We start from the raw sequence: 57,671 nt of genomic DNA, 5'->3' as shown, positions 1-57,671 counted from the left end.
TGGCCACATTTTCCATGTCACCCTTATCAAAATTATCTGGATAAAGGGAAATTTCTTCCTTGATATGGGCTGGCTTATTTGATACAACATAGATCCTGTCAGCCAGATGAATGGCCTCATCTATATCGTGGGTTATGAGGAAGATGGTTGAATTCATCTTTTTCCTAACTTTTAGAAACCAGTCCTGTATAGAGGCCTTGGTAATAGAATCGAGGGCTCCAAATGGCTCGTCCAAAAGGATGATATCACTTGATGAAAAGTAGGTCCTCATAAAGTTGGCCCTCTGCCTCATACCACCTGACAATTCATGGGGGTACATATTTTCGTAGCCCTCTAGTTCAAATGTCTTGAAGTAGGGTTTTACAAGATCTCTAGCCTTGGTTCTTGACTGGCCTTCTATTATCATTGGCAGGGCAACATTGTCTAGGATGCTTTTGTAGGGTAGCAAGAGGTCCTTCTGATACATATAGCTGAGCTTGCCATCAATTGTAAAATTCCCCGAAGATTGATGGCTGAGTCCTGCCATTATATTGAATATGGTAGACTTACCACAACCACTTGGGCCTACTATAGCTACTAGTTCACCCTCATTTATATAGAGGCTGATATCATCCAAAATTTTTGTATCACCATAGTACTTGCTGATATTTTCAAAGACTATCTTATTTTGCTTCTGGTAAGAATTCATTTGTGAAAGCCTCATCAACATTTAAAGGTTTTTTAATTAGACCATTATCCTGCATGAACTTGGCATAGTTCTTCCATACATCAGCCTTCATTTCACCCCATCTAGGAGCGTCATCCTTGTATAGCTTGGCCAAGTAGTCCTGACTTGCCTTTACTAGGTTCTTGTCAAGTTCTGGAACAGCCTTGCTAAGTATTTCAGCCGCAGCTGCAGGATCCTTGATAGCTTCTTCATAACCCTTGCTAGTTGCCTTCATAAATTTCTTAACTAGGTCTGGGTTTTCCTTTATAGTTTTGTTGTTTGTGATTAGTATTGGTGTGTAGTAGTCTAGGGCTGGGTCTATGTCCTTGATAGGAATATAGTCTAGGTCCATATTCTTTAGCTTGGCCTCTACACCTGTCCATGCCTCGAATATCCAAGCGAAATCTATATTTTTCTTAGTAGCAGTAAAGTAGTCATCCTGACCTATATCTACCCTATTTAACTTGCTAAAGTCTGCACCCTTCTTTTCCATGGCAAGTTTGATGATGGCCTCTTCTGATGGAGAACCCCATCCTCCATATGTCTTGCCTTCAAAGTCCTTGGCAGTCTTGATTTTCTTGTCAGCTGGAGCAGCAAAACCAGATGTATTGTGCTGGATAATTGTAGCTATGGCTTTAACTGGAAGAGGGTCTTTCTCTCTTGTCAATGCATATGTTACATCCTCCTGGTAGCTAACACCAAACTGGGCCTTCTCACTAGCGACTAGTGTTGCTGAGTCACTATCCGATGGCTGTAAAATATCTAAATCTATACCAAGGTCCTTGTAGTAGCCTTTTTCCTTGGCTAAGTATATACCTGTATGGTTTGTATTAGGTGTATAGTCAAGCATTAGAGTTACCTTTTCTAGCTTGTCACCATTTCCTCCCTTTCCTGCATCCTTGCCGTCTGAACAAGCAGACAAACTAGCTATAGCTAGCATACCAACTAAGGCCAATGATAAAATTTTCTTTACTTTCATATTTACCTCCATTTTATAAATATCTTTTTTAATATTGAAATAAGTCCTACAAACAATAAGCTGAATATTACAACTAGTATGGTGCAGGCAAATACCTTGTCAAGGGCGTAGGAACTTTTGGCCCTGACCATATATACACCTAAACCTGCACTACCACCCAGCCATTCTGCAACGGTTGCTGCTACAAAGGCATAGGTAGAAGAAATCTTTAGTCCGGTAAAAAACTTGTCCATGGCCATTGGAAACTTTAGGTGAAAAAAGGTCTTAAACCTATCAGCCTTCATGATTTTGAAGAGGTTTAAAAGGTCCCTATCTATACTATCCATACCGTCCATAAAATTAATCAGCATAGGGAAAAAGCAGGTCAAAATAACACATAAGACCTTGGACTTGATCCCAAACCCAAACCAAATCACCAAAAGAGGTGCTATAGTTATTGTAGGTATCATCTGGGTTACATACATGATAGGTTGGAAACACTTCTTGATAAGGGGCACAAAATCCATAATCATACCAATAAATAGAGAAATAACTACGGAAATAGATAAGCCTATAAGTGTTTCCAATAAAGTAACCCTACTGTGCATGGACAAAACCTGCCAGTCATTGACGAATTCTGTATAAATATCCTGGGGACTAGGCAGTATATAGGAAGGTATGGAAAATTTATCTACAGACACTTCCCATAAAATTATCAAACCTATAAATGTCGCCAATGGATAGGCAAAATTCTTAATCCTATCTGTGGTGTTTAAGCTTTTCATCAATAGATAATCCACCCTTTTTCTGGTCTATCCTAAATATTGTGATGACCCTTTCGCAACCAAGTTCAAATGGAACAAGGTGCACCCTTTTTCCTAAGTCAAAAACAGTATCTAGGTCTCCTTCTACAGTCGTAGAATTGGCACCAATTTCATATTTTAAACCACTCTTTTTTATGAGCTCTATACACTCATCCACTACCTTGTACATTTCTTCCTCATTACCATATGGTCTCAAGGGCATAACTGCGATATCTGCTAATACCATGTCTATCATCTCCTTTTGTATAATAAAAAAAGTCCCACTAGTGTGAGACAAAAAATTCCAACACTGGCATTATCCAATGGGTTTAAGGGTCGAAAAAATTCCTCTCAGCAAAAAGCTCCCCCTTTTAAGTTTTATTCTGTGAAGAGACCAATATACTTTTGCAAATTAATCTCTCCAATCATATATAAGTAATTATAACACAAATATGCAAATTAAAGATAAGTTATATTAGTTTTTTTGAAAAACTGTTTACAATATTGGCTGTAATGCCCCATATAACTGTCTCGCCAATCTTATAAAAAGATACTGGATAGGTGAAACTACCCCAATAGTAAGATCTGGGAATGTTCATTTCGTCAAAGGGAAAGTCATCACCTGGATTAATATTAATTTTATTGTTTAGAACAAGGGGTTCGTTTTTTAGAAAATAACTAATAGGTACTGTAAATAGTCTCTCTACTTCGTCATTTTTAATATCAAGCCTGAAGTCCTTATCAACCTCGGCCAAAAAACAGTGGATTATACCCTTGGCAGCTGCCATATAGGTATCTAATTTATTAATTATGCGAAGTTTGTCTGGACTACAGCACATTTCTTCAGAAAATTCTCTAATAGCTGCATCAAGAGGAGATTCACCATCTTCGACTTGGCCACCGGGAAAAGAAACTTCACCAGGTTGTGCCTTTAGATTTTTATTCCTTACCTGAAATATCAAGTGTTGCTCGTTATTTATATGTATTACTGGTACTACAATCGAATATACTGTATTTTTCATGCCTATAAAGCCAGGTTTTTTATTTTTGAAAATTTTATCTAAATCAAACATGTCCATTCCTCCTCACCTGCTAATTATAGCAGGAAAATATATTCAATGATAGACATTATATACCCATTTTATACAATTATAAAAACACCTTTCAAGTATAAATATCCTAAAAAATGGACTAATTAAGACAGGGTCCTAAATAGTCCATAAAAATTACTGTTAACTGTTAATAGTATAATTACTTTTTGAATTTTAAACTGTATAATTACACGTTCTTTAAATCGTATACACAGGATTAAATATGCTATATACTCTATATAGATACATAGATTTTACCTTACAGTTTGTTTTTTTGCTCTTATAAGTGTACTCTTTGATATACCAGTCAATTCCTCTACCTTCTTGTATGAATAAGAGTTAAGCATATCTAGAGCCTCTTGTATTTGCTCCTGGGTAAACTTCTTTGGTCTTCCTTCTTTAAAGCCACTCGTTTTTTTGGCTTTGTTCTTGCCGGATTGAATTCTCTCTACTAAAAGAGCCTTATCAAAATTATTTACAGCAGATAAGGTATCAAATAATATATTTCCTAAAATTGAAAAATCTATAAGTCCAATATTCAAAATATGAATAGATGCCTGCTTGTTCCTAATAGATGTTATAATATCAATTGCATCACCTATTGAAGTAGCAAACCTATCCAATTGTGTAACAACCAGTATATCTTCCGGTTCTAATAAATCTATAACTTTTTCAAATTCAGGTTTAACATTCATATCAAGTGAGGTTTCTTTGAAAACAATACTCTCAAAATATCTTTCTTTTATAAGATCTTCTTGCTCTTCCAAATAACCAAGTTCTATTTGTTTGCTTGTAGTTGCCCTACAGTAACCATAAATCAAGTACTACACCTCCTTTGATATTCATGTTCATAACTTATGATTTTTATATACCATATCCCAACGAAATCATTATAACATATTTTACCCATAAAATACAATTAATAATATCCAAAAACTGAAAAATATTTTTGAATATTACTAATGAAAAATTGAGAATTTATGACTACAATAAATGACTTAGATTAAAAGTTCATTTATTGTAGTCGTAAGTATTTGATTTTTTAAAATATAAGTCGTAAATCTAGTATATAAACTTGCATAAAAAGTGTCAATAGTTATACTTATAAAATTAAGTGGATTTAATATACATAAAATTTGTGAATAATTATGACGCTTTTGACTTAAACCTTTTATAGCTTTTGATTTAAACCTTTTATAGGAAATGCTACTCTTGGACGATTTTCTTTAATAGGCCTTGTATTTCTTCGCTTTCAATAAAGTCTTCAAAGTCCATCTTCCTGTCTAGGATACCATTCTCACCGATAAATATGATCCTATTAGCTATAGAAGATATAAACTGGTGGTCATGCGATGTAAATAGTAGAACTCCCTTGTAATCTTCTAGAGCCTTATTTACTGAAGTTATAGATTCAAGGTCAAGGTGGTTGGTTGGGTCATCCAATATTAGCACATTGGCATTAGATAGCATCAATTTTGATAGCATACACCTAACCTTCTCTCCTCCACTTAGTACATTGGCTTCCTTGAGGGCCTCATCTCCACTAAATAGCATCCTACCAAGGAAACCTCTAATGTATGACTCACTCTTTTCCTCAGAGTACTGTCTCAACCAATCAACTAGAGATAGGTCGCAGCCATCAAAGTATTCATTGTGGTTCTTTGGCATATAGTCCTGTGAAGTAGTTACACCCCACTTGAAGCTACCTTCAAAGTCAGTATCCTTCTCTGACAGGATATTGAATAGGGCTGTAGAAGCCATATCATCCCCCATAAATACTACCTTGTCGTCATTTTCTAGTCTAAATGATATATCATTCAAAACCTTTACTCCATCTATGACCTTGGTGATGTTGTGGACCTCTAGGACCTCATTACCGATTTCTCTTTCAGGTTTGAAGGCAACGTATGGGTACTTCCTTCTAGAAGGCTGTATTTCCTCTATATTTAACTTTTCAAGCTGCTTCTTTCTAGATGTAGCCTGCTTGGCCTTAGAGGCGTTAGAAGAGAATCTAGCTATAAATTCCTTTAGCTGGGCGATTTTTTCTTCTGCCTTCTTGTTCTGGTCTTTCATCAATTGTAGGGCTAGCTGACTTGATTCATACCAGAAGTCATAGTTACCAGTATACAACTGAATCTTGCCAAAGTCGACGTCTACTATATGGGTACATATAGTATTTAGGAAGTGTCTATCATGGGATACAACTATGACTATTGTCTCATCTAGGCCTATTATGAACTCATTTAGCCACTTTATAGAGGCATAGTCCAAGTGGTTAGTAGGCTCGTCCAGTAGAAGGATTTCAGGACTTCCAAATAGGGCCTGAGCAAGTAGGACCTTGACCTTTTCAGCTCCTGTTAGTTCAGACATAAGTGAATAGTGTAGGTCTTTTTCGATACCTAGTCCCATCAAGATTTTTTCTGCATTTGTCTCAGCATCCCAGCCATCTAGTTCTGCAAATTCACCTTCAAGTTCAGCTGCCTTTATACCATCTTCATCAGAAAAGTCTTCCTTCATATATAGGGCGTCCTTCTCCTTCATAATAGTCCAAAGTCTTTCGTGGCCCATTATTACTGTATCCAAAACAGTAGACTGGTCATATTTAAAGTGGTCCTGCTTTAGGACTGACATTCTTTCCTTTTCTGTGATTGATATTACTCCCGTATTGGGTTCTATTTCTCCTGATAGTATTTTTAGAAAAGTGGACTTTCCTGCCCCATTTGCTCCTATCACACCGTAGCAATTACCCTTTGTAAATTTTAGGTTTACTTCCTTGTATAGCTCCTTGTCGCCAAATCTTAGGCCGACATCAGTTACCTGTAACATATTATCTCCTCTCGTATTTATATCAAATAATTTTTTTCAAGATAAAGGACTATTGAATAAATACATATACAATAGTCCTCGATATTTAATCTATATTTAATTATATCAATTTGACGTTTTTTGTCAATTAATATTTATCCCTGACTAATTTTATAAGAATAATAATTTAATCAAGAATAGAATTCCTAGAATTATCATTACCAAAGAAATCTTTTCTCTTTCTTCAGGCTTAGCAAATATGTTATATATTAAGTTTATCAATACATATGATAGGATACCTATAGTTAAACCATCACCTATACTGTAAGTAAGGGCCATACTGATTACTGTAATAAAGGCTGGAAGACCTTCAGTTACGTTGTGTAGGTCTACTTCACGTAGAGAACTGATCATCAAGTAACCAACATATATAAGGGCTGGTGCAGTTGCACAAGCTGGAATAGCTATAAATATTGGTGAGAAGAACATAGCTATTAGGAATAGTACACCTACAGTAATAGCTGTATAACCTGTCTTGCCACCAGCAAGAACACCTGTAGATGACTCAACATATGTAGTAACAGTTGATACACCTAGTAGGGCACCTATAGTAGTAGCCAATGAGTCAGCTAGTAGGGCTCTACCTACATTAGGAACCTTGCCATCTTCATCAAGCATATTTGCCTTAGAGCAAACACCAACTAATGTACCTACTGTATCGAAGAAATCGACAAACAAGAAAGTACAAACTATAACGAAGAAGTTACCTATGTCTTTTGGATGTGAGAAGAATCCAAAGTCAACCTTACCAGCTATTGGAGCGATTGATTCAAACTTGAAGATACCTGCAGGAAGGAAAATTCCCAACTTAGTTGCCATTTCTGGATTAAGTGCAGCATATATCCAAGCCATAATAGAAGAAACAGCTATACCAGCCAGTATAGATCCCTTCATATTCTTCTTGTCCATTACGCCGATTACAAATAGACCTATAAAGGCAAATATAACGGTTGGTGAAAGATGTCCCATACTAACGAAAGTAGCTTCATTTGCAATGATAAGGCCACATCCCTTTAGACCTATAAAGGCTATAAATATACCAATACCTGCCGTAACACCATGCTTCATATTTAGAGGTATAGAGTTTACTACCGCTTCTCTAACCTTAAATAGTGTCAAGAAAATAAATATTATACCTTCAACAAATACTGCAGTAAGAGCAGTTTCCCATGGAATTCCACCCTTTAATACAACTGTGTAAGCAAAGAATGCGTTCAAGCCCATACCTGATGCAAGGGCGAATGGTAGGTTGGCCATAAATCCCATGATAAAACAACCAAGTGCAGCAGCCAAACATGTAGCGGTTACTAGGGCACCGGCATCCATGCCAGCAGCAGCTAGTGTACTAGGGTTAACAGCTATAATATAAGCCATTGTTAAAAATGTTGTGATACCTGCCAATATCTCTTTTTTCATATTAACATTTTTTTCAGAAAGTAGAGGGAACAAGCCCTGGCTACTAGCAGTTTTCTGGTTTGAATTCATTTAGTACCTCCATAATTCAAAATAAATAATTTGTAAATAATAAAAATATATTAAGAGTTAAATTCTATTCTAAAAACGATAGAATTCTCTCTTGAAAACATTTCATAAGAAAATCCCTGAGTTGAAAGTATCTGTCCCACAAAGAAGAGGCCTAGACCACTACCCCCTGTGTCCCTATTTCTAGAGCTTTCAACCCTGTATAGAGGTTCAAATACATTTTTGAGTTCTTTCTTGCTCAAACTAACTCCAGTGTTTTCTATTGTAAATATTATTTTAGGTTCCTGAAATTTTCTCTTTTGTTCTTCAAGAACTATAATCACTGAATAACCCTCAGGCGTATACTTAATAGCATTACTGATAAGGTTGTTCATGACAGTGACAACACTGTCTTTGTAGGCGTATATATAACCTTTTGATTTCATATTCAAACTAAAGTTTATGCTCTTTTCTTCGTATAAAAACCTATGTTTCTCTGATACAGATTCTATTATATCCGCTAGACATATATAGGACCTATTCAAGGTTGCATCCAAGATTTCCTTCTTAGATAGTTCCATCATTTGGTATACTAGGAGTTTAAGATCTTGGGTAGTATCATAACATTTCTTGAGGTACAAATCCCTGTCCTTGAATTTACCTATATTATAGATCATACCCTCCAATTGCCCACTTATTATGGTTATAGGAGTCTTTAGCTCATGAGAAATAGCACCTATAAATTTTTTTCTTTTAGCTATTTGGTACTGCTCCATATCAATAATTTTTAGTAATGGACTAGTTATAAATTCGGAGTAAATGTACGAACCCAAGAATGATAAGAGTATTACTATTATAATAATCATTGGTGACAGTCCTCTTATAGCATCCGCCGTGTCTTTCATAGGATAAAAAATGGTAGTTATCCTCAGAGTGTGTTCACCCTCTCTATCAGCTACTCGTATTTTTTCAAAAGTGGTTATCTTGTCCAAGTCAAAATTAACCTCTTCGTACTTGTTCATATGAATCAAGAATTCATTTTTTTCATACAAGAGTTTTGAGTCCGGCGACATAAGACTTATGTACATAACATTGCTACTTGATACCTTGTCCAACCTATTCTTAATAGTTTGAAAAGACTTGTTATTGACATCCCTGCAGATATTATCTACTAGCTTGGCAGCATTCTCTTCTTTTTGCCTCTGATAATGAGGTGGTAAGAGCAAGTAGACTAAGGATAAAATCAATATTGCCAATGTTAGGGCCAGTATTGATGTTGTAAAGAATACCTTGGTCTTTATGCTAGTTTTTTCTAACCTAGTTTTCAAGTTTTTCAAGTGTATAACCTATGCCTTTCACAGTCTTTATGTATGGAAGACCAATTTTCTTTCTAATATTCTTTATATGTGCATCGACTATTCTTGAGTCCCCATAATAATCATAGCCCCATATGCTATCTAAAAGGGTTTCTCTAGTAATTACTTGTGGGTATTTTTCTATTAGTTCCTTAAGTATATTAAACTCTTTCAAGGTCAACTCAACTACCCTGTCTTGAACTTTTATAGTATAGGTGTTCAAGTCAAGAGACATATCTTCAAAGTCAAGAGAAGTATTTTTATTTTCGTTTTGACTCCTTTTAAGAACGGCCTCTACCCTCTTTACTAGTAAGTTAAATGAAAATGGCTTGGTGATATAATCATCACATCCAAGTTCAAAACCCTTTATTTGGTCGGATTCATCAGTCAAAGCAGTTAGGAATATTATAGGAATATTGGAAGTATTTCTAATTATCTTGCAAGTAGTATATCCATCTAAATTAGGCATCATTACATCCAAGATAATCATATCGTACTCAGATTCTTTAAACTTTTTAATGCATTCAACACCATTAGTGGCAGTATCAACTATGTAGTTTTTAGCTTGTAAAAATTCAGCCATTAACTCCAATATGTCTTTATCGTCCTCTACAATTAGAATTTTTTGTCTATTCATATCTCTATCCCTTCCCCAAGCTCATTTATCATAGTATTATATCATATAATGATATATGAATCAATTTACTAAATAGACATAGCATCTTTCCATGCATTCTATGAAATAATTATATCAAATTTTATGTCAATATTCAAGTAATAAAGTTCGTTATAATATGAATATTAGTAAAGGAATGTCTGTATATAGTCTTATATTACAAAAAGTATTGGAAATAATAGAACTTTATTATATAATCAAGGTAAATAGAGAATTCAAGAGGAGGTTCATCATGAAGCACATAGTACTGTTCAAATTTGAGGATAGGGATTGCCTAGACAAAGTAGATAGGTTATTGGAAGAAACATACGAAAAATTAGAAAATACACACAAGGTTATAGAAGGCTATAAGTTTTCTATAAATTGTTTAGAAGACAAGGAAAACAATATGGATATAATCCTTTTTGTGGATTTGGCTTCATCTGAGGCACTGCCAGCATATATAAACCATCCAGATCATCAGGAGGTTTTGGCAAAATTAAAGTCTTTAGGCTTAAAGGATAAATCTGTAATAGATATACACTAAGTATTAAGATTAAGATTGAGATATAGAAGTCGAGGTCGGTTTAATTAAAAAGAGCATATAAAAAAGAGCATATAAAAAAGAGGTCAGGCATTCATTTTTACCGACTCCCAAAAATTGGACTTAAAAATCTAACATTTGGGGTCACATCACTAGAATGCCTGGCCTCTATTTATTAAAAGGTCTTAAAATTCCTTAGTCTAAGAGCATTAGATACTACACTGACTGATGACATACTCATTGCTGCAGCTGCTATCATAGGGTTTAGGAGAGGACCTCCGAATAAATAAACAAGTCCCGCTGCAAAGGGTATGCCTATTATATTATAACCAAAGGCCCAACCTAAATTTTGCTTAATATTTTTAATAGTCTCTTTACTCAGTTTGATTGAGTTAGGAACATCCATCAATTTATTTTTCATCAATACTATATCTGCTGATTCTATGGCAACATCTGTACCATTACCTATAGCTATACCTACATCTGCCTGGGCTAGGGCTGGAGCATCATTTATACCGTCACCGACCATAGCTACAAATTCACCCTTAGCCTGAAGTTCTTTGATGACCTGTGATTTTTCTGATGGTAGAACATCCGCCCTGACTATGTCTATTCCAACTTGATTAGCTATTGAAAGAGCAGTTTTTTCGTTGTCACCAGTGATCATTGCAACCTTTATACCCATCTGGTGGAGCTTTTCTATGGTTTCTATACTGTCTTCCTTAATTGTATCAGCAACGGCTATTATGGCCTTAATGTTACCGTCTATAGCCAAGAGAATTGGTGTTTTACCTCTATTTGCATAGTCATCTATCATTGATTCTATACTAGAATAATCTTTATTAAAACCGTAACTATTTATAAGTTTTATGTTACCAAGATGAATTCTGTGGCCATTTATAAGAGCTTCTACTCCCATTCCGGTTATGCTAGTGAAATCTTTGACGTTGTATGTATTTGAACCAATTTTTTGGGCATATTCTACAATAGCCTCTGCTAGAGGGTGTTCAGAATTTGATTCAATTGACCCTGCATATGCCATAACTTCCTTATCGCTCATACCTTTATCTATTATTTTTACAGCAGTTACTTTTGGTTTTCCATTTGTGATAGTACCTGTTTTATCAAAGGCTACAGTACTTATTTTATGGGCTAATTCAAGCGAATCTCCACCCTTTATAAGGATACCATTTTCGGCCCCCCTACCTGTTCCTACCATTATGGCAGTTGGTGTAGCTAAACCTAGGGCACATGGGCAAGCAATCACTAGGACTGATATAAATATGGTAAAGGCGAATTGAAAGCCGGACCTACCAACTAGTAGCCATAGTAGACCAGATGCAAGGGCTATTCCTATAACCGTTGGCACAAAATATCCCGAAATTATATCAGCAAGTTTGGCAATTGGTGCCTTCCTATTTTGGGCATCTTCTACTAGCTTGATGATTTGAGAAAGGGTCGTATCCTTACCTACCTTTTCTACCCTAAACTTTATATATCCATTTTTATTTATACTGGCTCCAGTAACCATGTCACCAATATTTTTTTCAACAGGAATACTTTCACCAGTTAGCATTGATTCATCTATAGCAGTTGAACCATATACAATAGTACCATCTACGGGTATCTTTTGTCCTGGTTTTACGATTACTATATCACCTACTCTTACCCTGTCTATTTCTACCTCCTTTTCGATGCCGTCAACTTCTATTATAGCTGTTTTGGCCTGAAGTTCTAGTAAGGATTTAATTGCTTCAGATGTCTTAGACTTGCTCCTAGTTTCTAGGTGCTTGCCAAGCATTATCAGGGCTACAATCATAGCACATGATTCAAAATATAGGGGTAGGTGGTGGCCGCTAGCTAATATAGTTTCTACAAATCCAGGCTCATAGGCAATTTTAAAGGTATTTATAATACTGTATATAAAGGCAGCAGATGTGGATACTGCTACGAGAGAATCCATATTTGGACCTAGGTGGTATAGGGACTTGAATCCGTTTATATAGAATTTCTTGCCAGCTACCATGACCACTAGAGCTAGGACAGCCTGTACCAAAGCATGATTTAATGGATTGTCATGGGGCGAAATTAGACTAGGTAGCTTAATTCCAACCATAGGCCCCATTGAAATGGTAAACAATATTGCAGCAAATACTATAGCTACCAAGAACCTTTTAAAGCTGCTTGTATCGTCATCTTCCTCGCTAGCCTTGTCTTCTAATTCCATCCTAAAGCCTGCCTTCTCTATGGCAGCCCTTAGATTATCTATACTACATACTTGAGGATCGTATTCAACGCTGGCCTTTTCTGTAGCTATATTTACAAGAGCAGATGAGACTCCGGCAGTCTTTTTCAATGATCTCTCTGCAGACTTTGAGCAGGCTGCACAAGACATACCCAGAACCGTAAAATCTATCTTTTCTATATTTGTATTTTGTTCTATCATAGTCTACCTCCTATATCTAATAGATTCATAATCTCTATTCATAATTATTTTTATTTATATATCTATTATACCCCTATAAGGTATATTAAATCAAGACGCAAAAATAAATATGGAATTTTTTGACTATTTATCTTATAATATATATGTGGATGCTTATGGCCATCCATTTATCTTTAAATAAACGGAGGGATTCTTTATGAGCAAGTCAACGAGAAATTTATTGTTATTTGTAGCCCTATTTTCTGTTTTTTCTTCAGTGAGTGGGTTAATCTACAAATTTATACTGGGTGCAGATATGCCAATGTTTCCAATAATAGGTGGTTTGATATGTGGTTTTGTACTTACCTATCTAGTAACATCATATAATAAGGATGATGACTTTATGCCTAAAAAGTAGTAATTATCTAAAAATAAGGATGATTTTACCCTGATCTTTGCTAAAATGTGAAAATCAGGGTTTTTTATTTAGAATCTTCTATACAGAGTTATTTTTATTTGGTATAATATTAAAGTTGGATTAAAAATGAATATAGATTTAAAAAGGAGCGTTTTTTAGTGAGTATTAAGCATAATATAATTAATATAGCAGTAATAGCCCACGTCGATGCCGGAAAGTCTACCCTAGTAGATGCCTTCCTAAATCAGAGTGGCGTATTTAGAGATAATGAGGTTGTAAAGGACTGTGTAATGGACAGCAACGACCTAGAACAGGAGAGGGGTATCACTATCTACTCAAAGAACTGTTCAATCAGGCATGGTGAATACAAGATAAATATAGTAGATACACCAGGCCATAGTGACTTCTCTTCTGAGGTTGAACGTGTACTAAAGACTGTAGATACAGTTATCCTACTTGTAGATGCTACAGAGGGACCAATGCCTCAGACTAGATTCGTTCTACAGAAGTCATTGGAACAGGGCCTAAGGCCTATCCTATTTATAAATAAGATAGACAAGAAGGACCAGAGGGCTGAAGAGGTTGTAAATGAAGTATTTGACCTATTTGTAGAATTAAATGCTACAGACGAGCAGTGTGACTTCCCTATCGTATACGGTATAGCCAAGCAGGGAATTGCATTGAAGGAATTAGAAGATGAAGGCAAGGACCTATCTCCTCTATTTGAAACTATTATTAACCATGTAGATGCCTACCCTGATTATGATGATGAAGACTTACAGGTTCAGATATCTGCCCTAGCCTATGATGACTATATAGGTAGATTGGGTATAGGTCGTGTATTCAAGGGTAAGTTGAACTCAGCAGACCAGATTTGCATATGCTCTGAGGGTCATGATCCAAGAAGGGGCAAGATTTCAAAGTTATCTGTATATGAAGGTTTAAAGCAGGTTGAAACTAGTGAGGCCATGAGTGGTGAAATGGTAGTTATAGCAGGCATACCTGATATAGCTATAGGTGAAACTATCTGTGCTTCCGACAAGCCAATGCCTATGGGAGCTATCCTGATTGAGGAACCTACCCTATCTATGAACTTTATGGTTAATGATTCACCATTCGTAGGTAGAAGTGGTAAGTTCGTAACTACTAGACATATAAAGGAAAGACTAGAAAAAGAGCTAGAAGTAAATGTAGGTTTAAAGGTAGAACCACTTGAAACTACAGACGGATACAGGGTTAGCGGACGTGGTGAGCTTCACCTTTCAATATTGATAGAAAATATGAGAAGAGAAGGATATGAACTAGGAGTATCAAAGCCACAGGTATTGATGCATAGAGATCCAGAAGGCAACCTTGTAGAACCGATAGAAAGAGTTATAGTTTCTTGTCCAGAAACATACTCAGGTACGGTAATCAACGAATTAAACCTTAGAAAGGGTCTAATGGAATCAATGGAAATCCTAGATGGCAACTATGTCAAGATAGAATTCTTGGTGCCTACAAGAGGTCTACTTGGATATAGGAGTGAATTTATAAATGCTACTAGGGGTGAAGGTACCCTACTTTCATCATTCGAAAAGTTTGATGATTACAAGGGTGAAATACCATCAAGACTAAACGGTGTGCTAATATCTCAGTCTGCCGGCAAGACTATGGGTTACGCCTTAAATGCCCTATCATCAAGGGGTATACTATTTGTAGATCCAGCTGTCGATGTATATGAAGGTATGATTATAGGTATGAACTCTAGAAAGGAAGACATGGTAGTAAATCCATGTAAGAACAAGAAGATGTCAAATGTCAGAGCTTCAGGTTCAGATGATGCTATCAAGCTATCTCCACCTAAGATATTTACATTAGAAGAATCATTAGAATTTATAGATGATGATGAACTAGTAGAAGTAACACCTGACTCAATAAGACTAAGAAAGAAGATTCTTAACGAGCAGGACAGGGTTAAGTACAACAGGTCACTACAAAACAAGGTAATAGACTAAGATAAAGAAATATACCTACTAAATGTAAAGGTCACTGTCTTTGGTATAAAACACCAATTACAGTGACCTTTTTTTGTCATCTTTGAAAAGCGTCAGGTTTCTATAATAAACAGACTTGATAGATATATTTGTAAAACAATCATCGTAAATTGACTTGGTCTCCCCCAACCTGTATACGACAAACCTCTCTCTAGGGTCATCTTTTGCCTTATCTAAAAATATTTCCTTGTATAGTTTGAAATTAGTCCTATTTTCTAGGTAATCGATATACTCATATGAGGGATAATAAAGAATAATATCCACTTCCCTGGGCTGATCTTCAAGTGACCTATATATATTATTGATAACACTGATAAATATACTTAGGGCAAAGGGATTAAAAAAATAAAACTTATTTTCAAAACTGCTTATTTGGTACTTCTCTGCTGGTCCATTCACAAAAAATAACTTGTCCTTGGAAGAGATATTTCTAGGCCTGTAGTTTTTCTTGTTGCTAAGAGCCATCTTGTGGAAGTCCTCGCTGATTTCTACACTGGTACAATATGAATTAAATAAAAAATTTACCAGAAAAGCAAATCTAGCCTTGCCAGAACCAAAATCTACAAAGTGATCATCATTATTTGCCCTATATTCATCAAACAAACTAATAAGAGCCTCATATGGCGTTGGTTCATATCTATTGTATAGCTTTTTCTTATCCATCCTGGTTTCGATCTTTGTTGTATTTATATGTAATAATTTCTCATAATTTTGTTCATGCATTATATCACCAACCTATAATATTCTTTTCTTTATCAAGTAGGCAGTTGATAGGACACAGATAAGTATAGTTACTATATTTACAATCCAAAAGCCAAATGGGTGTTGTGCAAGTGGTATACCACCAACATTCATACCAAATAGACCAGAAATAATAGTTGGAATTGCCATAACTATAGTTACTACAGTCAGGTAGGTCATTACATTATTCTGGTTGTTGCTGATGATGGCACTAAATGCATCCATAATTCTGCTAAGTATATCTCCATACATTTTTGACATTTGTAGAGCCTGTTTATTTTCAATTATTACGTCCTCTAAAAGGTCATCATCTTCTTCATAATGCTTTATTACATTTAGCTTTAATAGTCTATCCAAAGTTGCTTCATTGGCAGTAAGTGATGTTGAGAAGTATACGAGAGATTTCTCTAGTTGCAATAACTGTAGTAGCTCCTTATTTTTCATGGAATTGTGGATTTCCTGCTCTATAAGGTTGGTAGTATTGTTAATCCTTCTAAGATATAGCAAGTAGAAGGTAGCATTCCTGTACAGTATTTGCAGAATAAACCTAGTCTTCATATATGTGTAGAAGTCCTTTACATGACCTACTATAAAGTCATTAATAATTCTTGACTGTTTGGAGCAAATGGTAATGATACAGTCTTTTGCAAGTATTATTCCGATTGGAACTGTTACGTAGTTTGAAGATTTTGAGTCTGACATATCGAATGGTATATCTATCAATATTAGGGTGTAATCTTCATCATACTCTATTCTAGAACTTTCTTCATTATCCAGGGCTGCACCCACAATATCTGCATCAATTTCCAATAGCTGGCTTATATCGTCTATTTCATTTGAGGTTGGCTCTGTAAGATTTATCCAACAACTTGGTTCGAATTCATCCAATCTTTCTAGGTTTCCATTAATTGTCTTGTAGTATCTTATCATAAGCTCACCCCTTTCTAAATTTTATTATATTTATTATTAAAAATAAGTTTTATATAAATAGGAATACCCTTTATATGTTGACTATACCTATAGTATAGATTAGATATCTATATTTTCAACTTGACCCTGGTCTACAGCCATTCTTACATCTCCCTGACTAAGTAGACTAGTAATATCTTCATCTATATCTATAATATAAAGTGGTTCTACATCCTCCTTAATACCCTCATATTCAAGTGGGTATATAGAAAAATCAGTCATTAAAAGATGGTCATCTATAAAGTCCATATGCCTTACATCATTTAAAAGTTCATTGGCGTTTTCGTAATTGAGGTTGGCTAGAGATTTAAACATGTCAATTGACTTCCTATAGTAGAAGGCTGCCAAGAAATATTCACATCTCTTGTTGCCATTTTCAGCCCCCATTTTTAGATACTTTTCTGCCTTATCGTACTCAAAACTCCTAAACATTAATTGGGCTAGATTGTACATAGCTTCAGAACAGTTGAGGTCTATTGCCTTTTCGTAGTACTCTATTGCCTTCTTTGGGTCTCTAAAAAAGTTGTCATACATTATTGCAAGAGTATTTAAGGCATATATATTATTTAGGTCTGCAGGCTCTTCTAGGTATACTTTGGCTTCTTCATAATTAGTCTGCATAAAGTACAATCTGCCTGCGTATAGCTTGGCTATCTGATGTCCATGGTCTGATGCTATCTGATAGTAGCGTATGGCTCGTTTTTCGTTGCCAGTCTTTTCATAGATACTAGCTAGTTTGAAGCATGATTCTATATCACCATGGTCCGCTGCCCTCTTATACCAGTCAACCATATTGTCGAGGTCATTTATTTTTTCATACATATTAGCTAGCTTTATCTGGCAATTCAGGTTGTCAGGTATCATTTTATAATAGTCTATAGCTATTTCATATTCTTTTAAGGTCCTGCATAGGTCACCCATGTTTTCTGCAGAATTATAACAACCCTGTGCTATAGCTTCCTTATAGTAAAGACCGGCCTCTTTATAGTTCTTGTCTTCAAATAAGATTCCAGCTAGGTTGTTCTTGGCCTCCTTTATATTGTCATCAGCAGCCATCTTGTAGTAGATTCTAGCATTGTCAGTATCATTATTTCTATTGTATAGATTTGCCAGTCTGTACTTGGCCATAGTATGGTTTTGAGCAATTGCCAACTCATAATAGTGAATGGCATCGGATGACTTATCCTTCCTGTCCAATATAAAGCCCATTCTGTACTGGGCGTCAGGATCTCCCTCGTCTGCTGCTATTGAATAGGCTTTTTCAGCTTCAATGAAGTTTTCAGACAACTCACTTAGAACACCTAGGTTCATAGCTGCCTTGAGGTGTTTCTTTTTAAGCAATTTTTTGTATAGGTCTATAGACCTAGTAAAATTACTCCTATCCATTTCTATAACTGCCAAGTTGTATATCGAGTCCTCGTCATTTAAACTGGCTCCCTTTTCATACATCTCTTCAGCTAGGTCCTTGTTAGCCAACTCAATATTGAGTAGGCCAAGGTTGAAGTATGATTTAGCAAAACCTGATTCTGCCGTCTCTTTTAAAATTTTTTCAGACATTTCATAGTCTTCAAGTATATAATAGATGACCCCCATATTGTTTTTGGCCGCAAGTATGCCCTTGTCAGCAGCCTTTTCATACCAATATAAGGATGTATCGTATATTTCATTGTTGTAGTACATATTTCCCAGGTTAAAAGCTGCATAGTCGACACCATTATTAAAGGCAGACTTGTACCAGTTCTCTGCCTTTTCTATCTCTCCTTGACTGTCATACAATTGTCCGAGAATAAGTTGGGCTCTCTCATATCCAGATTCTGCTGCTTCTTTAAATTTTTCAACGGCAAGGTCTGACTTGCCTATTTTTTCATAGAAGTTTCCTTTTAAATAGTCCACTTTTGGATTTTGCGACATTTCTTTCACCCCTTACTCTCATTTGCCTACTTATACACTTATAATTATATAGTATTTAAAAAGTAAAGTAAATATAAATAAAAAAGTGACTATGCTACTTTTTTTCTATCAATATAACGAGATATTAAAAAAGATGCTAATATAGTCACTTTTATATTAATTGGTTTAGTAGGTAAATAAAGAGTAATAGCTAGCCATTAAAATCGATATTTCCCTTTCAAGACTGTCAAATCTAACATCACCGTTTAACCTTTTAAAATTATATTTCACTTTGTCTGTAATTTTCTTACCAGGACTATTTTTTGACCTAAATTTACTAATCAAATTCATATCAGACCTTATATCCTTGTCCATATTTGATACAAAGTAATTATATTCTACCTTGTTGTCCAACATCATAGATTGGGTCATCATGCTCAGTATAGATATATAGGCTGAGTATTTGACACTTGGATTTGTATTGTTGATACCTGCTAGATAGGCAAAAAACATGGCTTCGTCTTCCCTAGCTATCCCCCTCTGGTAGGCTAGGTACTTTGATACCAAGAAAGGCTTGTATATGTCTGGTAGATCCTTGCTAATACTGACTTCGTTTGTAAGTATATAATACCTTCCCTCTAGTCCCAATATATCAAATACAGGGCTTTTAACACTTAATTTTGCCCTAGAGTATTTACCTGCCAGGCTTGGAAAGGCATCTGACACTATCCTAAATCCCTCTTCAGCCTGCAATGACAGGTCATTTATATTTGATAGGCTAGAATTTTGGTCGTGTTTTATCAAGTTTCTGGTGTCTATAGCCTTGCCCTCCAAGTATTTCAAAACCTCCAGTTGTTTGTTGGTACCTACATGTACTTCAATATTGGTTGAATACTTGGCATTATATTTGTCTAACAAGGAATTGGCTAAGGGTTGGGTATGGTAGTTCAAGCCATAGAAAAGAACAAATATGAAAAATCCTAGGCAAAAAATATTTACGCCACCCCAAAATACCCTGTATATATATATCAACCATTTGGTTGGGCTAAAGAGCCTCCTTATAAAATTTATTAAAAAATATATCATTAATAGTATGAATATAATAGTCAAGATATCCCCTACTGGTATATCCACCTTGCCAAATAATAGGCTCAGCTTTTCTCTTATAAACTTATTTATAATATTTGTATATATTAGCCCAGTTGCTTTTTTGTACTTGACACCCAAGCCAAGTATAAAGCTTGAAAATACAAAAAGCAACAGGGGTCCTATCTTAAATTTAAACATTAAACCACCTCCATAAGCATGATATATTATATCATATTTTGAGTGGAATTTGCTCAAATTATAAATCATCTTGATTTAGTCGTGGCATATATTTCGTTTACCTGATTAGATACAGCCCCCATCAGTATACCCTCATAGTCTATCCTTTTAGTATCTAGACCATAGATATATATTTTTTTAAGTGGATTCAAGTTCATGCCATATTGGTAATGTTTTTTGTCCATCAAGTTACCATTATTAGACATTGAAAATATCAACTTGTCTCCATTTAAGAATATATTCGCCTCCCAATTAGCGTCGAATACAAACTGGTCACCCTTGTCTTGGACCTTTTTACTATAGGGTGAAACTCTTATACCCAAGTCTATATCTTCTTTTGCTACTAGCCTTCCATCCTTGAGTTCTATAATATAGGCATGGAAGTTCTTACCATTAGTAGGATTACAAACTCTGACTATCTGATTTTTATCCTCTAGATATTTTATATATATACCTAGTTCAGTTCTTATATTATCCCTTGGGTCTCTATTAAATACATCGTAAAGAGGGTCATCTTTTTCAAAATAGTGTCTTGATATTTTGTGGTCTTTGAAGTCAAATGACAAGGTTGATGGTCTAAAGTTTCCAGACTCGTCACTATAGTCAAATACAAACATCTTGTCAAAGGCAACAATAGCATACCTAGCCCACCTATATTGTATTGAATCTCTATTTTCACCCAAAATTGTCAGACCCTTGTCTTGACTTTCACCTACAAGGGTAAATTTATCATCCTCTATACTGGCAAATGCGATCATATAAGACTTTTTTTCATTATTGTAGTAGGAAAAGGCACACTGGTATTGGCCCTTGTACTTTTCAATTCTATAAATATTTAGATCTCCGGTCTTTGCACTTGCTACAATATCCTTATTGTCACTTATAGCAGAATAGTTATTACCCTTGTAATCCTGAAAATGTATTTTTACAAAACCCCTGTTTTTTATATATTTATAGTAGACTTTTAAGCCAAGTGTCACGGAAGTTTTTGGCTCGTAAGTCGTTTTTTTATCTGCAAAGACCAGCTTACCATTCTCTCTTTTAGGAGTTAGAGGTGTGCTGTTTGATGTAGACAAAAGATAGGTATTTGTACTTGCAAGCCTCTGGTCCATATATTCATCCTCTTCAGGGTAGGAAAGTATATTACTATCTAGTATCAACAAGTTTTGTTCATTAAGTAGGGCATCATTTCCCCTAACAGTCTTTACGATTTGAGCCTTCTTGTAGGATGTATTTACAAAGTGAATACTAGCTAGAAGGGCTAGTATCAGGCCCATAAAAATCAAGAAACCTTTTTTACTTGTCTTCATATCTCAACCCTCCTCTAAAAGCCTTGCTACTAGCCAGCATATCCATAGTAAAGAGTATAGCAACTAGCATGTAGACTATACCCAAAAAGATATAGCTTGGTATAGTCGTTATCCAACCACAACTTCCACCGAGACTAGTACCAAAGTTAGTATCTAAACCTACATAAATTACTAAGACACCCGATACAAGTATCAATATAAAAAAGATAATTCTCTTTAAGAGCCTTCTCTTGTTATTTCCAGCATATATTAGGCTAGCTGATGATTGTAGCCCTATTATTGATGGTAAAACTAGCATAAATGTATAAAATAAGCTGTACCTAAAATTAAATGGTAGGAACTTAAGATCTGATGTCAAGGCCCAGATACCAGGACTATATAGACCTCCAAAATGTACAATATTTACCAGGTCCATAGCCAGTAAGGCCAGTGTAATCATCAAAATTGTGTAGATATATATACTAAGACCTGCCATTATCTTGGACAATTTTATTTCTATAGTCCTATAGGGTAGGTTGTAAAGTAGGTAGAAGGAAGAGTTTTTCTTCCTAAAGTCCTTGCTAACCAATATATAAGATACCAGTATTGATATAGCTGATATAGCTCCCAGCATCAATATATTAGGAGATATAGATGTTTTAAAATTAATGGAACCTTTTATTAGAGAGTCCAATATTTTTGATTCACCTGTATTAGAAGCACCAGCCAGTATTTTTGGATATATATCTGTAAATTGGTTGAAATTACCCCCTATATACTTGCCTGTAATATGGGCATTTATACAAAATATGAGCCATATAAGAACAGAAGCGGTCAATAATACAATTATTTTTTTATTTGTCTTTAACTCATGGTAGTACAATTTAAAAATATTATTAATGAATTTCATATATCACACCCCCTAATAATCCAGTTTTTCAACCAGAAATATATTTATAAAAAGAACTAAAAGCCCATTTATAATACTTGCTACAGGATTTGAAAAATCATAAAAGTTAAGCTTGAACAAGACTGCATTGCCTAGTCCATATAGGGCTATAATAAGCAGACAAGCCTGAGAAGTCGTAATATTTATCCTTCTGGAAAAGATTATTGTAGCCAAACAAGCTAGCCCTATTAATAAGAACCATAGAGCAAATATGTTGATAAAGTCAAATTCCTGGAAAATATTATTTGTATGTAAGGAATATTTAAAGAAACCCATTGTACCTATCTTGCCACCTATAATTATTCCATGCTCTAGACTATAGGTCCTAAATGCTGACAATAGGTAGGCAGACCTCATATAGCTAATCAAGAGAATGGTTATGTAGTTTACAAGTATAAATAATCCAGACTCTATGTAAATCATTAATAGGTGTATAGGCCTAAAAAAAGGTATTTGCAGGATATTGTAGGCAGTTGAGTCCTGACTAACATTTACCTTTTGGTTTGTTATAATCGCCACCAATATCAAGCCGAATAACAATAGAAGTAGACTAGCTATTTTACCTGGTTCCATCCTATCCAAATAACTATACAAATGTATATATGTATAGCCGGAAAAATCCTCTTCTTCAAAAAGTCCCACTGTTATTCTGCTAGTTACTAGGCAAATCAAGGCATATCCAAGACTAACTACTAGGAAAAATCCTGCCGTTAGCTTCATATTCCTCTTTAAGTCAAACTTCAAATATTTAAACAAGCTAGTCATCCAAAGACACCTCTCTTATTTTTTCTAAAATAGACTTGCCTTCCTCTAATCTCATCTCCTCAGCATCAAAGCTGGCTACCAGTCTACCCTCTCTCAAAATATGAACATAGTCGACTATAGATTCTATATCGTCTATCTCATGGGTAGATAGGATTAGGGTCTGGTCTCCTGTCATATACTGGGCCATTACACTGACAAATTCCTGTCTCTTAAAGACGTCAATACCTGCAAAAGGCTCATCTAGGATTATGTACTTCATATTTAGGCAAAAGGCCATTACTAGCTTGACCTTGGCAATATTACCCTTGGACATGGAGTCGATGACATCTGTCCTATTTATTTTAAAGAGGTCTAGCATTTCATCAGCCTTGTCATCGTCCCAAGTCTGATAAAAATCCTTGTAGAAATCAATCATGTCCTGGACGCTGTAGCCAGGAAAATGGGTCTGGCAGTCTGGCACATAGATCATCTTATTATAGAGCTTGTAGGAAAGCCTCTGGTCATCTATAGTGATATGCCCCCTACTCGGCCTTATAAACCCCATTATTGACTTTAGTAAGGTAGTCTTTCCTGAACCATTTAGCCCTAAGACTGCTGTGATAGTGCCTTCTTTAATATCCAGACTAACATTATCTAGGGCATATTTAACATAAGAAGACCTCTTATCAGAAAAGTTTTTATATTTTTTAGTTAGATTCTGAACTCTTATCATCTTCTACATCCTCCTTAATTTCATCATAATACTGGCCCACCAAATTAATTACCTTTTCCTTTGGTATATTTATAGACTTCATTGTAGTGATGAAATCTATAAGTGGCTCCTTGATATAATCGTCTCTCAGTTCCTTCAATTTTTCGAGGTCACTTGTAATCATACTACCCTTGCTCTTCTCAGTCACTATTAGTCCGATTTCATCCATGTGTGAATATGCCTTCTGGACTGTATTTAGGTTGACTCCGAACAGGCCGGCTACTTCCCTCCTAGATGGTATTACATGACCAGGACCTAACTCACCTAAGAATACCTTAGATTCAAAGTATTTTGCTATCTGTAGGTATATGGGCGAATTGCTGTTAAATTTTATCTCCTTCAAGGACAAATCACTCCTCCTCTCTTGATTTTACATTTGTAACATATTTCTGTAGATAGACTATTTGCTATTATGTTACTGTACTATAGATCTAGTACACTTTAACCGTATTATATCACTAGTACAGTTTTAGAGCAAGACTATTTTTTAATATTTAAAGAACGTATATCGATATATAATAGGATTAAGGCTATACCACCAGATATAATATCACTTAAGGCATTAGACAGGTAGACACCACTTATGCCCATCACATTTGGTACTATATACAATAGGGGTATCAGGACACCACCATACCTAAGTATGTAGAGGATGGAAGAGGTCTTTGGTCTCCTAATAGATTGAAAATAGGTAGTCGCTATAGAGTGAATACCTATAAAAGTGATTCCTAGTAAGTATATCTTTATATTTTTAGTGGTAATATCCAGCAATCTAGTCTCGGATGTAAAGAGATAGACAAAAATATTTGGATATAATTCTATGATTCCTAAAAATACCGAACTGATTACAATGATTAGGCCAGTTGTTAATTTGACGGTTTCTACTATTCTATCGTACTTATTTGCACCAAAGTTATAGCCGATTAATGGCTGGGCTCCCTGACTTATACCGTAAATTACCATTGTGATAAACATACTTATTGAGGTAATAATTGTCACCGATGCCAAATGGTAGTCACTACCCAAGTCGATTATAAACCTGTTTAGTATGATACTGACAATGGTTCCAAATATGTTCATAAAGAAATTTGGTAGCCCATTTTTAAATATCTCTAGCATGGATGACCAGTCGAAAGATGCGTTCTTTTTTCTAAACTTGATTGGTACATGGGCTGCATTTATAAAAAAATACAAGACAAATAAAGTGACCAGAGTCTGAGATATGACAGTTGCTACTGCTGCCCCCATGACACCCCACTTAAATACAAATATAAATAAGGCGTCTAATCCAATATTTAGGACCGAACTTATTAGGACTATCATCATTGATTCCTTGGCATGACCAAGACTCCTAACGCAATTGTTTAGGCAGTAGCCAGTCAGACCGGGAACACCTCCTAAAAGTATCACTATAATATATTCTCTTGCATAATTGTATACATCTTTAGAAACTCCCAACAAGTCAAAAATTGGATCCATAAAGACTAGACATGCTAGGGTGATTATAAGTTCAGAAATTATAATCAAAATTAAGGCGTTAAAGAGTATTTTTTCAGCAGAGTCGTATTCTTTTTCTCCATATTTGATAGATATTAAGGTTGAAGCACCTACACCAATTAGTAGGACAAAAGCCATCTGGACTACCTGAAATGGCATGGTTATACCAATTGCAGTTAGTCCTAGAGGATTGGTCCTACCTATAAATATCCTGTCTACTATATTGTATATGGCTGCAACCAGCATACTCAAAATAGCTGGTATACTCATTTCTACCAGTAACTTTGAAATTTTATCATTAGCTAAATCCTTGTTCAAGACTACCTCCTATATGCTTTATAATTAGTTTTAATGTAATTAATAACCCCATATGGGCAATATACCCTCATGAGGTTATTTTATACAAAATATTAAGATTTTCTGCTGTCATTACTGATTGTAATTGTTATCTGTGTTCCTACATTTTTCTTACTATTGATAGTTAGTGAACCGCCGTGTAGCTTTACTATTTCTTCGCTAATGGCTAGGCCTAGACCACTACCCGACTTATGGAAGTCTTCTTGGAAGAACTTCTTTGATACATTGCCTATATTCTTTTCATCTATTCCTATACCATTATCTATTACACAAATAGAGGTTTCATTGCTGGTCTGGTCTACCTTGACCGATATGACACCACCATCTGGTGTGAACTTTATAGAGTTTTGAACTAAGTTTATAAGTACCTGCCTCAACCTATCCTTATCGCCATAAATAAGTTTCATATCTTGGTTCAAAAATTCAAAACTAAGCCTTATATTCTTGTTCATAGCCATAGCTCTGAGTTGGTTAACTACACTGGCAACTAGGTTTTCTATATTTACTTCAACAACTTTTAATTTCATTCTGTTAGAAGACAGTCTAGAGAAGTCTAGTAATTCTTCGACTAGTTTTATTAGTCTTTCTGTTTCATCATTTATTATACCTAGTCCCATGCTGAGCTCTTCCTTGCTGATGTTGTCTAGTTCAAGTGTCTCACTCCAGCCCTTTATAGATGTCAGTGGTGTCCTAAGTTCATGTGATACAGATGATATGAATTCGTCCTTGAGTTTTTCGCTCTTTTGTATTTCTTGAGCCATATTTTCAAAGGTATTGGCCAGATCACCTATTTCATCATCCGATATTCTACCCTTATTCATCTTGATATTGTAGTTACCCTTGGCCAACATATTGGAAAACAACTTTAGCTCATGCAGAGGGTCTATTATAGAATCTGCAAATTTTAGACTTAAGGTTATTGAAAATACTATTACCAAAAGCCCCATAAAGAATAGATAAGTCATTATTTTTAGTATTTCCATATTTACATACTTTAGGGATACACTAAAGCGAATAACTCCCTGTGTAATACCGTTCACTCTTATTGGTACGGATGCACTCATAACATTCTCACGTGTCAAATCTTCTTCATATATGTAAGTATTCATTTCGCTGCCATATATATTTTTAAGGGCTTTTTTTACATCTACATAATTTATAGTTTTATTACTATTGAAGCCATATTGGTCTATAAGCAGATTACCATGTCTGTCAATTACATTTATAGCAACATTGGTGTTTTGAAAACTATTTTGATTTTCTAGTATACTTCTAACCCTATCATTAAAGTCTATATTTGACATATTGCTGGCATTGTAGACAGTATCTATATACCTAATCTGTGAAAGCATTGTTTGTCTTATGGATGTATAATAGTATCTAGTTGTAAATATAGCAAAGAAAACCTCAAATATTACAACTATTAGGACAATGATGATTATGAAATTTTTTAAAACTTTTTTTCTTAATCCACCAAAATGTAAACCCATTAATCTGCTCTCCTAAATGTGTAACCATAACCCCAGGCAGTCAAAATATATTTTGGCTTGGAAGGGTCTTCTTCAATCTTATTTCTGATACGCCTTATATTAACATCGACTATTTTATAGTCGTATAATTCTGTGGATCCCCAAACTTCCTGTAGTATCTGGTCTCTGCTTAGACTATCACTGGCATTTAGCATTAGGAATTTTACAATAGAAAATTCAGTAGGAGTAAGGTCTACAACATCACCGTTCTTGTAGAGCTTTCTCTTGTTGGTATCCAGTGAGAATGGCGGAATGTCAAGTATACTACTCTTTCTAGTATCATTGTCTTTTTTTACCCTCCTAATTAGGGCAGACACCCTAAATAGAAGTTCTTTGATACTGAATGGTTTTATAATATAGTCATCTGCACCTGCCACAAATCCCTCTATCTTGTCATCTTCCTGAGATTTGGCTGTCAGCATAATAACACCCATATTTTCATACTTTTCTCTTATGTATCTACATACATCTATACCGCTCATATCAGGTAGCATAATATCTAAAAGGGCAAGGGATATATTTGTTTCACTATCTAATTTCTCTATAGCTTCACTGCCGGTTCCTGCCTCTATAACTTCATAGCCCTCCCTTTTTAAATTTATGCTTACGAAACTTCTGATACCTATTTCATCTTCCAAAATAAGAATCTTGTCCATATTATTACCTCCTATCAGACATATTAATTATTAATCATTTCAAATATATTTTTTATCCTATCAATATCAACACCGTATTTTCTCATCATAGCAGAGTTTGAACTTTTGAGAATACATACATAGTCATCTGTTTCAAAAAGGGTTGTAATTTTAGCATCATTTTTGTCCTTATTTTCATAACTAGACGTAGATTTTGACATGACGGTATAAGTTAACAGGTGAATTCTAGATTTGCTAGTAATATAATATATAGAATAGTCATAGTTTTCATCGTTTTTTTCAATCTTTATATATATCTTGTCTCGCATCCTGTCAGGTATATGAAGTTTGTGGTTGTAGGCAAATGAATAAAAGTATTGACTAACTGGAGCTAATACTTCCTTATCACCTTGTTGGCCATTCCAATTATACCAAGTAATAATTACATTGTCCTTTGAACTAGCATTTGTCAACTTTTGTTCAACTTTTGGTAGGTCTAACAAGCCATCTCCATTTATATCTTCAGGCCTAAGATTGTAGGGATTTATAGCCAAAGTAGACTCATTTTTTATCACTTTTTCAAATTTTGAATTCTTATAGATTACTAATTGATTTACCGCACTGCCTCTCAGACTATGGTAGGTGATTATACTACCAAAATAATTGTCTGAAATTCTACCGTTTAGTATTTCCACCTTGTCTAGTGATTCCACAGTATATGAAGTTTCATATTTATCAAATTGGATTTTGTTATTAAGTAGCTTCATACCACATATACTAACTTCATAATTTTGCTGGTTCTGTATTAGAGCTAGACATTCCATCTTTCCATCCCTATTGTAATCAAAAAAGTTTAGTTTTATAGAAGTTTCAGATGAATTATATTCAGCTGTTTTCTTGATAAGACCATTATCATAGTTATAGATATATATATTCTCAAAGCCCATACTATTGATGTGTAGGATTATTTCCTTTTTGCCATCATTGTCTATATCTATAAAGTTAGCATATTTAATACTCTCTCCTGGTATTTTGACGATTTTTTCGTCCTCTTCAGATATTTGTCTATTACGTGTATTAAATATGTACATATATATACTACTAGTTCCTTGATTTTCGTTAGTTTTTTTCTTAAAAGCAACTATTTCATTTCTTCCATTCATATCTAGGTCCACCCTGTTTATTCTTGACACTTCGTTGAAATTTTGTGGTAGGGTAAAGCTAGTGTCTATTGGTGTTAATTGTCTAATAGAGTTGTATATTTCCAAATTTTCCTCGTTGCTACTAGGCTTTACTATTAGTTTTTCCGGTGATTTTAGGGAATTAAAATTTGCCGTTATCAGTATTGGAAGTATAATCAACAAAATTATAAAGAAACCCCACATCTTCCTATTAAATAACTTATTCAACATATCACCCCTTTAAGCTTTTTTAGGTGGTTTAGGTCCTGGATACTGGTAGTAATAGGTCTTTAACATACCATTGTACAGTTTTCTCTTTCTAATAGCATCCTGACCAAACTCATATTCAAAATCTTCATATGAAGTAATCAAGTAGTATGACCAATTTTTAAGTCTTCTAAGTGTATAGCCAAGTTCTTTGTATAGTAGCTTTACACTTTCCTGGTCCTCCAGTCTTTCTCCATAAGGTGGGTTGGTAATCAAAAACCCATATTCTTCATCAGATTTGAATTCTCTAGCGTCTTTACATTCGAATTTTATATAATTTTCAACTCCAGCTATTTCTGCATTATGCTTGGCTATCTCTATAGACTCTGGATCTATGTCATATCCGTATATAGTGAAGTCTTGGTCTTCGTTTAAGAGGTCAAAGGCTTCCTTTCTTACCTCCCACCATATCTTCTTGTCTATAGTTCTCCACTTTTCTGAGATAAACTCCCTATTCATACCTGGAGCCATATTTATTCCCATCATGGCTGCCTCAATCAATATTGTTCCTGAGCCGCACATTGGGTCGACTAGGGTTCTACCAGGTCTCCAAGGTGTCAAGTATACTAGCCCTGCTGCTAGTGTTTCCCTGATAGGAGCCTTGTTTGATAGCTCCCTGTACCCCCTCTTGTGAAGGGCTAGACCAGTTGTATCTATAGAAAGTACTACCTTGTCCTTGTGTATAAATACAAAGATAGGATACCTTTCCTTATCTTCTTTTAGCATACCAGACTCCATGTATTTTTCCTTTAGGCTATCTACTACAGCCTTTTTGACTATAGACTGTATATCCGGCGTTGAATATAGTTTGGACTTGATCGAAGACGCCTTTGCAACTGGAAACTCAGCCCCATAAGGTATAAACCTAGACCAGTCAATCTGCCTAGTCCTGTCATAGAGTTCCTCAAAGGATGTAGCCTTAAATTCTGCCACCTTTAGGCTGACCCTCTCTGCACACCTCAACCACATATTTGCCCTGGCTATGCCGTATTCGTCAGTCTTGTAGGTAACCCTACCGTCCTCCGTTTTTTCTATTTCAAATCCTAAATTTTTGATTTCATTTGCCAACATCTTTTCCATACCGAAAAAGCAAGGCGATATTAATGTATACTTATACTTCATACTTGTCCACCATTTCCATAATTTTATTTTTATTTTTTGATTATAATATTTTAGACTCTGGTTTTATGGATTTAAATTAAACCTATATATCCAAAGTATCACTAATAAGATTATACCATAGAATTGGACCTTTTCGTATTTTGCTTGTTTAAATATATAAGAAAAGGGAGCTAGAACATTCATTTAGATTTTGAAAAATGCCTAACTCCCTTTGATAAGACTAGTTTTGTTGTATAGTCTTTTATTATTTTATTTATCCTATTATATACATCAAAAATATAATACAAATTGAGATGGATTATAGCAATAGGCCGTCGGAAATATTTAGTGTCTTGTCTGCTATTTCCTCAGCAAAGACTGTATCATGGGTAATTATAAGTATTGCCATTCCCCTCTCTTTACACCTGCCTATGATGTCTTCTACCTTTTGGATATTCTCCTTGTCTAGGGCTGATGTCGGCTCGTCAAAGCACAATACCTTTGGCTTTAGGGCGCATGACCTAGCTATGGCTACCCTCTGCTGCTGGCCACCTGATAGCTGGTAGGGATAGTGATCCTTCTTGTCCAAGAGGTCGACCATTTCCAATAGCTCTAAGGCCTCCTTGATTGCCTCGTCCTTATTTTTACCGAATACCCTTACAGGAGATTCAATTATATTTTCAATGACACTTAGGTGTGGAAAGAGGTTGAAATTCTGAAATACCATACCAATCTGGCCCCTTACCTCTTTCATGTCACTGCTTGACTTAATCTCTATATCGTCTAATACTATCTTACCGCTATCGAAGCTCTCTAGCCCGTTTATACACCTAATCAGCGTCGTCTTACCGGCACCTGACCTTCCTAGGACTACACCGATTTCTCCATTATTTATTTCAAAACTAATACCCTTGAGTACTTCTACCTGTCCAAATTTTTTCTTTAGATCTATTACCTTTAACATCTTATCACCCCTTACCTATAGTATGAATATCTCTTCTCTAAGAGTGCCATCAATTTTGTTAGGATGGCTGTCATCACCAAGTATATAACTGCTGCATAGGCGAAAGGCATCAAGCTGGCTTGCCTGTTGCTGGCCGCAGTCGCTACCCTTAATAGGTCGTTTAGTCCCAAGATGTATACTAGTGAAGTATCCTTTACTAGGGTAATCAGTTCATTGGAAACTGGTGGCAAGACCCTCTTTGTCAACTGGGGTAAAATTATCCTCTTGTACATTGTGATTTTATCAAATCCTAGTACCTTGGCTGCTTCAAACTGTCCCTTGTCTATTGATAGTAGGCCCCCTCTGAATATCTCTGCATAATAAGCTGCATAGTTGATTACAAAGGCTATAAAGGCCACTGTCAGCTGGTCAAATACTAGCTTTGGACTGATTATTGGAAGTACATAGTAGAAAAACATCATCTGTAGTAATAGGGGGCTTCCTCTCATTATCCATATATAGAAGCTAGATACTGAACTAGCTATTTTATTATTTGATAGCCTTACAAAGGCCACTGCTATACCCAAGGGTATGGAAAATATTGTTGTTACAAAGAACAATTCTAAAACTATTTTAACCCCTTCAATCATTTATTTCCTCCTGTTGCCTGTCACTTTTTTAGTCTTATGTGGTAGGCTTATTTTTGTATATTTATTATTGGTTGAACCATTTCTTCTTTATCTGGTCAAATGTACCATCGGCCTTCATATCATCTAGGGCCTTGTCTAGTGCGTCTCTTAATTCTGTGTCTTTCTTTCTGAAACCAACACCGTATTCTTCACTACCTAGGTCGCCTTCTAGTACCTTGTACTTGTCTGCACCCCTCTGGCTAATATAGTATTTTAGAAGAACTTCATCGCCGACTACTGCCTTTATCCTGCCTATTTCTAGGTCCCTAAGAGCCTTGTCATATGTATCGTATGTAACAGGCTTCTTGTCCTTAATCATACCTATAAATTCCTTATTTGCTTCAATTGCTTCTAGGGCTGATGATGCTGCCTGTGTACCAACAATCTGGTCTTTTAGATCTCCTAGCTTTGTAGGGCTTTCCTTTGCCATTGTAACTGCTATTTGTTTGTTGTCAAAGTATGGCTTTGAGAAGTTTACCTTTGCCTTACGTTCTTCTGTTATAGAATAACCATTCCATAAACAGTCAACATTTCCATTGTTCAGTGATTGTTCCTTCATTGACCAGTCTATGTTCTGGAATTTAACTGTATAACCGGCCCTCTTGAAGGCTTCATTGGCTAGGTCTACGTCGAAACCTTCTAGCTCATTTTTGTCATTTAAGAAGCCCATAGGAACGAATGTGTTGTCAAGTCCAATCACGACTTCTTTTTTGTTGCCAGTATCAGCGGCCTTTTGGTCATCCTTACCATTTGAGCATCCAACCATACCAGTCGCTAATAATAGTCCTAAGCCCAACATCACTGTCTTTTTGATAATACCTTTTTTCATTTTCTTTTCCTCCTAAAAAATATAATTAAATATGCCTTAGTCAGGTCCAGGATAGAATACACACAAAAAACTCCCGTGCCCTGACGTCTGCCAGAGGACGAGAGTATAAAATCCAATACTTCGTGTTCCCACCTCTATTCGTTACTATCTCACAATAGTAACCTCATCGAGTACTATATAATACTCTAACACTGTAACGTGTGTTCACGTGATAGCCTACTTTAATTTCGGTATCCAACTCATAGATGTGTTCAATATAATCTGTAATGTGCTTCTCACCAACCAGCAACTCTCTGATTAACTTCATATACCTACTATTTCTAGTCAAAGTCTTTAGTTTTGTGGTTTCTTTACTTGTTATAAAACATTTTAGTCCATGGTTTAGCATTTGTCAAGGACTTTTGAAAGTTTTTTAAAAGTTTTTTAAAAGTTTTAAAAAACTTCTAATTTTATAGTATATATCATATATCTTCAAATAATAATCTAGGCCCTATCTTGTTTTAGAAGTTTGGCTCCTTGCCCAAGGTACCAAGTTCACCTGACCAAAACTAATATCTTTGAACCTATCTGTATATTCACCCCTGTAGTTTATCAGGTAGAGTATTACCAGTTCGATGTAGTTTATGCCTAGAAGCGTTGTATTCCACATATCTTCAAATACCAACTTGTTGCCCTGTTTTGACTTGCTAGGGTGAACTACAGAGTTTCTGTAGTAGGTAATCAGGTCAACTCCATCATTAAAACTGTTTTTTAGTTCCATGGAAAATTGATCTATTTTTGATATGCTAGTATCTAACATACATTCTTTCAGAAGTCTTCTGATATTTTGATTAGCGGGATGACTATCATATTCTTGTCTTGAATATACCTCCTTCATTTCAACTAAGACTACGTATGATAACATTTCTAACGCTGTCTGTATAGAAATAATATTATTGTCGATATTGTTTCCATTTAGCGATTCTAGGTACCAGTCTAGTGTATTGGTTATAGCCCCACTATAGTATGAATCCTCTAGTTTTTTACACATCAATGATAGGTATTTCTCTATATTGTAGTAGTTGGATATTGTGGATGTCCAGTTAAATACAAACCTGTAGTCCGATGAATAGTTCTTACACCATTCCCTGTAGCTTTCCTTTCCATCTAGATATCCATGTGCATTAATTATATTTATATATCTGCCACAGGAAAAAGATAGGGCCGTTGATAGGTTGTTTAAAATATTCCTTAGCTTTTTTGTCTTGACCCGACTAGCATCTTTTTTATAAATCCTACCTGTATGTGTTATTATGCTACCACTTTTTGACACCAAGTTGTTATGCATTTCCTTGTTGTACTTATAGTTTTTATCTATGACAATTGTATAGTCATTTACCTCAAATTCTATCCTAGCAGCATATACCAAGTAACCTAGTTTTGCCAGCTTGCCAGGTATCTTATCCATATTTATTATATCGAACTGGGCATAGTCTACATCTGTATCCTTTGACTTGATTATAATGTCATTGACATAGCCATAGATTTCGCCGTTTGATGTTTGTACTATCTCGGCGTTTATAATCTTGTAGCCTGGTATTTCCAAGGATATTTCTTCCATGGATAGATCATCTATGTAGTCTGATATGGTATCGTATTTATATACACGTGCCTTGAAATTTATTGATACTGGGTCGGTTATCTTGTAATAGATAGTACCCTGACATTTAATGTCATAAGTTCCATATATATAAAACCTACCTTGGTATATTATTAGATCTTCGTTTATATAGTTATCATCATATAGGGAGACGAAAGCTTCATTACTTATATCCAATATTTTAACTCCTTCCAAAAAATAAGTACCCTATCTATAATAGAGTACTTATATTATACTATCTATGAAGGTTTAAATCAATTGGTTTAAACCTTGAACCATATATAATATCTTGGCCATTTTTAGTTTCTTTAAAGGCTGTAGCCAACATTAGTTTAATCCTATTTAGCTGGTTGACCGATGTCGCTGATGCGTCATAGTCTATTGGGATTATATTTGCCTTAGGAAATTCCTTCTTTATTCCCTTGATTACACCCTTACCTATAATATGGTTAGGAAGGCAACCAAATGGCTGCATACATATGATATTGTTACATCCTGACTCTAGTAGCTCTAGCATTTCTCCTGGCAATAGCCAGCCTTCACCTGTCTGGTTACCCAGGGATACAAATGACTTTGTAAAGTTTGCTAGGTCGTCTATCTTCTTAGGAGGTTCAAATCTTTTACTTGCCTTAAGGGCCGATGTATAGGTAGCCATATATGTTTCTAGTACCTTGACAACTGCCTTGCTGGCCATCATACTCTTCCAAGATCCTTCTAGGTTTTTGTACTTATAGATGTTATTATAGGCACATGCCATAAAGAAATTAATTAACTCTGGAACAACAGCTTCTGCCCCTTCTTTTTCTAAGATGCCTATCAAGTCATTATTGGCTATAGGGCTAAACTTGACTAGGATTTCTCCTACTAGGCCTACCCTTGGTTTTACTTCATTGCTTATTTCTAGCCTATCAAAATCTGAAACTATGTCCTTGATATTTCTCTTAAACTGCCTAATGCTTGCATCCTTTAGTGAGTCCTTACATTTTTGACACCATTTTTCATATAGTTGGTTGGCACTACCTGGTATCCTTTCATAGGGTCTTACCCTCAGTAGGACCTTCATCAAAAGGTCTCCGTATACTGCCCCCATTACCAGCTTGTTTATAACCTTGATGTTGATTTGTTCTCTAAATCCATTGTCTTCTATACCCTGGGCACTGATGGATACTACTGGTACATTAGGAAAACCTGCAGACTTTAGGGCCTTTCTCAAAAAGGAGATGTAGTTGGTTGCCCTACATCCACCACCTGTCTGTGTCATAAGTACAGTAGTATTGTCCAGGTCGTACTTGCCTGACTTTAGGGCATGTATCAATTGACCAATTACTATTATGGCTGGATAGCAGGCATCATTGTTTACATATCTTAGTCCCTCATCTATTATCTCTGATGAATTGTTGTTTAATATTACTAGATCGAGCCCTGAATCCTGCATGGCCCTCTCAATAAACTGGAATTGAATTGGTGCCATTTGTGGTGCCAAAAGTGTATGCTTGGTATTCAAGCGAGTATTCTTTTGGTATTGGACCTTCTTTTCTTCTAGTTGTGATGGCCTTATACCACTTTGTTCTCTTTCATTGATAGCTGCCTTTAGGGACCTCAGCCTTATCTTGGCTGCACCTAGGTTGTTGCCCTCATCTATCTTGATAACGGTATGTATCTTAGACTTTTCGCTCAGTATATCCTCTACCTGTTCAGTTGTCACGGCATCCAAGCCACATCCAAAAGAGTTTAACTGGACCATATCTAGGTTGTCATGGTTTTTACAGAATTCTGCAGCCTTGTATAGTCTTGAATGATATACCCACTGGTCAACTACCCTTAGAGGCCTATCAATGTGGGCCAGGTGACAAATAGAATCCTCTGATAGGACTGCCATGCCCAAGGAGTTAATCAATTCAGGTATACCGTGGTTGATTTCTGGGTCCAAATGGTAGGGTCTGCCTGCTAGGACTATGCCCTTTAGGTTATTTTCCTCTAGATAGGATACTGCTTCTTCACCTTTTTGTCTCACCTGGGCCTTGAATAGGTCATACTCTCTTGTCGCCATATCAATAGCCTTGTTTATCTCCTCCTGACTAATATCAGGGTAGTGATACTTCATGGCAGAATATATTCTCTTTTTCAACTTATTTTTATTGTTTAGTGTTATGAAGAAATTTATATACTTTATATTGTTTTCTTCAAGTGAATCCATATTACTCTTTATAACTTCCGGATAAGATGTCACCACCGGACAGTTGAAGTGGTTGTCAGACTCTGGGTCTTCCCTAAATTCATGCGTAACAGAAGGGTAGAATATTGTCTTTACTCCCTTTTCTATTAGGTCTTCAATATGTCCGTGAACTAACTTGGCTGGGTAACATACAGTATCTGAAGCAATCGAGCTAATGCCCTTTTCAAATATATCCTTGCTGGACTTTGACGATAAAACTACTGAAAATCCAAGCTGAGTTAAAAATGTATGCCAAAATGGATAATTTTCATACATATTCAGTACTCTTGGGACACCGATTATGCCTCTCTTGGCATCCTGTGGACTTAGTGACTTGTAGTCAAACAGCCTATCATACTTATATTTATATATATTTATGTTTTTCTTGTCTTTTTGTATTTTCTTATGTGTATAGATTGCCTCACCAACCTCACACCTATTGCCTGATACAAATATTTCTGCCTCAGAAAACTTGTTTATAGTCAGCAGGCACTTATTTGAGCATCCCTTACACCTGGTTACACTTGACTCAACTGTGATGTCGTTTAGCTGGTCTATATTCAATATATTAGACCTGATGCCCCTGTATTTTTCTCTAGATATTAAGGCACAACCGAAGGCTCCCATTAGCCCTGCTATATCAGGTCTAGTAACCTCCCTACCTGTCAAGATTTCAAAAGACCTCAAGACTAGGTCATTGTAGAATGTTCCACCCTGGACTACGACATTTTTTCCAAGCTCTTCAACGTCTCTTAGTTTGATAACCTTGAAGAGGGCGTTTTTCACTACTGAATATGCCAAACCTGCAGATATGTCTGCTACTGTCGCCCCTTCCTTTTGGGCCTGCTTGACCCTGGAATTCATAAATACAGTACACCTAGAACCTAGGTCCACCGGATTTTCCGACTCTACTCCCACCTTTGAAAAATCAACTATATCCATATGTAGGGACTTTGAAAATGACTCAAGGAAGGAACCACAGCCGGAAGAACAGGCTTCATTTAAGATAATCTGGTCAATTACCCCATCCTTTATCTTTAGGCACTTCATGTCTTGGCCACCTATATCGAGTATAAAATCCACCTCAGGATCAAAGAACTTGGCAGCCTTGTAGTGGGCAATAGTCTCTATTTCACCTTCATCTATCCTAAGGGCCTTCTTTATCAGCTCTTCACCATAGCCCGTCACAGTAGCCCTAGTGATAGAACATCCTTGTGGTAGCTTAGAATATATATCCTTTAGTATTTTAATACTCATATCTAGGGGACTTCCCTCATTGCTACCATAATGCGAATATAGTATTTGTCCTTGGTCACCTATTAGGACAGCCTTGGTAGTAGTTGAACCAGCATCGATACCAAAGAAACAGTTCCCCTGATAATTTTCTATAGTATCTCTTTTTACACAGGCCTTGGCATGTCTAGCCTTGAAATCATCATAGTCCTTGTCATCCTCAAATAATGGTATTATTTCATCATTATTTGCATCTTCAAGGCTATCCACTCCTTCAACCATATCTATTAATTCTTTGATAGAATATACTCTTTCATTTGACGCCAAAAGTGCTGCCCCCATTGCCACATATAGTTGGGCATTTTCAGGGAAAATAATGTTTTTATCTTCCAATTTCAAGACGTTTGCAAACTGCCTTCTCAACTCTGACAAAAAGTATAGGGGGCCACCTAAAAAGGCTACATTTCCCTCTATTTTTCTACCACAGGACAAAACGCTGACTGTTTGCACGACAACTGCATTGAATATACTCATGGCTATGTCTGACTTGCTGGCTCCATCATTTATAAGGGGTTGTATATCTGTCTTTGCAAATACACCACACCTTGAAGCGATAGGATATATTACCTTGAAATTTTTAGCAAGCTCATTTAGACCTGCAGCATCTGTCTTTAACAGAGATGCCATCTGGTCAATAAAAGCTCCTGTACCGCCTGCACAGATACCATTCATTCTCTGGTCAATACCTCCTGATAGGAAGGTAACTTTTGCATCTTCTCCACCAAGTTCTATAACTACATCTGTGTCTGGATTATAGTGTTCTATAGATTTTGTACTGGAGATAACCTCCTGTTCAAATTTTATACCTATCTTCTTTGATAGACCTATACCACCCGATCCTGTTATAACTGACCTTACACTGATATTACCTATTTTCTTGAAGATATCTCTTAATTGGTCACCAACTGCCTTTTTTACATCAGAAAAGTGCCTTCTATATTCCTTATATAATATTGAATTATCTTCTGACAATACAACTGCTTTAACTGTTGTGGAGCCAATATCTATCCCTAAATTATAGACCTTCTCCATCTTGTACCTCCTCATCGGTAACACACTATATATGCTACCCATCACTCGAATTTTTAAAATTAATACATATATATAGATAAATATTTAAGTATAATTAACTATATATAATACCTATATTATTACATCTAATTATACCACATCTAGACTTTTCTAAAATGAAATTATCTTCATCTTGAGGATAAAAAAACATCATATGCAGAAAAAAGCCACTTATGTTACCATAAGTGACTTTAATAAATTAACTATATTGGGTTTAAATCTTAGAAAATAAATTTATATTTATTTCAGTGAAGAAATTACTATTTTAATTTTTTTGATACCATGTTAACTAGGTCAGCAGTTCTTTCGGCATAACCCCATTCATTGTCATACCAAGATATTACCTTAACTAGTCCATCGCTCATTACCATAGTTGATAGGGCATCTACTATTGAAGACCTCTTGTCGCCCTTAAAGTCTACAGATACTAGTGGCTTGTCACAGTAACCTAATATACCCTTTAATTCGTTTTCAGAAGCTTCCTTTAGGGCTGCATTTATTTCTTCAGCAGTTACGTCCTTCTTCTTTAGGTTTACAACTAGGTCAACTACAGATACAGTCTGAGTTGGAACTCTTAGAGAAAATCCGTTTAGCTTTCCTTCTAGCTGTGGTAGTACTAGTGAAACTGCCTTAGCTGCACCAGTTGTTGTAGGTATTATTGATCCAGCACAAGCTCTAGCCCTTCTTAGGTCCTTATGAGTCTTGTCTAGTACCTGCTGGTCATTTGTATAAGCATGAACTGTAGTCATCATACCATTTTCAATTCCAAACTTTTCATCTATAACCTTGGCTACTGGAGCTAAACAGTTTGTTGTACAAGATGCATTTGATATTATATTGTGTAATTCATGATCGTATTTATCATCATTTACGCCTAGCACTATAGTTATATCTTCCTTCTTTGCAGGGCAAGTGATTACAACCTTCTTTGCTCCAGCATTTATATGTCCCATAGCATCTTCTCTAGTTTTGAACTTGCCAGTATTGTCTATAACTATGTCAACTCCTAGGTCTTTCCAAGGTATTTCAGCTGGAGTAGCAGCTCTAGTGATTGCTATATCTCTTCCGTTTACGTTTATACAATCGTTGTTCTTAACTTCTACCTGTCCATCAAATATACCGTAGCTTGAATCATATTCAAACAGGTGGGCAAGTGTTTCAGCATTTGCTCTGGCATTTATAGCCACTACTTCATATTCATACTTGTCAGCTGCTGCTTCTGTAATCCTTAATACCGATCTACCAATTCTTCCAAATCCGTTTAAACCAACTCTAATCTTCATTATAATCCTCCATATAGTATAGTATATATCAATTTTTTCAACCTTTTAGATATTAGTATATCTCTTTTCTACAAATATTGTATACTATTTATCCGAATAATGCAAGTCTTGTAGGAAAACTTTTTCTGATTTTTTACAAAAGATTTTTTCTACAAAAGCATAGAGTTTATACAAGCCCGATGATATGGCCAATATCTTAGCCTCTCCTATTTTGTACTAATCAGTTAAGATAGGTTAATTTAAGTTTATTGCAAATAAAAAAGAGATTACGCCTGTATTTATACGTCATAATCCCTTTATTGTATAGTATTTATATGTATATCTTATCTATACTATTTTTCTTCTTCTTTTACGATTGCTGCATCATCAAATTTAAGCTCTTCTTTATCAAAGTCCTGCATAGAAACTACAAAACTATCAAGGTCGTCGTTCACTTCTTCATCGTCGCTATCAAAATCACGTGCATTTTTTCTATCAATTAGGTCATCAATAGTTTCTCTAAGAGCTTCTAAATCCTCAAGTTCAAAATCCTCATCATCAAAATCTTCAAAATCACATTCAATGTGTAGCTTTTCACGAAGGAATTCATTTACTTCTACTTCATTTTCCTTGTAAACTTTGTAACCAAGTGCTCCTGCAACTACACCTATGGCAGTTCCAAATAATATTTTTTTCATAATTTACCTCCATTACAACATAAATTTATAAATTTCTAACCAACTATTCAAGTCAGTATCGCCAGAAATTATAGAGATCATTTAATCTTAAATCTTACCTTTGCCTACAACAAAACATAAACTAGGATATTGCTAAACCGCACTCTTTTAAAAACTGCTTTGGCTCTTCAAACATGTACTGCATATGGCTCATACCATCAATTATCTTAATATCACCAGCTCCTAGTGATTTTATTTCTGGAAGATTTATTTTGGCCTTGTCCTTTTCTCCAAAGAGGAATACAATCTTTGTTCCCTCCCTGTAAAGTCTTGATGGCAAGGTATAGTCATAGCAAGAAAAGGCAATTTTCTTAAGACAGTCCTTGTCTATTCCTTTGTAAACATCTATACAATGTTTTTCATCTTCATCTTTTAAATACTTGTATTTTTCAGTTTTACTAAAAAATTTATCTGGATGTTTTTTAAATCCATTAGATGTCTTTTTCATCTCCAGATAAAGTTTTAAACCATGTAAACGACTACATTTCATAGCTGGTGCATCCAGAGCAGCCTTATCTATCTTGAGATTAATATCTTTTAATATCTCAAAAGCTACAGACGCTCCATAAGACGAGCCTAGTAAGAAAGCTATCCTATCTATATTGTGTTCTTCCAACCATTCAAGTATCTTGTCAGATTGACATCTAGCAGATACAAATTCTGAATGAGGGTAGTCAAGCCCTTCCAAGTTTGGTACAACAACGTAGTAATCCTTCGTAAGCAAAGGTAAAATTGTTCTATAGCTGGTAATTCCTGGATAAAAAATGCTGTGCACTAAAAGTGCTACAGGTTTTTCAGGATCACCAAACGTTTCAACCTTCATATTCCAATTCCTCCACACTTATCTTTTATGCCTTCTCACATAATAATACCCCTATTCTCAGCAAATGTAAAGCGTTTTGAAACTTTTTATTCATATATTTTAATTAGTGATTGTTTTTCCGTCATTATCGATGATGGCCTTACCATCAGTGTCTAATCTTACGCCAGCAATTACCTTGTCTCTTTCTAAAATTCCTTCCTCATTATAGTAGTATTTATCATAGCCATACAATGACCTACTTGGTTGGTATAACCATCCCTTAAATAGTCGTCCATCAGAAAATCTATAAGTTTGGCTGGCTGAATCAAATCCTACATCTTCAGAAGATGAGTATGAATAGTGATACTTGTCCATTATAGAATTAACTGTTAGGCCACTTACAGAATTTATACCACCAACTACAACAATACTATCTTTATCAGCACTGCGCTCAACTACATTTGAGTCAACCCTATGTGAGCATAAAAGAAGGCCAGTATCAATCATGCTAGCCATGGATGCTGCAGAGAGAGCATCTGGGAAGTCTCTTCCACTAGCTATAAGTATGTTTTTAGCATTCATCAAGTCAAGTATTTGGTTACAAGTCTGGTATCTATCAGGTCCAGCTATCCTCTTGCCATATGTATTTTGGATTGAATTTGTTCCTCCTACTGTATAGAGAACTCTATAGTCCTTATCTAGGTCAAGCTTTTTTCTACCGTCGATTAAGAGCAAGGCACTATTAGTTTTTGCAACTAGGGCACTTGTAGATAGGGCATCAGGAAAATTTCTGCCATCTGTGATACAGAGTTTTTTTATTCCGGATCTTTCTACAACCTTCATGCTTGTTTCATACCTGTCATTACCCTGTATTCTTTCAACTTTGAAAAATTTGGATAATTCAATTTCATAACCCTTATCTACTGAATTTTCTCCACCAATTATAATTACATTTTCTATGTTTCTATTTATCAAGTCAGCCGTAAATTTCTTATATTGAAAGTCGTCTGATGTTGGTCTTGTCAATATTATATTTGCCTTGAACTTATTAGCTAGACTAACAGCTGAAAGAGCATCTGGAAAATCCTTACCATTTACTACTATAGCAGTGTCTGACCTATGATGGTCAGCTACATTTATAGAAGTCTGGTACCTGTCCACTCCCTCTATTCTCCTAATAGATGCGGCGTCTGATTTAACTAGAAATAGTCCTGTAGATAGCATACCAACAAGTGAATATAGTGCCATTTTTACCAAAATATTTTTATTTAACTTCATACTTCCCCCTCATTTATCGCTATAAATTCCCAAAACTTCTTTTCATTGACTAATTTTATATTGTGCCCAAGTGCTAGATAGGCCAATACTAGCTCATACTCTTTTGAGTCATAAAAAATTGGTTTGTCAAAGCCCTCACCTACGATAATCCAGTCAGTCTGATTGTTTATTTCATCAACTAGTATACCTCCTATACCTTCAACTATTTTACCAATGTTCTCCTTGGGTTCGTAGTTAAAGTCATTATAAAGATATACATTCTTATCCTTGAAATCCAAGGTGCAAGAATTTTCATCTGTTTCTCCATCATCTATGGATACAAAATTTTCCAGTATTGACGCTAGTTCATTTATGGACATAATTCTTATAGATTTTCCTAATTTATTTATGTCTACAACTTTTTTTATAAATTGCTTATCCAGGTCATTTGTATCATAGACAGGATTTTTAACAATATAGTAGTCAGATTCAAGATCTAAAGAAGTGGTTAATTTGAGTTTGTACTCATTTGCTAATCTCTTGAAATCAGGCATATTTTTTAATTTTATTCTGTTTGATAGACATATTTTTGCATTAAAAAGGTCTAAATCCAGCCTATGGTCGTCTATATATGATTGCCTCTTTTTATTCCAATTTTTTGCATTTATATTATTCATAGCCCTATTTTTAAGTATCCTATTTTGCTTTAGTAGGGCCTTTTCCATCCACTTAAAAAACTCTTGTCCATAAGCCTCTACTCCATGCTTTTCTTTCAAATGGTCACCTAGTCTTTGGTAGGAAAGGTGAGTCCTATATGCATCAGATCTAGCCCTATGAGCATCTATGTTTTCTATTCCTAAATATTCACACAGTCTAACCAGCGAAAACTTGTCATCGTATGCAAATTCAGCAAGGTCAAAAGTATCTATGCATGGATTATTAAAATCTATATCTAAAACCCTATCAAAGGCATCCTTAATCTGAAGTATATCATTTGCCATTCCGTGACCTACTACAAGGTGGTCACCTATAAAATCGTAAAATTTTCCTATTACTGAGTATTCATCTTCAGCATCGTGGATCATCTTGTTAGATATACCTGTCAATTCCTCTATGAATTCATCTATATAATAAATCTCTTCACCGTCAACTTTTACTGTAGATTTGATTTTTTTATGTTTATTATTTCTATAGACTATTTTGCTATTGTCCAATATATTGTACTCTGGTGGTTTTACCAGGCTTGAAAACTCATCTACTACTTGACCATCCACCACTTTTATAGCAGATGCTTCAATTATGTACTTGAGAGAATCATTTCCAGTCAATTCCAAATCAATCGCTACATATGTGTTGGGAAGAGTCTCTAAATCGTGATTATATTTATTGCATTTACTCGTCAAAATATTCCTCCTAGAAAACTTCTCCATTTAAATATTATTATATCATATATTAGGTTTTTTAGATTGTAATATGGTAAAATATAATAAAAGTGATATTTATAGGAGGTCAAATGAAACTTATTAAAATATATAATGAAAAAGTCAGACCCTTGGTAAACCAGTTTAATATAGCAGATATGTATTCAAGAGCGGCAGAGGCTGCCTATTATTTGACCCTGTCTATATTTCCATCACTAATGTTTTTGATGTGTGCCTTTGCCTATATGCCAGCTGTAGTTGGCGATTTTGTAGAGACTTCTATTCAGTATAATGTACCAACTGGTGCATCTAATATACTTTTGGCTATTGTAGATTCTGCCATAAAAAATAGGAGCATTAGACTCCTGATTATAACCTTTTTAATTGCCGTATGGACATTTTCTAAGGCCGTCAAGTCTCTTATTACAGGTCAAAATGTTGCCTATAATTTTGAGGAGACTAGGTCATTTATAAGGTTAAATCTGTATGCCTTCCTATATGCCATTGCTTTTTTCTTGGCAGTTATACTGGCAGTAGTCTTTTTAGTATACGGAGGCAAACTAGCTGATATAATCAGGGATAGCCTCGATGAATTTTACCTACTGAGCCTTATATATAACTTTATAAGATTCGTGGTGCCTATTATATTTATACTACTGATTTTTTTGAATTTTTATGTATTTGGACCATGCAAGCCTATAAAAATTAGACAGGCCCTACCAGGTGCCTGCCTTACAACTATTTTATGGGTTGCACTTTCAATAGGATATTCTTTTTATATAGACAGATTTAGTGATTATAAGGAAATATATGGGAATATATCAACCATAATAGTACTGATGACCTGGATATACCTATGCAGCATATCTATCACCATTGGCTACAAGATCAATGCCCTAAACTATTGGAAAGACCATTTGAAAAATGGGAGAAAACTAAAATAAGGAGCTTGAACCCAAGACCCTCAGTAGCTAGTTATATGCTGACTACTGAGGATTTTAGGTCAATCTCCTTATTTTTTTGCCCTATAAAGGGTGTTTCTCTTAGAAAATACAACCATACTAGATATGATGATTATACCACCAATTACTGTACCCATGTTTGGAACCTCTCCCAATACTAGTGAGCCCAATACTGTTGCAAAAAATGGTGTCAAGAAACTAAAATTTGCAACCTCGCTGGTCTTGTCTGCTATGGATAGGGCTATACTCCACAAGAAATAGGCTATGGCACTAGAAAATACACTTAGTACAAGTAATACCAATATATACTTGCCTGATGCAGCCATTAATTCAGCCTTACCCTGCATTGAAAATGGTGATAGAATTAGTATAGAAAACACCATACTGTAGGTAACTATCTCTATACCCCTATAACCGTCCATTGACAGCTTCCTGTTTAGGTTGTTGTAGATTGAAAATAGGACTGATGCACACAGGGTCCATATCATACCTGTATTAACTGATAGGACTCCATCCCACAGCATCATAATCAGGACTCCTCCAAAGGCTGTAATCATGGATATCCAACCAATCTTATTAATCTTTTCTCCGTATATCTTGCTCGATTCAATTGCTGTCAGTATTGGAGTTAGGGCAATTATAATACTTGAGGATGCAGATGTAATGGTCTGTATCCCCTTGTTAAATACAAATAAATAGACACCAAAGCCACAAGCTGCTGACAATAGCAACCAGCCTATGTCCTTGACCTTGGGCATCCTTATATTGGTAAATACACCAATTATAAGTAGGACAATAGATGCTATACAAACCCTTAAAAATCCTAGGGAATAGGGTGTGAAATGTTGCATCGCAACCTTGGAAAATGGGAATGCTAGGGCCCAAAATGATATGGTTGCCAGTCCCAAAAGGTTGACCTTTAATTTTTTATTCATAACTACCTAACCTCTCTTCCTTATATACTCACCCTCTTTTTTGATTGTAACACTATTTTCAAGAGTATACAAAGGTTAAAAGAATGATAACTGATTTTTTTCACTCATGCCATCGAGAGAACCATGTTCTGATAACTTTTCAACAACTGTTTTAGACAGCTTTGTCCTCTTTATCAGGTCTTCCTTTGACAGGAAGCTACCGTCCTTTCTGGCCTCAACTACACTGAGTGCCGCATTTTCCCCCATGCCCTGCAAAGATACCATAGGTGGAAGTATTTTCTTTGGTGCATATATCTTGAATTCCTTGGCATCCGACTCATATATGTCTATATGCATAAATTCCAGACCTCTGGCATACATTTCTACTACAACCTCTAATATAGTATACTGGGAATTTTCTTTGGTAGTAGCCTTGGTTCCCAATTCTTTTATTTCTTCTAGCCTAGCCTTGACCTTGTCAATACCTGATGTAATAAGTTCGATATCAAAATCGTCAACCTTGGTAGTAAAATAGGTTGCATAGAAGGCTTCAGGGTAGTTGACCTTGCAGTAGGCTATCCTAAAGGATGTCATTACATAGGCTACTGCGTGGGCCTTTGGAAACATATATTTTATTTTCTTACATGATGATATATACCAGTCAGGAACCTCATTTTCTATCATGGCGGCCTCATGCTCTGGCTTTAGGCCCTTTCCCTTTCTTACACTCTCCATGATTGTAAAGGCCATCTTAGGCTTTAGACCCTTGAATATCAAATAGTTCATAATGTCATCACGTGTAGAGATTACCTCCTTTAGACCAACTACATTGGCCCTGACTAGGTCCTGGGCATTGTTCAACCATACATCGGTGCCATGTGAAAGACCGGCTATCCTGACTAATTCGGCAAAGGTAGTAGGCTTGGTATCTACCAACATCTGTCTGGTAAACTTGGTACCAAATTCTGGTATGGCCATAGAGCCCACTGTAGTCCCATCTATATCTTCTGGCTCAATGCCTAGGGCCTTGGTAGATGTAAATAGGGACATTGTCTCTGGATCATCAAGTGGTATATCAGTTATCTTTATACCAGTCATATCCTCTAGCATCCTGATGATGGTCGGACCGTCGTGTCCAAGTATATCTAGCTTTAATATTCTACCACTGATTGAGTGGTAGTCAAAGTGGGTCGTAATTACCCCTGATGACTTGTCATTGGCAGGATACTGTACTGGCGTAAAGTCATGAACGTTCTTGTAATCAGGTATTACCATTACACCTCCTGGGTGCTGGCCCGATGTCCTCTTTACCTCTGTACATCCTTTGGTCAACCAAGTCATTTCAGCATTTGTAAGATCTAGGTGGTTTTCCCTAGAAAAGTTCTTTACATAACCAAAGGCAGTCTTTTCCTGGACCGTACCAATCGTACCTGCCCTGTAGGTATAGCCCTCTCCGAAGAGCTCTTCTGTGTACTTATGTATGACAGGCTGGTAGGTACCTGAGAAGTTAAGGTCTATATCAGGTTCCTTGTCACCTTCAAAGCCTAGGAAAACTTCAAATGGTATGTCTTGACCTTCCTTGATCATCTGGCTACCACAAATTGGGCATTTCTTATCTGGTAGGTCTATACCAGAGCCGTACTCACCTATGGCAAAAAACTCTGAATGCTTACATTCTTCATTTGGACAAATATAGTGGGCTGGTAGGGGGTTTACCTCAGTTATATCGCTCATAGTAGCTGCAAATGAGGAACCAACAGACCCTCTTGAACCAACCAAATATCCATCTGATAAGGACTTGGCAACCAGCTTATTGGCGATTATATACATAACGGCATATCCATTACCGATGATTGAGTTTAGCTCCCTATTTAACCTCTTTTCCACTATCTCTGGCAGGGGGTCACCATATATCTTTCTGGCCTTGTCAAAGCACATTTGCCTCAGTTCTTCCTCTGACCCCTCTATCCTAGGTGGATAGGTCTCTTCTGGTATTGGAATTATATCCTCTATCATGTCAGCTATTAAATTTGAATTCTCCACTACCACCCTGTAGGCAGTCTCTGGCCCTAGGTATTGGAACTCCTCCAACATTTCATCTGTAGTTCTAAAGTGAAGAGATTCTATGTCCTTCTTGTATTTGGGAATTTGAGAATACTTGAGTACACTCCTATAGACCCTTTCGTATGCTTCTAGGGTATGTACATCCCCAGTGGCAACTACCGGTTTGCCCGATTGGTCACCTAGGTCCACTAACTTCTTGTTTATATCTCTCAACTCTTCGTAGGTTTTCACTTCTCCTGACTCTACAAGGTACTTGATATTGTCAAGGGGCATAATCTCTATAAAATCATAAAATTCTAGGATTTTTTCTATTTCCTGCCTGCTCTTGTTCCTCTGAACTGCACTGAATAGTTCTCCGCTTGAACAGGCACTTCCAATTATTAGGCCATCTCTCTTTTCCTTGATGATACTCTTGAGCATAAGGGGTTGCCTATAAAAATGGTTTATATGAGAGTCACTAATAAGCTCATAGAGATTTCTTAATCCCTGATAGTCCTTGGCGTATATAGTGGCATGGCTAGGCCTCAACTTTGTATGGTCAATCTTACCGTAGACCCTATTTATGTCTGATAATTTTTCAACCCCGTCCTTCTTCATCATACTGATAAATCTCAGGAATATCTGGGCAGTTGCCTCGGCATCATTTACTGCCCTATGGTGGCCACTTAGGTTGACCCCTAGGTCCTTGGCCAACCTATCAAGGGTAAACCTCTTCATATGTGTCATCAAGACCCTGGCTAGTAGCAGGGTATCCAATTTTTCGTGCTGGTAGTCCAGGCCAACTTCACTGCACTTCTGGGCTATAAAGCCTGTATCGAAGTCAGCATTGTGGGCTACAAGTATTGAATCCTTGGCAAAATCCATAAATTTTTTGAGAGCTTCCTCAATATAGGGTGCATCTTCTACCATCTCATTTGTGATGCCTGTTAGCTCCTGTATAAGGTAGGGTATATCCATCCTTGGATTGACAAAGGTCGAAAACCTCTCCTTTATCTTGCCACCCTCTAATAAAACTGCACCTATTTCTGTAATATTATCGCCTGTAACCGAAAATCCCGTTGTCTCTATATCAAAAACTACAAATCTCTGGTCAAAGCCCCTGTCATTTGGATTTTGAACTATATCGAGGTCGTCATCAACCACATAGGCCTCAACCCCGTATATTACCTTGATATCCTTGCCCTTTGATGCATTCATGGCATCTGGAAAGGCCTGAACTATACCATGGTCTGTAATTGCTATAGCCTTGTGACCCCAGTCTAGGGCCCTGGCAATTAGTTTTTTTACTGGTACAACTGAGTCCATAGAGGACATCTTGGTATGGGCATGTAGTTCTACCCTCTTAACCGGTGCCTCGTCAAGTCTAGGCTTTTTTTCCTGACTCCTTATGCCTGTTACCGTCATCTCTATTTCATCAGTGTAGGAACTAATTATAATGTCTCCCTTTAACCTGATATATGATCCTACCTTTGTAGCCCCCATGACACGGTCCTTGTTGGTATCGTTTAGTTGTAGCTTACAAAGTAGGGCATCTGTGGTATCAGTGACAAAAATAGAATACATAATTTTGCCACTTCTCAAGCTCACCTCTTCAGTATTAAATACCTCTCCCTCTATACATACAGTACGAGAGTTCTCATTTAATCTGTATATCTTGACGAGGTCTGCCATGACATTTTCTCCATATACCATATTGGGGTCTATATAGTCCCTGTCTAACTTGTATTTTTCTTCTTTTTCCGGTTCTGGAAAATTATCTACTTGGAGCCTAGATACATAGTCCTCCACTTCCCTATCCCTAGAATCAATTATTTTTTCTATGTGACCTAGTTTGTCTATGTTAAGATTTTTTTTAGCTACTTCAAAAAGAACCTCTATATCTCTATTTAGCTGCCTTTTTACAATAGCACATATTTTTTTGTCTATTTCCTTGTCGACCAGCCTAGTAAGAATATATTCATCCGGAGCCTTAATTTTTAAAATATTTCCACTGGTCATATGTTCTAAATCATCATGTACAAATAAAAGCGGTATGCATGAATATATCAATTCTTTGATATTTGGCCAATAACGTTTCATTATATCTTTTAAGGATTTTTTTTCTAGACCTGTAAATCTACATTCAAGTTTTACAGAATTTAAGGGTGGGCAAAGTTTGTTTTTCACCTTATTTTCCAACCTGGCAAGCCTATCCTCTAGTATGATTTCATCTGAAGTCAGATAAATATGGCAGGTTTGGCTTTCTTTATCTAGTATAGATTTTTCTATTTCAGTTTTGTCAAATTCTTCCAAGATATTCTTGTTGTCCAGACCAATATTCACTAAAAAATCACAAAGCTTCATATATGCTCCTTTCTTAATTAATCTAAGGCTATCCCCTCCATAGGTATCTTGTCCGTATCCACTAGGTTGATAGCAGTAAGTAGTTGACTGTGCTTATTTCTAAACTTGTCTATAACCTCAAACTTGTTCCAACAGTGCATAGGAACTAGGTGTCTAGGTTTAGTCTTTTCTATAAAGTACTTCATGCCCCAGTCAAATCGTTCTGCCTGTCTAGGGTCTAGTGGTACCATGGCAAGGTCAATTTCCATGCCAGCCATCTTGTCTATTTCCTTTTTGAAGTTTCTTGTCAATTCTTCAAATTCTTCTTCTGTCTCAAAACCTACCCAGGTCCACCAGTTTAGGTCTCCTGCATGGTAGATAGTCATTCCCTTGTAGGAAATCATATAGGCCAAACCTAGGTCAGTACTCATGTATGTCTGAACTCCCAATTCATCAAAATAGTACTCCATATTGGCCTCTAGTGAATAGGACCTATCGGCATCTTCCTGTCTTTTGGGAACCACATCGCTTGACAGTATATATTCTACATCCTTATGGTCTTCAAATAGTTGGAATATATCTTCATTGAAGTGGTCACCATGACTATGACTAACAAAGACGTATAATTTTTTATCCTTATCCATATCAGGTAATTGACCCATGTAGTAGTCAAAGAGCATATAGGCACTATCTAACTCCAATAAGAAGCCACTATGGTATATATATTTTAAATTCATAATTTATCCTCCTTGATTATATAAACATAATTATACCACAGACCCCAAATCATAGCCATACTTGCCAATAAGCATATTGGGCGGTCCTCTATTAAAATGTGGTTTAATTTTTTACTAGGAGAATATGTAAAAATAGAAAAAAGGCAACAGGTCACATTTTAGTTATACCTGTTACCTCTCATATATTCTTTTATTAGGCCAAATAGACCTTAATATTAGTTATTATGACTATGGTTGTCGTGATCATGATGGTGACCGCAAGAACAAGAACCTTGTCCATGAGAATGACCCTTATTTAAAACATGTAATCTGCCCTGATTCTGAGACTTTTTAAATTCAATCAAGGCATCATACCTATTCTCTTCCTTCTCATCTATATCACTTACATTTTTTGACTTTTCTAAAAGATCATCTAGCATTTCTACACTTATATGAGATAACTTGTCTATATCATTTGCCAGCATTTCTGAGAATTTTGAATCAACTTCCCTGCTTTTTTTGTAAACATATCCAGCTAAACTAAGTATGCCAGATAAGCCCTCGATATATTCTAAAGACTTTCTAAACTGGTTTAGTTCTGCTACTCCCTTGGCCCTAGATTTCATATCAATGTCTGAGTTTAGGGCAAAAGAATCTAGTAATGAATTCTTGACGAATTCTAATACTACCATCAAAGTGCTTACCATATCTACTCCACTCAAATTTTTGTTGTATGCTACTTCATAAATTATCTGTTTACCAGTCATAAATGTATTAGGCTGATAGGCTTCTATTTTTAGATTGACCCTACCTAGGTCTGTAACCCTATCCAAAACCTTGTCAAATCTTCCTGCCAATACATCAACTGCTTCCATCTCATCTGTATCATTCATCAACATAAGGTTATACTCACTCACTATTATAGACAAAATCCTTATCAAGTCAATAGGACCTGTTTCATGCTTTTCATCTACCTCAAATATATTTTTCTTAACATCAATATTTATTTCTATTGTATTTACCTTTTTCATCTCTTCCTCCTGATTTTCTTGTAATTCAACATATGTATATAGACAAATTTTAGAATAAATAAACCTATTTGTGTAAATATTTTATAAAAATTCCAAAATTGCAATATCAATTTGTACATCCATTTTGTGTGAGATAAGCTGTTCGCTTTGTTAGCCATAAAATCAACTTTCTATTCGTATTATTGAGCTTGAACAATTCAATTATACTACGGAATGGTGATTTTTTTGTATAACATCTGTCGCGCACCCGCATAGCGGGTGGATTATTGTTTCGCACGCTTTGCAGCTCAACTAATACAATTTATTTTCAACTATTATTCGAATTTTCTTCATACATTTTCCTATACAATCCATTTATATTAATCAACTCATCATGACTACCATATTCAACTATCTTACCTTCATTCATAACGTATATTTCATCTGCATCTTTAATTGTAGATAATCTATGAGCTATCATGATGACAATCTTATTATCTAAATATTTACTAAGACGACTAAATATATTATATGATTTAAAATTCGTAATCTGAGTTTTATACCTACATTGTTCCTCATAAAAGAATACAAATATTTCAAGCATATATCCACAAGTATAGATACGGCTGAAAATATTATAAACATAGATAAAAATAAAAACAAACCTTCAATATTTTTTCCTATTATTCCATTATCTATTATATTCTTAGCGAACAATGGCAAAACCAAATCTGTTATGGTAACTATAAAAACAAGTAAAATAGATAGAAGAAATTTTTTTCTATTATTTTTATATACAAAACTTATAAATCTATTTAAATTATTTTTTGACATCATCTACTACCTTACCATCACAAATAGTAATTACTCGATCAGCTTCATTGGCTATATCATTGTTATGCGTAATCATAACAAGTGTCTTATTAAAGTCTCTTACAGTAGATTTCAATAAGTCCATAACCTCAAGCGTAGTCTTACTATCCAAATTTCCAGTAGGCTCATCTGCAAATATCACAGATGGCTTGTTTGATAATGCACGTGCTATTGCAACCCTCTGTTGCTGTCCACCGGATAATTCATTAGGAAACTTCTTTAATTGACTTTCTAAGCCAACCTTCTCTATAATCCTATTTATGTACTCTTCATCAGGCTTTTTCCCATCTAATGATACTGGTAGAATTATATTATCATATACATTTAAAACCGGTATCAAGTTAAAACTCTGAAAAATAAATCCAAACTCTTCTCTTCTTATCCTAGATAGGTATACATCACTTAAAGTATAAATGTCTATATCGTCTAAAAATACATTGCCACTGGTAGGCCTATCTAGACCTGCTATACAATGCAAAAGTGTAGATTTACCTGATCCACTAGCCCCTATAACTGCAGTAAACTTTGAACTTTCTATATCTATTGATATACCATCTACAGCTTTTACAAGATTGTCATTTTTACCATAATACTTCTTTATATCCTTGATCTTTAGTGTTTTCATAAAAATAACCTCCTAAATTATTCTCTATTACGTTTCAATATTACAATCAACGTAAAAAAACGATTTACATTTAATATATTTCTTTTCCCATAAACACCAACTACATTGCTAAACAACGAAGGATAAGATGACCATGAATCATTATCTACTGAAGATATTATTATGGTTCCTCTGTTTTTTATATTTTTTAATAAAGATTGAATATACTCAAAATCATTTATGGAAATTTTGTCTTTTTAAAAGGCATGCTAATATTAATCAGTTTGGTTTTTTTTGTTCAAGTATTTTTTCCAAAGCTAATATTAGCTGTTCAATGTGAGAATTACCCTCTTTATCAGAGATTTTATAAATGTCAAAAATTGAATCAGGACAATATTTCAATATAGTTGAAGCACACAACGTACCATGACCATTATCATCTATAATTTCATTAGATTCAAATATATAGTTGTCCTTGATATATAAATGGCAAAAATTGTTTATAGACTTTTCAAATACATGGTTTTTAATAATTCCAGAATCTATAATCGCTATTTTCATATCTCACTCCTTTATTAAAATGAAGAAATAATAAATATCCGACTAACCATAAAATATAATTTAATATTATCGTAAAACAAATATACTTTAAATTAAATGCAAAATATTTGGTGTAGAAATCATTCGCCTTGAAATATTCATATATATACCATTCTGTTGGTAGAGAAAATAATACTATTATTAATGTCATTAGCATTAATAACGTTATTGTTTTTTCAATAAATATTCTTCTTATAGCTGTTTTTGATATTCCAAGGTACTCCACTATTTGCAAGTTTCTATATATTTTTCTATATATCTTTAAGTATAGTGATAGACCTATAATAAATAATATTAAATATATGCATATAGAAATAAATATATTGATCTTTTCGTGTATTTCTGAACTATCCAACATCAACGCTCTTTCATCATATTTATTAACTATATTGAAGTTATATTTTGATAATATAGTGTTTAAGTCTTCTACAGCCTGATTTATATTGCATTGAGGGTTAATATTTAAATTTATTGAGTTAAATTTTATATCTCCAAAAATTTTTTTGTATGCATGTATATTTAAAATTATCTGTGGGCAATCATTTTTAGTGTAAAAATTTCCAGTATACATTAAATTATTTGTATGATGTATCACGTCAAAATCCAGTTGCTTTGTTGGTTTTTCAGTACCATATATATAGTTTTCGGAATAGGGTTCTTTAACTTGATTATATAAAAAAGTTATGTTTTTTTTATTTTTCAAATCATTAAATCTTTCTGGCAAATATAGTAGCGCAGCATTTTTCGCTTTTATCTTCGAATAATTATTTTTAATTATTTCATCATTAAATGCATAAACCGAAGATTTAATATATAGTGAATTTCCATCTTTAATAACAGCACCCCTTAAACTATTTTTATAGTTACCATTTAATTGGTTTATCGTAAAATTATCTAAGTTTGTGTTTGATATTTCAATACGTCCCATTAATTGAGCAGAGGCCAGTACTTCTTTAAAAACTAATTTATTATTGCTGTCTCTAAGGTTTTGTATTCTTTTCAAATCGATTTCGCTTATTCCAGTAGAGTTAATATCCACTGGTTCTATAGCTACATCATAGTTATAACCTTCTTCAAAAGATGAAATTAACTCTTTATTGTGATACTGCATCAAATTCGAATAATACAAAAATGATATCAAAACAATAGAAGAAATAATTTGTAAAAATGCAAATAATATATACATAAATTTATCACTCTTTATATATAGGGATATAACTTCACGTAATGCAGGTTTATTCGTATTCAAAGTATAGGTTTTAGGTTTCCTATATTTTTCTTTTCTATTCAGTGAATGATCTTCACCCAGTTTTATTTTAAAATATTTATATGATGATATGATAATAGCTATAATTAAAGAAAAGATAATAGGTAAAATAAATTTATAACTCCAATAAGTAGGGCTTATATTTTTATTCAGAAGTTCTTGATTAAAAATATAAAGTTTATTTTTAATCAAGAAAAAAAGTATACATGAAGATAAATATCCTATAGTTAAAGAAGTCGCCATCATGATAATATTTTCACATAAAATTATGCTTGCAATTTTTCTTTTACTACACCCCAATAAATATGCAATTGAAAAGAAATTTTTATCATCATTATAGTATATGAAATAAAGTATAACTAATAATATAGTTAAAAATATACCCAATACTAATAAATATTTTAAATCTAAAAAAGTCAAATGATATTTATTTGTGAGAAGATCATTCAGCTCGTAATTAATCTTTACAGCATCCTTTTCTAATTCATAGGTTTTGTTCAAGAAATTAGAATATGAATAGTTGTATTTATATGTAATCAAATGAATATAATTATAACAATTAATATTTTTATTGGATTTTGTATAAAACAAATAGTTATTTCTTAATTTATTGGCTGTGATATTACTTGATATACCGACTAATTTCATATCGATATTTAAGTTATTAATGATATCTCTAAAAATATAGTGATTATTAATTTTTAGACCAAGAGAATCACAGACCCATTTTTCAGCAACAAATTCATTCTCTTTATTATATAAATGACCCTCTAAAATACTAGAATTATACAAATCTAAAATATTCTTTGTTGATGAATTTAGTTGAATATTTTTTTCGTTATATTTGATAACTTTTTCTATATTCTCACAATAAATATTTTTGATATCTTTAGACTTTTCAAGTTTATTGATTGTACTTTTATCAACATTCAATAGTATAAAGTTACTTTTTCCCCTAAAACGAATCACATCATTTATCTGTGTTTCTAATATTGAAAATTTAAATAATAGAATAGTAAAAAATGTTAAAAACAGTACTGATAAGCAAATTAATGAAACTTTATTGTTTTTAATTCGGTTGTATAATAATTTATTTAAAGATTTCATACCTACCTCCAAATTTAATTAACTAAGAATGGCTTAACTTTTGAACACAAACCATCAAATGTATTTGTACTTTTTATTTCTAACTTAGATGCAGGACAAGTCCAACAAAATTCTTTAACAGGACAAGACTTACAACTATCGAAGTAGTTGTTGTTATTTATTGCACAGACATCATCTATTGAATCTAAATTAAATTCAATAGAACTTAATTTATCTATTAAGATATTCCCTAGTAAAAATGATCTGTCTGAAAGATTAGGACATGGATAAATATCAGCATTATTCTTTATAAAAAACTCATTTTTTCCTGCAGAACAGTTAGAAACAAAAAATTCGTTCCAATTCTTTTTAAAATAGTAGTTTGGCACGAAAAAATCATCATTGCCTATATTTTGAAAAAAACTTTTATTTTTTTCACCCAAAATTGCAATATCAATTTGTAGACTTTTTTGTCATTCCTGCCAAAATATCAGAACTTGACCTGAAATATATGTCAAGACTAGGCTTAGC

At 34.9% G+C, this 57,671-nt stretch carries 48 protein-coding genes and 1 other annotated feature (1 of these 49 running past the window's edge); of the genes, 4 read left to right on the top strand and 44 right to left on the bottom strand.

Annotated elements, in window-relative coordinates:
• From HMPREF1639_RS00240 to HMPREF1639_RS00195, 10 genes are all read right to left on the bottom strand, one after another.
• Nucleotides 1-688 carry the 5' portion of an ABC transporter ATP-binding protein gene (locus HMPREF1639_RS00240; protein ID WP_036761975.1) on the bottom strand. It extends 38 nt beyond the left edge of the window, so the window shows 688 of its 726 coding nt (coding positions 1-688); its start codon is at nucleotides 686-688; its stop codon lies off the left edge, out of view.
• On the bottom strand, nucleotides 663-1,685 hold the full coding sequence (locus HMPREF1639_RS00235; RefSeq protein WP_036761969.1) for an ABC transporter substrate-binding protein: 1,023 nt from the start codon (nucleotides 1,683-1,685) through the stop codon (nucleotides 663-665). Before HMPREF1639_RS00235 ends, HMPREF1639_RS00240 begins: the two co-directional genes overlap by 26 nt.
• A 2-nt stretch (nucleotides 1,686-1,687) precedes the next feature.
• Entirely contained in the window at nucleotides 1,688-2,449 is a 762-nt protein-coding gene (locus tag HMPREF1639_RS00230; RefSeq protein WP_036761966.1) for an ABC transporter permease, read from the bottom strand.
• Nucleotides 2,424-2,714: an MTH1187 family thiamine-binding protein gene (locus HMPREF1639_RS00225; protein ID WP_036761962.1), complete on the bottom strand. Its 291-nt coding sequence runs from the start codon at nucleotides 2,712-2,714 to the stop codon at nucleotides 2,424-2,426. The genes HMPREF1639_RS00230 and HMPREF1639_RS00225 overlap by 26 nt, the downstream gene beginning before the upstream one ends.
• Before the next feature lie 223 nt (nucleotides 2,715-2,937).
• Entirely contained in the window at nucleotides 2,938-3,540 is a 603-nt protein-coding gene (locus HMPREF1639_RS00220; protein WP_036761960.1) for an NUDIX hydrolase, read from the bottom strand.
• Nucleotides 3,541-3,812: 272 nt separating this feature from the next.
• Complete coding sequence (locus tag HMPREF1639_RS00215) at nucleotides 3,813-4,379, bottom strand: recombinase family protein (RefSeq protein ID WP_036761958.1); 567 nt, start codon at nucleotides 4,377-4,379, stop codon at nucleotides 3,813-3,815.
• 385 nt (nucleotides 4,380-4,764) lie between these two features.
• Nucleotides 4,765-6,384 carry an ABC-F family ATP-binding cassette domain-containing protein gene (locus HMPREF1639_RS00210; RefSeq protein WP_036761957.1) on the bottom strand — a complete coding sequence of 540 codons (1,620 nt, stop codon included), beginning with the start codon at nucleotides 6,382-6,384 and terminating at the stop codon, nucleotides 4,765-4,767.
• A 150-nt stretch (nucleotides 6,385-6,534) separates the two neighbouring features.
• On the bottom strand, nucleotides 6,535-7,908 hold the full coding sequence (locus HMPREF1639_RS00205) for an NCS2 family permease (RefSeq protein ID WP_036761955.1): 1,374 nt from the start codon (nucleotides 7,906-7,908) through the stop codon (nucleotides 6,535-6,537).
• A 50-nt stretch (nucleotides 7,909-7,958) separates the two neighbouring features.
• A complete protein-coding gene (locus HMPREF1639_RS00200) occupies nucleotides 7,959-9,212 on the bottom strand; it encodes a sensor histidine kinase (RefSeq protein ID WP_207640733.1) in 1,254 nt (417 codons plus the stop codon).
• Entirely contained in the window at nucleotides 9,202-9,876 is a 675-nt protein-coding gene (locus tag HMPREF1639_RS00195; RefSeq protein ID WP_036761952.1) for a response regulator transcription factor, read from the bottom strand. The genes HMPREF1639_RS00200 and HMPREF1639_RS00195 overlap by 11 nt, the downstream gene beginning before the upstream one ends.
• 271 nt (nucleotides 9,877-10,147) lie before the next feature.
• Here HMPREF1639_RS00195 and HMPREF1639_RS00190 point away from each other — a divergent pair, with 271 nt between their 5' ends.
• Complete coding sequence (locus HMPREF1639_RS00190) at nucleotides 10,148-10,441, top strand: Dabb family protein (RefSeq protein WP_036761950.1); 294 nt, start codon at nucleotides 10,148-10,150, stop codon at nucleotides 10,439-10,441.
• A gap of 172 nt (nucleotides 10,442-10,613) precedes the next feature.
• Here the strand turns inward: HMPREF1639_RS00190 and HMPREF1639_RS00185 are convergent, their stop codons facing one another.
• Nucleotides 10,614-12,884 carry a heavy metal translocating P-type ATPase gene (locus HMPREF1639_RS00185; protein ID WP_036761947.1) on the bottom strand — a complete coding sequence of 757 codons (2,271 nt, stop codon included), beginning with the start codon at nucleotides 12,882-12,884 and terminating at the stop codon, nucleotides 10,614-10,616.
• A gap of 196 nt (nucleotides 12,885-13,080) precedes the next feature.
• On the opposite strand from HMPREF1639_RS00185, the gene HMPREF1639_RS00180 reads away from it, so the two are divergent.
• Together HMPREF1639_RS00180 and typA are read left to right on the top strand one after the other, a co-directional pair.
• A complete protein-coding gene (locus HMPREF1639_RS00180) occupies nucleotides 13,081-13,281 on the top strand; it encodes a hypothetical protein (RefSeq protein ID WP_036761945.1) in 201 nt (66 codons plus the stop codon).
• Between the two features lie 158 nt (nucleotides 13,282-13,439).
• Nucleotides 13,440-15,278, top strand: coding sequence for a translational GTPase TypA (gene typA, locus HMPREF1639_RS00175; RefSeq protein ID WP_036761942.1), 1,839 nt, complete (start codon nucleotides 13,440-13,442; stop codon nucleotides 15,276-15,278).
• Nucleotides 15,279-15,335: 57 nt separating this feature from the next.
• On the opposite strand, the gene HMPREF1639_RS00170 is transcribed toward typA, so the two are convergent.
• From HMPREF1639_RS00170 to HMPREF1639_RS00055, 24 genes are all read right to left on the bottom strand, one after another.
• The gene (locus tag HMPREF1639_RS00170; protein ID WP_156955913.1) at nucleotides 15,336-15,980 is read right to left on the bottom strand and encodes an SAM-dependent methyltransferase; all 645 of its coding nucleotides are present in this window, start codon (nucleotides 15,978-15,980) and stop codon (nucleotides 15,336-15,338) included.
• 72 nt (nucleotides 15,981-16,052) lie between these two features.
• Entirely contained in the window at nucleotides 16,053-16,988 is a 936-nt protein-coding gene (locus HMPREF1639_RS00165) for a magnesium transporter CorA family protein (protein ID WP_036761936.1), read from the bottom strand.
• Between the two features lie 99 nt (nucleotides 16,989-17,087).
• Nucleotides 17,088-18,938, bottom strand: a complete 1,851-nt coding sequence (locus HMPREF1639_RS00160; RefSeq protein ID WP_036761934.1) for a tetratricopeptide repeat protein — start codon at nucleotides 18,936-18,938, stop codon at nucleotides 17,088-17,090.
• Nucleotides 18,939-19,103: 165 nt separating this feature from the next.
• Entirely contained in the window at nucleotides 19,104-20,204 is a 1,101-nt protein-coding gene (locus HMPREF1639_RS00155; RefSeq protein ID WP_036761930.1) for a DUF3810 family protein, read from the bottom strand.
• A 65-nt stretch (nucleotides 20,205-20,269) separates the two neighbouring features.
• Entirely contained in the window at nucleotides 20,270-21,553 is a 1,284-nt protein-coding gene (locus tag HMPREF1639_RS00150; protein ID WP_036761929.1) for a hypothetical protein, read from the bottom strand.
• The gene (locus HMPREF1639_RS00145) at nucleotides 21,540-22,442 is read right to left on the bottom strand and encodes a hypothetical protein (protein ID WP_036761924.1); all 903 of its coding nucleotides are present in this window, start codon (nucleotides 22,440-22,442) and stop codon (nucleotides 21,540-21,542) included. The genes HMPREF1639_RS00150 and HMPREF1639_RS00145 overlap by 14 nt, the downstream gene beginning before the upstream one ends.
• Nucleotides 22,443-22,454: 12 nt before the next feature.
• Nucleotides 22,455-23,246: a hypothetical protein gene (locus HMPREF1639_RS00140; protein ID WP_036761923.1), complete on the bottom strand. Its 792-nt coding sequence runs from the start codon at nucleotides 23,244-23,246 to the stop codon at nucleotides 22,455-22,457.
• Entirely contained in the window at nucleotides 23,239-23,958 is a 720-nt protein-coding gene (locus tag HMPREF1639_RS00135; protein WP_036761921.1) for an ABC transporter ATP-binding protein, read from the bottom strand. Before HMPREF1639_RS00135 ends, HMPREF1639_RS00140 begins: the two co-directional genes overlap by 8 nt.
• Entirely contained in the window at nucleotides 23,933-24,340 is a 408-nt protein-coding gene (locus HMPREF1639_RS00130; protein WP_156955912.1) for a GntR family transcriptional regulator, read from the bottom strand. The genes HMPREF1639_RS00135 and HMPREF1639_RS00130 overlap by 26 nt, the downstream gene beginning before the upstream one ends.
• 137 nt (nucleotides 24,341-24,477) lie before the next feature.
• Nucleotides 24,478-25,812 (bottom strand): MATE family efflux transporter, encoded by a 1,335-nt coding sequence (locus HMPREF1639_RS00125; RefSeq protein ID WP_036761914.1) that lies wholly within the window; start codon nucleotides 25,810-25,812, stop codon nucleotides 24,478-24,480.
• Between the two features lie 92 nt (nucleotides 25,813-25,904).
• Nucleotides 25,905-27,341, bottom strand: coding sequence for a sensor histidine kinase (locus tag HMPREF1639_RS00120; RefSeq protein ID WP_036761910.1), 1,437 nt, complete (start codon nucleotides 27,339-27,341; stop codon nucleotides 25,905-25,907).
• Nucleotides 27,341-28,036: a response regulator transcription factor gene (locus tag HMPREF1639_RS00115; RefSeq protein ID WP_036761908.1), complete on the bottom strand. Its 696-nt coding sequence runs from the start codon at nucleotides 28,034-28,036 to the stop codon at nucleotides 27,341-27,343. The genes HMPREF1639_RS00120 and HMPREF1639_RS00115 overlap by 1 nt, the downstream gene beginning before the upstream one ends.
• Nucleotides 28,037-28,059: 23 nt before the next feature.
• Nucleotides 28,060-29,427: an FG-GAP repeat domain-containing protein gene (locus HMPREF1639_RS00110; RefSeq protein ID WP_036761906.1), complete on the bottom strand. Its 1,368-nt coding sequence runs from the start codon at nucleotides 29,425-29,427 to the stop codon at nucleotides 28,060-28,062.
• A gap of 9 nt (nucleotides 29,428-29,436) precedes the next feature.
• On the bottom strand, nucleotides 29,437-30,585 hold the full coding sequence (locus HMPREF1639_RS00105; protein WP_036761904.1) for a THUMP domain-containing class I SAM-dependent RNA methyltransferase: 1,149 nt from the start codon (nucleotides 30,583-30,585) through the stop codon (nucleotides 29,437-29,439).
• 298 nt (nucleotides 30,586-30,883) lie between these two features.
• Complete coding sequence (locus tag HMPREF1639_RS00100) at nucleotides 30,884-31,528, bottom strand: amino acid ABC transporter ATP-binding protein (RefSeq protein WP_036761902.1); 645 nt, start codon at nucleotides 31,526-31,528, stop codon at nucleotides 30,884-30,886.
• An 11-nt stretch (nucleotides 31,529-31,539) separates the two neighbouring features.
• Nucleotides 31,540-32,157: an amino acid ABC transporter permease gene (locus HMPREF1639_RS00095; protein ID WP_036761899.1), complete on the bottom strand. Its 618-nt coding sequence runs from the start codon at nucleotides 32,155-32,157 to the stop codon at nucleotides 31,540-31,542.
• 64 nt (nucleotides 32,158-32,221) lie between these two features.
• Complete coding sequence (locus tag HMPREF1639_RS00090) at nucleotides 32,222-33,025, bottom strand: amino acid ABC transporter substrate-binding protein (protein ID WP_036761896.1); 804 nt, start codon at nucleotides 33,023-33,025, stop codon at nucleotides 32,222-32,224.
• Between the two features lie 90 nt (nucleotides 33,026-33,115).
• Nucleotides 33,116-33,362 (bottom strand) — a binding site (T-box leader).
• Between the two features lie 153 nt (nucleotides 33,363-33,515).
• Nucleotides 33,516-34,841 (bottom strand): hypothetical protein, encoded by a 1,326-nt coding sequence (locus HMPREF1639_RS00085; protein WP_036761892.1) that lies wholly within the window; start codon nucleotides 34,839-34,841, stop codon nucleotides 33,516-33,518.
• A gap of 58 nt (nucleotides 34,842-34,899) precedes the next feature.
• Nucleotides 34,900-39,204, bottom strand: coding sequence for a 2-hydroxyacyl-CoA dehydratase (locus HMPREF1639_RS00080; protein ID WP_036761890.1), 4,305 nt, complete (start codon nucleotides 39,202-39,204; stop codon nucleotides 34,900-34,902).
• A gap of 299 nt (nucleotides 39,205-39,503) precedes the next feature.
• Nucleotides 39,504-40,526, bottom strand: a complete 1,023-nt coding sequence (gene gap, locus HMPREF1639_RS00075) for a type I glyceraldehyde-3-phosphate dehydrogenase (RefSeq protein WP_036761887.1) — start codon at nucleotides 40,524-40,526, stop codon at nucleotides 39,504-39,506.
• Between the two features lie 332 nt (nucleotides 40,527-40,858).
• Nucleotides 40,859-41,203 carry a hypothetical protein gene (locus HMPREF1639_RS00070; protein ID WP_036761885.1) on the bottom strand — a complete coding sequence of 115 codons (345 nt, stop codon included), beginning with the start codon at nucleotides 41,201-41,203 and terminating at the stop codon, nucleotides 40,859-40,861.
• A gap of 121 nt (nucleotides 41,204-41,324) precedes the next feature.
• A complete protein-coding gene (locus HMPREF1639_RS00065) occupies nucleotides 41,325-42,065 on the bottom strand; it encodes an alpha/beta hydrolase (RefSeq protein WP_036761881.1) in 741 nt (246 codons plus the stop codon).
• Nucleotides 42,066-42,164: 99 nt separating this feature from the next.
• On the bottom strand, nucleotides 42,165-43,322 hold the full coding sequence (locus tag HMPREF1639_RS00060; protein ID WP_036761878.1) for a cell wall-binding repeat-containing protein: 1,158 nt from the start codon (nucleotides 43,320-43,322) through the stop codon (nucleotides 42,165-42,167).
• The gene (locus tag HMPREF1639_RS00055; RefSeq protein ID WP_036761877.1) at nucleotides 43,319-44,704 is read right to left on the bottom strand and encodes an exonuclease domain-containing protein; all 1,386 of its coding nucleotides are present in this window, start codon (nucleotides 44,702-44,704) and stop codon (nucleotides 43,319-43,321) included. Before HMPREF1639_RS00055 ends, HMPREF1639_RS00060 begins: the two co-directional genes overlap by 4 nt.
• Nucleotides 44,705-44,814: 110 nt before the next feature.
• Between HMPREF1639_RS00055 and HMPREF1639_RS00050 the strand changes: the two genes are divergently transcribed.
• Entirely contained in the window at nucleotides 44,815-45,666 is an 852-nt protein-coding gene (locus HMPREF1639_RS00050) for a YihY/virulence factor BrkB family protein (RefSeq protein ID WP_052045353.1), read from the top strand.
• Between the two features lie 68 nt (nucleotides 45,667-45,734).
• Here the strand turns inward: HMPREF1639_RS00050 and HMPREF1639_RS00045 are convergent, their stop codons facing one another.
• The 9 genes from HMPREF1639_RS00045 to HMPREF1639_RS00005 form a co-directional block, all read right to left on the bottom strand.
• Nucleotides 45,735-46,619 (bottom strand): DMT family transporter, encoded by an 885-nt coding sequence (locus HMPREF1639_RS00045; protein WP_036761876.1) that lies wholly within the window; start codon nucleotides 46,617-46,619, stop codon nucleotides 45,735-45,737.
• Nucleotides 46,620-46,694: 75 nt separating this feature from the next.
• Nucleotides 46,695-51,005, bottom strand: coding sequence for a PolC-type DNA polymerase III (locus tag HMPREF1639_RS00040; protein ID WP_052045352.1), 4,311 nt, complete (start codon nucleotides 51,003-51,005; stop codon nucleotides 46,695-46,697).
• Between the two features lie 17 nt (nucleotides 51,006-51,022).
• On the bottom strand, nucleotides 51,023-51,721 hold the full coding sequence (locus tag HMPREF1639_RS00035; RefSeq protein WP_036761873.1) for an MBL fold metallo-hydrolase: 699 nt from the start codon (nucleotides 51,719-51,721) through the stop codon (nucleotides 51,023-51,025).
• 215 nt (nucleotides 51,722-51,936) lie between these two features.
• Nucleotides 51,937-52,731, bottom strand: coding sequence for a hypothetical protein (locus HMPREF1639_RS00030; protein ID WP_036761870.1), 795 nt, complete (start codon nucleotides 52,729-52,731; stop codon nucleotides 51,937-51,939).
• Nucleotides 52,732-53,038: 307 nt separating this feature from the next.
• Nucleotides 53,039-53,314, bottom strand: a complete 276-nt coding sequence (locus HMPREF1639_RS09335) for a hypothetical protein (protein WP_198021037.1) — start codon at nucleotides 53,312-53,314, stop codon at nucleotides 53,039-53,041.
• A 216-nt stretch (nucleotides 53,315-53,530) separates the two neighbouring features.
• Entirely contained in the window at nucleotides 53,531-54,208 is a 678-nt protein-coding gene (locus HMPREF1639_RS00020; RefSeq protein ID WP_036761855.1) for an ABC transporter ATP-binding protein, read from the bottom strand.
• Between the two features lie 258 nt (nucleotides 54,209-54,466).
• Entirely contained in the window at nucleotides 54,467-54,748 is a 282-nt protein-coding gene (locus HMPREF1639_RS00015; RefSeq protein ID WP_036761852.1) for a S8 family serine peptidase, read from the bottom strand.
• On the bottom strand, nucleotides 54,714-57,161 hold the full coding sequence (locus HMPREF1639_RS00010; protein WP_036761850.1) for an FtsX-like permease family protein: 2,448 nt from the start codon (nucleotides 57,159-57,161) through the stop codon (nucleotides 54,714-54,716). The genes HMPREF1639_RS00015 and HMPREF1639_RS00010 overlap by 35 nt, the downstream gene beginning before the upstream one ends.
• A gap of 14 nt (nucleotides 57,162-57,175) precedes the next feature.
• Nucleotides 57,176-57,583, bottom strand: coding sequence for an SPASM domain-containing protein (locus HMPREF1639_RS00005; RefSeq protein WP_036761844.1), 408 nt, complete (start codon nucleotides 57,581-57,583; stop codon nucleotides 57,176-57,178).
• Nucleotides 57,584-57,671 lie beyond the last annotated feature (88 nt).

The sequence above is a fragment of the Peptostreptococcus sp. MV1 genome (genome assembly GCF_000758885.1).
Classification (GTDB): Bacteria; Bacillota; Clostridia; order Peptostreptococcales; family Peptostreptococcaceae; genus Peptostreptococcus.
This window is presented reverse-complemented; position numbering and strand designations above follow the sequence as displayed.

Coding starts and splice junctions, on each gene's coding strand:
- HMPREF1639_RS00065 (WP_036761881.1), bottom strand. CDS start 42,065: ATGAAGGTTGAAACGTTTGGTGATCCTGAAAAACCTGTAGCACTTTTA.
- HMPREF1639_RS00070 (WP_036761885.1), bottom strand. CDS start 41,203: ATGAAAAAAATATTATTTGGAACTGCCATAGGTGTAGTTGCAGGAGCA.
- HMPREF1639_RS00015 (WP_036761852.1), bottom strand. CDS start 54,748: ATGAAAATAGCGATTATAGATTCTGGAATTATTAAAAACCATGTATTT.
- HMPREF1639_RS00165 (WP_036761936.1), bottom strand. CDS start 16,988: ATGATAAGATACTACAAGACAATTAATGGAAACCTAGAAAGATTGGAT.
- HMPREF1639_RS00030 (WP_036761870.1), bottom strand. CDS start 52,731: ATGAAAAAGGTAAATACAATAGAAATAAATATTGATGTTAAGAAAAAT.
- HMPREF1639_RS00205 (WP_036761955.1), bottom strand. CDS start 7,908: ATGAATTCAAACCAGAAAACTGCTAGTAGCCAGGGCTTGTTCCCTCTA.
- HMPREF1639_RS00225 (WP_036761962.1), bottom strand. CDS start 2,714: ATGGTATTAGCAGATATCGCAGTTATGCCCTTGAGACCATATGGTAAT.
- HMPREF1639_RS00060 (WP_036761878.1), bottom strand. CDS start 43,322: ATGAAGTTAAATAAAAATATTTTGGTAAAAATGGCACTATATTCACTT.
- HMPREF1639_RS00050 (WP_052045353.1), top strand. CDS start 44,815: ATGAAACTTATTAAAATATATAATGAAAAAGTCAGACCCTTGGTAAAC.
- HMPREF1639_RS00190 (WP_036761950.1), top strand. CDS start 10,148: ATGAAGCACATAGTACTGTTCAAATTTGAGGATAGGGATTGCCTAGAC.
- HMPREF1639_RS00115 (WP_036761908.1), bottom strand. CDS start 28,036: ATGGACAAGATTCTTATTTTGGAAGATGAAATAGGTATCAGAAGTTTC.
- HMPREF1639_RS00140 (WP_036761923.1), bottom strand. CDS start 23,246: ATGACTAGCTTGTTTAAATATTTGAAGTTTGACTTAAAGAGGAATATG.
- gap (WP_036761887.1), bottom strand. CDS start 40,526: ATGAAGATTAGAGTTGGTTTAAACGGATTTGGAAGAATTGGTAGATCG.
- HMPREF1639_RS00040 (WP_052045352.1), bottom strand. CDS start 51,005: ATGAAGCTTTGTGATTTTTTAGTGAATATTGGTCTGGACAACAAGAAT.
- HMPREF1639_RS00180 (WP_036761945.1), top strand. CDS start 13,081: ATGAGCAAGTCAACGAGAAATTTATTGTTATTTGTAGCCCTATTTTCT.
- HMPREF1639_RS09335 (WP_198021037.1), bottom strand. CDS start 53,314: ATGCTTGAAATATTTGTATTCTTTTATGAGGAACAATGTAGGTATAAA.
- HMPREF1639_RS00080 (WP_036761890.1), bottom strand. CDS start 39,204: ATGGAGAAGGTCTATAATTTAGGGATAGATATTGGCTCCACAACAGTT.
- HMPREF1639_RS00160 (WP_036761934.1), bottom strand. CDS start 18,938: ATGTCGCAAAATCCAAAAGTGGACTATTTAAAAGGAAACTTCTATGAA.
- HMPREF1639_RS00220 (WP_036761960.1), bottom strand. CDS start 3,540: ATGTTTGATTTAGATAAAATTTTCAAAAATAAAAAACCTGGCTTTATA.
- HMPREF1639_RS00110 (WP_036761906.1), bottom strand. CDS start 29,427: ATGTTGAATAAGTTATTTAATAGGAAGATGTGGGGTTTCTTTATAATT.
- HMPREF1639_RS00195 (WP_036761952.1), bottom strand. CDS start 9,876: ATGAATAGACAAAAAATTCTAATTGTAGAGGACGATAAAGACATATTG.
- HMPREF1639_RS00135 (WP_036761921.1), bottom strand. CDS start 23,958: ATGATAAGAGTTCAGAATCTAACTAAAAAATATAAAAACTTTTCTGAT.
- HMPREF1639_RS00100 (WP_036761902.1), bottom strand. CDS start 31,528: ATGTTAAAGGTAATAGATCTAAAGAAAAAATTTGGACAGGTAGAAGTA.
- HMPREF1639_RS00095 (WP_036761899.1), bottom strand. CDS start 32,157: ATGATTGAAGGGGTTAAAATAGTTTTAGAATTGTTCTTTGTAACAACA.
- HMPREF1639_RS00105 (WP_036761904.1), bottom strand. CDS start 30,585: ATGAAGTATAAGTATACATTAATATCGCCTTGCTTTTTCGGTATGGAA.
- HMPREF1639_RS00035 (WP_036761873.1), bottom strand. CDS start 51,721: ATGAATTTAAAATATATATACCATAGTGGCTTCTTATTGGAGTTAGAT.
- HMPREF1639_RS00150 (WP_036761929.1), bottom strand. CDS start 21,553: ATGAAGACAAGTAAAAAAGGTTTCTTGATTTTTATGGGCCTGATACTA.
- HMPREF1639_RS00090 (WP_036761896.1), bottom strand. CDS start 33,025: ATGAAAAAAGGTATTATCAAAAAGACAGTGATGTTGGGCTTAGGACTA.
- HMPREF1639_RS00185 (WP_036761947.1), bottom strand. CDS start 12,884: ATGATAGAACAAAATACAAATATAGAAAAGATAGATTTTACGGTTCTG.
- HMPREF1639_RS00010 (WP_036761850.1), bottom strand. CDS start 57,161: ATGAAATCTTTAAATAAATTATTATACAACCGAATTAAAAACAATAAA.
- HMPREF1639_RS00210 (WP_036761957.1), bottom strand. CDS start 6,384: ATGTTACAGGTAACTGATGTCGGCCTAAGATTTGGCGACAAGGAGCTA.
- HMPREF1639_RS00120 (WP_036761910.1), bottom strand. CDS start 27,341: ATGGGTTTACATTTTGGTGGATTAAGAAAAAAAGTTTTAAAAAATTTC.
- HMPREF1639_RS00170 (WP_156955913.1), bottom strand. CDS start 15,980: ATGGATAAGAAAAAGCTATACAATAGATATGAACCAACGCCATATGAG.
- HMPREF1639_RS00045 (WP_036761876.1), bottom strand. CDS start 46,619: ATGAATAAAAAATTAAAGGTCAACCTTTTGGGACTGGCAACCATATCA.
- HMPREF1639_RS00145 (WP_036761924.1), bottom strand. CDS start 22,442: ATGAAATTCATTAATAATATTTTTAAATTGTACTACCATGAGTTAAAG.
- HMPREF1639_RS00020 (WP_036761855.1), bottom strand. CDS start 54,208: ATGAAAACACTAAAGATCAAGGATATAAAGAAGTATTATGGTAAAAAT.
- HMPREF1639_RS00155 (WP_036761930.1), bottom strand. CDS start 20,204: ATGTTTAAATTTAAGATAGGACCCCTGTTGCTTTTTGTATTTTCAAGC.
- HMPREF1639_RS00235 (WP_036761969.1), bottom strand. CDS start 1,685: ATGAAAGTAAAGAAAATTTTATCATTGGCCTTAGTTGGTATGCTAGCT.
- HMPREF1639_RS00230 (WP_036761966.1), bottom strand. CDS start 2,449: ATGAAAAGCTTAAACACCACAGATAGGATTAAGAATTTTGCCTATCCA.